This window comes from Paracoccus aminovorans (genome assembly GCF_001546115.1).
Lineage (GTDB): Bacteria > Pseudomonadota > Alphaproteobacteria > Rhodobacterales > Rhodobacteraceae > Paracoccus > Paracoccus aminovorans_B.
Genome location: NZ_KQ955208.1, coordinates 2,268,496 through 2,321,451 on the forward strand (window position 1 = coordinate 2,268,496; position 52,956 = coordinate 2,321,451).

A 52,956-nucleotide genomic window follows, 5' to 3' on the forward strand; every position below is an offset into this window, starting at 1 on the left:
CGGCCAACCGACTATCAAATCGGACGCCGAACGCAGCTGAGATAGCGGCTAGCGCAGATATACTTGTGAGTTTGAGAGCCCTCTTTGCCCAGGACTGTCAGCTTGTTGCTGTGGGGAATATTGCTAGAGATCACCTGCAAGAGCTGGGTGTGCAGGCTACCGTCCTGCGTCACCCAGCCAACGGTGGCGCAGCAGATTTCAGAGCCCAGTTCCGCCAGTTGGTGGGATTTGCTGATCAGCCAAACTAGCGGCCCAAAGCGGTCATTGATGAACAAGTTCAGCTCTGCGGTGCAGCTTCCTGATATGATCCGTGGGTCACAGCCATCACGATCTCGTCCTCGGCTACCCATTTTTTGGAGATCAGGAACCTGCGGATCGCGTCGGGGGCCTCGGAATAAAGCACGAGTGCGAGGCTCTCTTCGGCCCGTGTGCAGGTGACGTACAGCAAACGGCGGGTGCGCTCGATCGTAGTTTCTTCGCCCTTGTCCGCCTTTTTCTGCGCGTCTGGACCAAGGGGCTTCACGCCAAACAGCGTCTCGTACGAGGCAAGGCCTTTGAAGCGTGTATGGACGTCGTCGGCGATTACCATGACCCGGGGAAATTCGAGACCCTTGACCCCTTGGTGGGTGCCATAGGGGCTGCGGTCTTCGACATAGGCGAGGTAGCGCGCCACCTGGGAAAACGGGGCCTCAAGCGCCTGTGTCCAGGCCTCGGTGATGGTGGTTTCGGTGGGTGGTGTGGCCTCGAGCGTGGTCAGGTCCAGCTCGTCAAAGAGGGGACCAAGCTCGGCAAGGATGTCGACCATGTTCTGGGACACGGGACTGTCGTCAGGCAAACAGGGCCGAAGTTGGTCGGGGATCGGGAACAGCCGGTGCTCGGCCACGACCGCTAACACTTCGGCACAACTCGGATCCCGTTCGTCCTTAAATAGCGTCATCAGCGCTGCGACGCCCGCCCGCGCCGCGTCGAGGCCAGTGGCCTGGCCCCCGCGCCCCGCCCGGATACCTCTCTTATCGACCAGCAGTGAGCCGTCGCGCAGCACCGCCATTGCGGCAAAGGCATCCCCATTCCTTTGTGCCGTCACCAAAGGCAAGACCCGGTGGGTGAAAAGCCGCATCGCGGGCAAGGTGCCATCGCGAAACCCGTCCTTGAGCTTGTCGGGTTTGCTCAGGGGCTCAAACAGCTCACTAAAACTAAGACGCGCGGCAGCCATGTGACGCTCGATTGTGAGGGTCTTGATCGCCTCCGCGTTCTGCCACGCGGGGTCTCCGGTGATGCGGGCCATCTCCGCCCGGGTGGAGGCTTCAAAGGCTGCGCGATCCGTGCCCTCGCTTGGCGCAAGAAAGACGCGCACGGTGCCACCCGGTTTGTCTTCGCGCGCCTGCTGCTGACGGCCATCATCGTCGCGCCGGATCGCATTCGCCAGGTCCACGATCCGCGCGCGGCTGCGGTGGTTCATCTGTTTGGCCGGTTGTTCGAAATCCCCCACCCGTTGGGCGAGATCACGCAAGCCATCTGTGTAAATGCGCTGCATCGTATCCCCGAGCAACCCTAGGGCGATGCGGCCGCGATGGCGCGCTTCGAAGGTTAGAAACGCCTCCATCAATGTTTTCATCGTGTCCTGGCTCTCATCGATCAGGATGAACGGGTAGCGCGCCAGAACGATGTTTTGGAACGTCTCGCTTTCAGTCAGGAAATTCGCGGCAAGCTCAATGACCTCGGTATGTTGCAATGCATCGCGGCCAAAATTGTCCCCCACGGGCGCGTAGGTGAAGGCGCGAATCTCGGCCAGGCGCTCCAGCCGCTTTGCCTTTGAGGCCATCTTCTTGACGCGTTCGTCATGGGCTTTGCCCGCCCGGCCCTTCGCATGGGCTGCCTGGATCTCGGCAATCTCTGTCTGCAAGCGGCTCTCCAGCCAGCCTCTAATATCAGCCGTGCGCCCCTCGATGAGCGACCAAGCGAAGCTGTGGATGGTCTGCACCTGAAACACCGGATCAGCCTTGACACGGCGCGTGATCTCATCTGCGGCAACGTTGGTATAGGTGATCACGGCGATCTTGCGGCTGTGTTTGCGCAAGGTGGTCAAGATCTCTGTGTCCAACCCCTCCAGTGCGTCCTTGAGAGAGCGCGTCTTGCCCGATCCCGCCCCGGCAAAGAGAAAGAAGCTGCGCGGCTGATCGAGGGACAGGCACGCGCGGATCGTCGCGTCAGCGCCAGCGTCGCGGGTGGCGTCGGTCACGTCTGTCACGCCGCGCCCTCCCCGCCCGTCAGTGCGCCCGAAAGCCAGATCAAGCCCTTCTCGATATAGGGAGGCGCGCGCAACACCTTGATGTCTTCGATGTACAGAAGATCCAAGGCAAAGGCGGCCTTATCCGGGTATTTTGCCAACCGATCAAAGAGCGCAGTGGCGAGGTCCTCGGGCGTGGGCTCGTCGGAGATGAATTTCTCAAAAGCACGGGTCATGCCGCAAGCGAACTCCGCCTTTGCGGCGTCCCTCACGGCCTCCGGGTTGGCCAGAGCAAGAGCATCCTCGAACGTGCTGGGCGTGATGGCCTGGGTCTGCGCACCCTGCGTCACCTCTTGCGCGGTCTGATAGGCGACGGCGATGGGGCGGGCCGCATCGGTATGACAGAGTGTATTTGGCGGCGCGGCCATCAGCTTGTCGACCTCCACCATCCCGGGGAGCCAGGTTTTCAGAACCTGGTTCGCGGTGGTCTGAGCGGCCCCCGAGCGCGGCCGGGCCGATTGCGTGACAGTCTTTCCGTCTTTGTCGACCTTCGCCACGGCATCGAGATCGGTGATGATCAGCGTCGGCACTTCCAGCGCCTCGAGCAAGGGACGCATGCGGTGCGCGTGGCTGCCCCCCAGCTCTAGGAAGGATAGATAGGCCACAGCAAGGTCAGGGTAATGATGCTGGATCAGATGCGGCAGCAGGATCCGCTCTGCGGCACCCTCGATCACGATGATGGCGTCGGCGAAGAACAGATCAAAATGTGTGCTCAGCAGATAGCGCGTCACGAAGCGACGAGTTTGTGTGTCCGCGCCAAAGAGCCCCGTCATATTCGCCACAGTGGCCGTGGGCACAACTCCGTGACCTGGCAGATCGCGCTTGAAATAACGCAGCTCCTCAAACGCGGCGGCGTGCGCGATATGGCCCGAATGGGTACTCACGACCAGCTGCGTGGTAAAAGCCGAGTCCTCCTTCTTCAGATCTTTATGGTTGCGCAACACCTTGTGGGCCCTTGCCATGAAGACCTGCTGCACCTGAACATGCAGATGCGCCTCCGGCTCCTCGATCAGCACCAGTTGCAGGGGTTCGATGCCCCTGTCGTCCGGGGTCACCACCTGTGATTTGAACTTGCCCACCTGCATCCAGTCATCCCGGAAGCGCATAAGTTGAAACACCATTGAGATCAGGTTTTGGAAGCCAAGGCCGTTGTAGCTTTCTGGCATCCTCACCCCGGATGCGTCGCCCGAGATATCGTATTGCACAGCTGCTGGGTGATCGAGCCCATCAACGGGTTTGATCTGCGTCGCAATGGAAAGTTTCGGATTGTTGAGCCCGCCGGGGTAGCCAAGTTCTTCCAGTTCCGTGAGGGCATTGGCGAAGCCATTCTTGAGACGGGCATTAAAGGTGGTCTCGGCATCATGAATCGCCATGAGCGCTTTGACGTCGTCGGGCGTAGGGTCCGTTTCGGGGTCAATATGTTTGTGGAAATAGGTCTGTATCTGGCTTGCAATTTTTCGGCTTGCGGCATGAGCGGTATCGCCATCATCGCCTTTCCCGTCACCGGCATCCGAGAACCCACGCTGTGCGTTTATCTCACAAATATGCAGGAGACCGCCAAATGGGTTGGGGCCGATCCCCTCTGATAGTGGTGGCAAGGGCGGCGGCGCAACTGGTCCAGACGCTGTATAGCCTTCAGGGTCCAAAAGATGGGCGTTCAGCTCGAGCAGGTCCTTCATGCGTTTGTCCAGAAACTCCCGAAAATTGCGCGGCCAAAGCGCAAAACCGTTGGCCGTTGTGCCATCTGGATGTAGCACATCGGCGGCTTGGCGCGCGGCAAGGTAGCCTGCCTTGATGTCGACCCCTTTCTTGGGTTCAAGGCGCAGGCGTACGCCGAGCAGGCCGCCAGTCCAGGTAAGTGTGGGGATCAGATGCGCGACATGGTGGAGCTCTGACGTGTCCGCATAGAGCCAGACGTCGAGGAACGGAAGCTGGGCTAAGAGCGGGTTGAGATCCGCCTCGGCCTCCTGTGTCCAGGCGCCCGCGATCTGTTCGATCGCGGCCCAGTTTGAGGCTGTCACATCACGCGTGTCGATACCGCCGCGATCCTTGAGGAATTTGCGCAGCGCCTTCATGGCCGATGTCTTGCCGCTGTTGTTGGCCCCGACGAGCAGAGTCTGCTTATCCGACATGTCCAGACGGGCGCACCGCAGTTTGCGAAAATTGAAGACTTCAATGCGTGTAAGTTTCATAATATCGGTGTCCCCCTCGCAGGAATTGCTGCGCTGGTGTCTGTATATATACTTGTCCTGCGGTTTTGTAGCCGTGCTCAACCGCCAGGGGGCCCTGCCAGTCTTCACATGTCAGGCTATTCGCTTTGCGGTCTCACAGGGGGGGGGGCGGTGGAAATCGCATAGTGGGTGGTGGGCCTCTCACCGGCCTTGAAGTGCAACGCCGGAGGCCTTGGTGCCTAGTTTTTGGTCGCAGCCTGTCTTCCAGAGTGCCGCGCCCTTGGATGCCCGAGTGCTCTCATGCTTTTGCAACGAATTCGGCATCCCGCCCTGCGGGTCTGCCCTGTGGCGGCGGTGCGCATCGTCGCGCGGCACCTACAAACGGCAGCTCCGTCACGGGGCACTACCATCGTGGCCCGGTGCATGCTGCATTGGGAGACGAGCGGCTGCTCTGGAGAATGCCGCAAAGCAGCATACTGTCCGAGCGACCGGCAGCTTTGGGCCGACCATGTTGCTGTCAGCGATGCGCCAGATAGTCCGCTGAAACGTAACCCGAGATACCAGGCCTGTCGGCGAGTGAGACCCTGCACCAGACCTTGCCGTTATTCGTGACGCAGTTCTGGCGGGTGAGGCGCGTTCCGTCAGGCAGGCCGATGATAATGTTGTGGTCAAGGCCAGGGCCTTTGCGCAGCTTCAGCAGATCGCCTGGCCCGACGCCCTTGACCACTGCACCATAACCGACCGCGCATCCGGTGGCGATCATGAGAGCGAGAAGAGCAGCAAAATGAGTTCGCATTGCCTGACCTGAATCGTTTTGCCATCACTACGACACCATCACGCGAAATGACAGCAGGCAGGGCCGGACGCGGACAAGGGGTTGCACAAGACCAGCCATCGAAGGCCCGTTCCGCCCTATAAAGCGGAAATTCTGGTCAGGATTTCGCCGCAGCGCCAGTTGAGCGGCAGCATTCGGAGAATGCGGCCACGCAGCATGGGGTGCGTCCGACGAGCGGTTCTGGGCCGCGCTTTGCCGCCTGCCCCTCTCATGGCAGCACTTGCGCCGGATACAGGGCCTGCAGGATCACCAGCGCTTGCGGCCTGGATCGGCCTGCGCCGGGGCGACATGATCGTCGCCGTCAACCGGACGCCGGTTTCCTCGGTCGCGGATTTGCGTGGCATGCTTGCCGGCCACCGAGCCGTCGCGGCGCTGGAACTGATCCGCGACGGCAGCCGTCTTTTCATCGTCGCAAGGTGAACGACGGCCGTGGCATGGAGAGGACCGGGAAGACGCAGGGTGTCGTCACCGATGCCTGGGCGTCGCTCATCTGACGGAGCCCCGGACCTTGCCGGCTTCAGAACGCCAGCCCGCAAGCCCTGCGGATGGCGATCTGGACGGGCGAGGGCGGCAAGGCCGGGTCGAACTCACCCTTGGGCAGCAAGGGCGGCTGGGCCATGAAGCGGGGTCTTGTCCCCCGGTGCGGTTGCGCCGCATGGACCAGGAACGGATGGCACAGATAGACCGTGCCCGCCGCGCCCGCCGCCAGTGCCTCGGGGCAGGTCTCGGTCGAGGCATAGCCGTTCGCCGACAATTGCCGCAGTGTCGCGCCTGCCGCCCCATGGGGCAGCAACTCGCGGGCAATGGTGGCGTGCGAGCCCTGCCTGATCCGGGTCGGTGCGTCGCCGAGCCCGACATCCGAGAACAGGAACAGCATCAGCAACGCGCGGCCACTGCTTTTGACATTGACCCGCCACTCCATGAAGTCGGGGCTGTCGCCGTAGCTCATGTCCACATGCCAGCCATCGTCGCGGGGGGCGATGGGCGAGGGGAAGCGGATCGGGAAGCTGCCGAGGCCCTGCGGCGCAAGCCAGCGCCCCGGCCCGGCAAGCTGGTCATAGGCCCGGTGCAGCAGCGGGGTGTTGGCGGCCTGGACGAAGGCGGGCGTGGACATCGCTGCGATCCGGATGACGGGTCGCGTCCAGTCCTCGGGCCGGTCAGGCGAGAGGCCCGCAGCTGCCCACAACTCGTCCCGGCATTGCCGGGCGAGGTCGGTGGGGAAGGCGCCGTCGATCCTGACGAAGCCGTCCTCGATGAAGCTCTGGACCTGACGCTCGGTCAGGCCGGTGGGTTCGGGATTGGTCATCACGCATTCTCCGCTTGGCGCCCCAATCGCGGGCGCCGTGTCGATCTGATGGCGCGAATGCGCCGGCGGCAGGGCCGGTCAGATCAGCGGGAAGAATGTGGACATGAACATCATGGTCGCAATTTAGGGCGGGCAGCCGGGGGCTGCAAGCCGTGTCCCCTGATCGCTTGCGACCTGTTTTCCCTGCTCGCGGTTATCGAGGGGCATTCATTGCCCGGCCAGCAGGTACCGCACCCATCGTCAGGACAGATGCCCTGATATCGTCCAGAGCGCCGGATGCTCAGCGCCCGCCCTGATCCTCTGCGCCCTTCAATATTCGTCATGCAGCCTGAGCCAGCTCATGGCGCCGTTTTCATTGCGGCCCTTGGGGGTGAGGTCCAGCCAGTTGAACGCGCCCATCAGCAGTTCCACGCCGCGGTGATAGGTGGAATAGCTGTGGAAGAGGACGCCGTCCTGCCGCACGAAGATGCTGACCCCGAACATGTCCGGGCTGTTCTTGATCACCGTGCCGTAGTTGTAGATCGCCCGGCCGGCGGCGCGGTCCTCCTCGGTGAACGACACGCCGAAATCGTAGTTGAAATCGCCGTCTCCCGACGACAGCCAGGGAAAGCGCCAGCCCATCCGCCGCCGGACCGCCTCGATCTGCGGGACCGGCGCGCGCGAGACGGCGGCGAAGGCCAGGTCGGCCTGCTCGAAATGCTGCCGGGCGGCATCGACATGATCGGCGACGAAGGAACAGCCCGAGCAGAGATGATCGGATCCCGGCGTCAGCATGAAGTGATAGACGGCAAGCTGGCCGCGGCTCCCGAACAGCTCGCCCAGCGTCACCTCGCCGTCGGGACCGTCGAAGCGATAGGGCTTGTCGATGCGGACCCAGGGCATCCGCCGCCGCTCGGCGCGCAGGGCGTCGAGCTGGTGGGTCATGTCGCGTTCGCGGGCCAGCAGCGCCTTGCGGGCCTCCAGCCATGCCTCGCGGGAAACGATGGCTTGGGTCATGGTCAGTCTCCTTTCCGGGTTGGGTCTTGGCCTGCCATCAGCCGCAACCAGGGCGGCAGGTGGAACAGGCTCATCAGCAGATACATCATGGTCATGCCGTACAGCGGCAGCGGACCGGGCCCGGACAGGCAGAGCGCGGGCGAGGCCGCCGTGATCCAGGCCATGACGGCGAAGCAGGGCGCTGCCGCAAGGGCCAGCCAGCCTGCCGGGTCGGGTTTTCCCGTGAGCGTTGTCATTCCGGGCCTCCCGTCCGATGCTTTGCGGGACATGAAGCAGTCTAGGACGGGGCGGCATCCGGGCGTGAGTAACAAGCATGACGGGATTGCGGCGGCGGCGCAGGCGCTGGCGGCGGGGGATGCGCTTTCGGCGCTGAAGCGGGTCGCCCTGCAAGACGACCCGCCGGCGCTGGCGCTGCGCGGCATCGCCATGGCGCAGCTGGGCGATCTTGGCCGGGCGCGGGACCTGCTGCGCCGCGCCGCGCGGGGGTTCGGCGGCGATCCCGTGGCCCGCGCCCGCTGCCGGCTGGCCGCGGCGGAAATCGCGCTGGTGACGCGCGACCTGGGCGGCCTGGAGCAGGCGCTTGGCACGGTGCGATCGGCGCTTGCGGCGCAGGACGACCGAGCGAACGCCGCCCATGCCGCTTGCCTGCAGGCCCGGCTGTTGCTGCTGACCGGGCGTCTCGATCAGGCCGAGGCGGTGCTTGAGGGGCTGGATGCCGCCGCGCTGCCCCCGGCGTCGCGTCCCGGCTGCTGGCTGGTCGCCGCCGGCATCGCCATGCGGCGTATCCGGGCCGGGGATGCGGCGCTGGCGCTGGACCGCGCCGCCCGGGCCGCGCATGAGACGGGCATCGCCGCGCTGGCCACCGAGGTCGCCCAGGCACGCGCGGCCTTCGAGGCCCCGGCCGCGCGGCTGATCGAAAGCGGGTGCGAGGCGCTGCTGGACCTGGCCGGGGTCGAGGCGTTGCTCGGCACGGACATGCTGCTGGTCGATGCCTGCCGCAATTTTCTGCGGTGTGGTGCGACGGTTGTGCCGCTGACCGGGCGGCCGGTGCTGATGGCGCTGCTGCGCGCCCTGGCCGAGGCCTGGCCCGGCGACGTGCCGCGCGAAACCCTGCTTGCGCGTGCCTTTCGCGCCCGCCAGGCCGACGAGTCGCATCGCGCCAGGCTGCGGGTCGAGATCGGGCGGCTGCGCGGGCAGCTCGCCCCGCTGGCCGGGATCAGGGCGACCGGCCGGGGCTTCGTGCTGGAGCCTTGCGGGGGCAGGATCGCCGTGCTGACCCCGCCGGTCGAGGACGATCACGCGGGCCTGCTGGCCCTGCTGGCCGATGGCGAGGCCTGGTCGAGTTCGGCGCTGGCGCTGGCGCTGGATGTCAGCCCGCGCAGCGTGCAGCGTGCGCTGGCGGAACTGCGGCGGGCCGGCAGGGTGGAGTGGTTCGGCCATGGCCGCGCCCGGCGCTGGATCGCGCGGAGCGTGCCGGGTTTCCCGACAAGCTTGTTACTCCCGGCGCCCGTGCCGATGGGCTAGGGTGGAGCCATGAAACGCATGGCTGAAATCATCCGCGAATATGGCCCCTTTCCGGGAATCGAGGAAGTGCATGGCGTCAGTTTCGACGGCCGCCGGGTCTGGTTCGCCAGCGGCGAGCGGCTGAACGCGCTGGACCCCGACAGCGGCGAGCTGCTGGGCGCGCTGGAGATCCCCGCCGATGCCGGCACGGCCTTCGACGGCCGGCATCTGTTCCAGATCGCCGGGCCGGTCATCCGCAAGATCGACCCCGAGAGCGGCGCGGTTCTGGCGACCATTCCCGCGCCCGAGGGCGGCAATTCCGGGCTGGCCTGGGCCGAGGGCTCGCTCTGGGTCGGCCAGCATCGCGGGCGCCGCATCCACCAGGTCGATCCCGAGACCGGCAAGGTGCTGCGCAGCATCGTCTCCGACCGCTTCGTCACCGGCGTCACCTGGGCCGACGGCGCGCTCTGGCACGGCACCTGGCAGGATGAGGAAAGCGACATCCGCCGCATCGACCCCGCCACCGGCGCTGTGCTGGAACGGCTGGAGATGCCGCCGGGCACCGGCGTCTCGGGGCTGGAATCCGATGGCGGCGCGCGGTTCTTCTGCGGCGGTGGCAGCAGCGGCACGCTGAGGGTGGTTCTGCGCAAGGCGGATCAGGAGGCGACTTAGGGCCTGCGGGCGTTGCTGTGCAAACCGGCCCTCGCTCGGAACCTGACAGCGGGGCCTCGGCAGGCTATGCTGTCGGGGGTCCATCAGCCATCGGGAGGCAGCGATGAGCGACGATCACACCGGCAAGGGCGTCCTGCATCTTCCGCCGGGCGAGGGACGGCGCTACGCCCTCGGCCGGATGACGGCGCTGTTCAAGGCCGACGAGGACGAGACGGCTGCACGCTACAGCGTCTCGGAATGGTGGCTGGAGCCCGGCGCCGACGGTCCCGGCGCGCATGCGCATGAAGGCAATGACGAGATCTTCTACGTCATCGCCAGCACGGTCAGCTTCCTTGCCGGGGAGGACTGGCTGGACGCGCCGCAAGGGACCTTCCTGCGCATCCCGGCCGGGGTGACCCATGACTTCAGGAACCGCACCGCCGAGCGCGTCGGTCTGCTGAACGTCTTCATCCCCGGTGGCTTCGAGCGCGACATGCCCGCCATCGTGGATTGGTTCAGGGACAATCCCTAGGGTCATGCACGGCAAGGCCACGATCACGGCGGACCTTCGGCGGCTTGGCCTGCAGCCGGGCGACCTGGTGATGGTCCACGCCTCGCTGAAGGCGCTTGGCCCGGTCGAGGGAGGTGCGGCCGGGGTCGCCCAGGCGCTCATGGATGCGGTGGGGCCGGGCGGCACGGTGATGGGATATGCGTCCTGGGACCGCTCGCCCTATGAGGAGACGCTGAACGGCGCCCGGATGGACGAGGATCTGCGCCGCGACTGGCCCGCCTTCGATCCCCGGACCGCCGGGATCTATCGCGGCTTCGGCCTGCTGAACCAGTTCCTGGCAGAACTGCCCGGTGCCCGGCGCAGCGCCCACCCGGATGCCTCGATGGTCGCGGTCGGCCCGCTGGCCGGCATCCTGGTCGAACCGCACCGGCTGGGCCAGGCCCTGGGCGAGGGCTCGCCGCTGGAACGCTTCGTGCGCCTTGGCGGCAAGATCCTGCTGCTGGGGGCGCCGCTCGATGCGGTGACCGTGCTGCATTACGCCGAGGCCATCGCCGACATCCCCGGCAAGCGCCGCGTCAGCTATGAGATGCCGATGCTGGGCCCGGATGGCCGGACGATCTGGGAAGCGGCCACGGATTTCGACTCGAACGGCATCCTCGATTGCTTCGCGGTCGAGGGCCGGCCGGATGCGGTCGAAACCATCGCCCGCGCCTATGTCGCGACCGGCCGGCACCGCGAGGGCGTGGTCGGCGCCGCGCACTGCCATCTGTTCGACGCGCAGGATATCGTCGCCTTCGGGGTTGAGTGGCTTGAGCGGCAGTTCGGATCGGCGCTGCATCCGCGGTCACGCCGAGACGGCCGAGACATTTGACCGGGCATGGCCCCAATCTGACAGGAGGAACGCATGATGGAAGCTCCGCGCATCTATCCGACCTTCCGCTTCCGCGACGCGGCGGCGATGATCGAATGGCTGGAAAAGGCCTTCGGCTTCACCACCCACGCGAAATACATGGATGGCGACAAGGTCGCCCATGCCGAACTGGCCTTCGGCTCGTCGATGATCATGTGCGGCGACGACAGGGAGGATGCCTATGGCGAGATGGTGGGCCAGCCGTCGGGGCAGGGCGGCAAGTCGCTCTATATCACCGTGGATGACGCTGACGCGATGTTCGCCCGTGCCAAGGCCGCCGGCGCAGCGATCGAGGAAGGGCTGACCGACCGCGACTATGGCAGCCGCGAATTCATCTGCCGCGATCCCGAGGGCAATCTGTGGTGCTTCGGCACCTGGTGGCCGAAGGTGACCGACAAGGGCTGAGCATCATGGTCCAGCGGATTTCGAACCGGATCGCATCCTTCATCGACGCCTTGCCGCTGGCACCGGGCCAGAGGGTGCTGGAGATCGGCTGCGGTCCTGGCGTGGCGGCCCGCGCGGTTTCCCGCCGCGTCGGGAGCGGCTTCGTCCTGGCCATCGACCGCTCGGCCAAGGCGATCGAAAGCGCGGTGGCCGGATCGAAGGCCGAAATCGCCACCGGCCGGCTGCGGTTCCTGCGAGTGGCAATCGAGGATTTCGCATTGCCGCCGGGTGAAGAGCCTTTCGACATCGCCTTTGCGATGCGTGTCGGGGCGCTGGACGGTCGTCACCCGGATATCGAGCAACGCGCCCTTGAACGCTTGCGGGCAGCCCTGAAACCGTCGGGGCGTCTGTTCATCGATACGAGGCATCCGCTCAGGGAGATCTGGCTGCGAGGACGGTGAGCCGCGAACTGCACGCTCCCGAAATGGGGATGAGATTTGCCGTTTGGCACATTGGATTAAACCGGCGTCATAACAACGGGGGACGCCTATGACCGATATCGACCTGAATGCCTTGTCGCTGGCCGAATTGAAGCAGCTGGAAAAGAGCGTGGCCAAGGCCATCGCCTCTTTCGAGGATCGCCGCAAGGCCGAGGCTCGCGCTGCGGCGGAAGCGGTGGCAAAGCAGCACGGTTTCTCGCTGGGTGAACTGGCGGAAATGACCCCGGCGCAAAAGCGCGCCACCGTGGCGCCGAAATACCGCCATCCGGAAAACCCCGAGATCACCTGGAGCGGTCGCGGCCGCAAGCCCGCCTGGATCGCCGGGGCTCTGGAGGCCGGCAAATCCTTCGAAGACTTCGCCATCTGACCGGGGAGGGCAGGGGTGTTCCAGCCTCCGAATGCGGTGCGGCTGCATGTCACCCTGGCCGAGATCGAGCCGGAGATCTGGCGGCGGCTGGTGGTTCCCTGCGACTGGACGCTGGACCGGCTGCATCCGGTCCTGCAGGCGGCCTTCGGCTGGACCGAAAGCCATCTGCACGAGTTCCGCATCGGCGGGTTGCGCTATGGCGATCCGGCTCTGCTGGACGATGGCTTCGGCGGTCCCCGCGTTTTCGACTCTACCGAGGTGCGGCTGCAGGATTTCGTCGGGCATGACGGCAGTTTCACCTATGCCTATGACTTTGGGGACGGTTGGGAGCACCTGATCCGGGTCGAGGAGTGGCTGGCGCTCGATCCGGCGCCGCGCCACGCGCTCTGTCTGGAAGGCGCACGGGCGAGGCCGCCCGAGGATGTCGGCGGGCCGTGGGGCTATGAGGATTTCCTCGGGATCATCCGCGACCCGAAGCACGAAGAGCACCGCTCCACGCTGCGATGGGCGGGCGGGCATTTCGACCCAGAATGGTTCGATCTGGACCTGACCAACAAGGATCTGCGCAATGCCTTTCGCGCGAACGCGCGGCGCCGGCTACATCAGCCGAAGCCGAAGGCGCCGAAGGGTTAGCTGCAGCAGTCCGAGCGCCTCGACGATGACGAAGGCTGGCCGGTTCTGGCGGCGGCTGGGATAGCGGAAGAAACAGCCGTCGCACATCGGCCACCCGTCGTGGAGCACCTGCACCAGAGTGCCACGCGCGGCAAGGCAGCCCGAGTCAGGCTTTTTGTGCCGCGACCAGCATCATCATCGGCCGTTCCAGTTCCTCGGCCAGCGCGGGCATCTCGGCGATCTGCGCGGCTGTCGGTACGAATTCCTCGATGCGCCGCAGCGCAAAGCCTGCGCCGATCAGCGTGTTGAGCGTGGTGGCCAGCGTCCTGTGATGCTTCAGCACGCCCTTGGCGAACCAGTCGGTACGACGCTCGCCTTCTATGGAATAGCCATTGACCGGCCAGGTCTTGCGACCGTCCTCGTCCAAGGTCCAATGCGGATGCGCCGCCGCCATGAAGATCGGATGCTCGATGGTGAAGACCAGATCCCCGCCCGGCACCAGCGCCCTGTGGATCATGCGGATCAGCCTGTCGAAATCCCCGACATAGTGAAAGGCCAGCGCGCTGTAGACCAGATCGAACGCCGCTTCGGGCAGGTCCAGCACCTCCAGATCTGCGATGCGGTAGTCGATGGCCGGATCGGAGGTGTCCGCCCGCGCCCGCTCGATCATGTTGTGCGACAGGTCATATCCCGCGACCGAAGCCGCGCCCTGCTCGCGAAACCAGCGCGAGGCCCAGCCGAAACCGCAGCCCAGATCGGCCACGCGGCGACCGCTCACATCCGGCAGCATGGCGCGGATGGCGGGCCATTCGGGCGCGCCGTCCAGTCCATGCACCTGCCGGGGCAGCTGGCTGTAGCCCGCGAAGAAATCGGGATTGTCGTAGATGTTCTGTGCCATCCTCAGCGAAATACCGGAGCGCGAAGGCAGCGTCGATGTCGTCTGTCCTCCTCCATTTCCCGGCTTCACCGATCCTGCCGCTTATAGTATAGTCCCCCATACCATGTGGAGCCGAGGATCGCCGCCGCCATGTCCCACACCATCCGCGACAAGCAGAAGCTGATCGCCCGGGTCCGCCGCCTCAGAGGCCAGATCGAGGGGATCGAACGCGCGCTGGAAGCCGAAAAGCCCTGCGGCGAGATCCTGCGCCAGTTGGCCTCGGCCCGCGGCGCAATGAGCGGCCTGACCGCCGAGGTGATGGAGGATCACCTGCGCGAGCATGTGCTGCAGGCCGAGACCGCCGCCGACCGCCGGCAGGGCGGTGAGGAACTGATCGGCGTCATCCGCACCTACCTGAAATAGCCGCGCGGCGGCGGGAGCAATGGCCATGTCCGCAATCGACATCTCCGCCCATACCCACGGGCACGACTTCCTCGGGCGGCACCACCGGCGCAACGAACGGCGCGTCTGGCTGGTCATCGCCCTGACGGCCGCGATGATGGTGGCGGAGATCGCCGCCGGCACGCTCTACGGCTCGATGGCGCTGGTGGCCGATGGCTGGCACATGTCCACCCATGCCGGGGCGATGCTGATCACCGCGCTGGCCTATCTCTATGCCCGCCGCCATGTCGGCGATGCCCGCTTCAGCTTCGGCACCGGCAAGCTGGGCGATCTGGGCGGCTTCGCCAGCGCCGTCGTGCTGGCCCTGATCGCGCTGCTGATCGGCTGGGAGAGCCTGATGCGGCTGGCGAATCCGGTCGAGATCCGCTTCGGCCAGGCCATCGCGGTCGCGGTGGTCGGGCTGGTGGTCAACCTCGCCTGCGCCTGGCTGCTCCGGGACGACCATTCCCATCACCACGGGCATGGGCATCATCACCACGATCATGACCACCATGGCCATGCGCGGGACAACAATCTCCGCGCCGCCTACCTGCATGTCTTGGCGGATGCGCTGACCTCGATCCTGGCCATCGTGGCGCTGCTGGCCGGGCGCAGCTATGGCTGGACCTGGGCCGATCCGATCATGGGCGTCGTCGGCGCGCTGGTGATTGCGCGCTGGTCCTGGGGGCTGATCCGCGATTCCGCTGCCGTGCTGCTGGACCGGGTGCCGGAAGACGAGGACCTGCCGGGAGAGATCCGCACGGCGATCGAGTCCGAGACCGACCGGATCGCCGATCTGCATGTCTGGCAGGTCGGGCCGGGCCATCACGCTGCCATCGTCTCGCTGGTGTCGAGCGACCCGCAGGCGCCCTCGCATTACAAATCGCGCCTGGCGCGGATCCATGCGCTTTCCCATGTCACCGTCGAGGTCGAGCGGGTGAGTGCCGCTTCCTGAAAGGAGGCCATGGCGGGTTGGCTAGGCCGCAACCCGTTGCGGCCATTCGCCGGCCTGTGCCGAGCTGGCCCATGCTCCAACCCTTGCCCCGGCTGACCCATGACCGAGATCGCACCGCACCCCCGGATCAAACTGTCGAAGCTGCGCGATATCGGCTGGTCGCTCTGGGATCCCATCGGATTGCTGGACCCGGAAAGCCGGCCGGGCAGGTGGGACGACGAGGCCAACCTGTCCTTCGCGGACGAATATGACAGCTATCTGATCTCGGCGGCCTCGCAGCTGCGCGGGGGAACACCCCGCGACGAGGTCGTCGGGTTTCTGGTCGAGATCCGGCATATGGCGATGGGCGACAACCCGAGTGCCAGGACGAGGGCGGAAGCGGTCGTGGATGCGATCCTCGCCGACGAGACCATCTGGATATGGCCCGATGCGCAGGGGCGGTTTGGTCAGGAGGCGAGATGACCGGGCACAGGATCTTCACGACGAGCTTCGCCAGCGTTTATCCGCATTATGTGGCCAAGGCGGAGAAGAAGGGCCGGACCAGGGCCGAGGTCGATGAGATCATCCTGTGGCTGACCGGTTACAGTCCGGAGGACCTGGCGGCTCGGCTGGAAGACCGGACGGATTTCGAGACCTTCTTTACTGAGGCCCCGCGCGTGAACCCGGCGCGTTCCCTGATCAAGGGCACGGTCTGCGGTGTCCGAGTGGAGGAGGTCGAGGATCCGCTCATGCGGGAGATCCGCTATCTGGACAAGCTGATCGACGAACTGGCCAAAGGCAAGCCGATGGAGAAGATCCTGCGGAGGGGGTGAGGAGTCCGAGCCTCCGCGACAAGCACGCGAGCTGGCGGCTTGTCGCTGATCGGTGACCGTCTTGGGCGCCTATCCGCATCATCTCCTTAGCCTTCCGCCTGTCCGCTTGACCCGACGCCGGGTGTTGGGAATGCTGTCTTTCGCAGCAACGGCGTAGTGAACCCTGGTCGCAGGCTGAGCGCATTATCTTCTGGCAGCCTGTCGTGCACGATTCCCGATCCCCTCGGTCCGGAGGCTTCCATGACCCTGATCCTGCTTGCCGTCATGCTCAGCGCTCTCACCTGCGTCATCGCCTGGTATCTGGCCATCTATGCACTGCCGGTGATGGTCGCGGTCGAGACATTCCGTCTCATTCATGCGACGGAGGCCGGGTTCCTGCTCTCCGCCTTCGCTGCGGCGACCGCTGCGCTGCTCTCGGTGGGGCTGGTGCTCATGGTGCTGTTCAAGGCCGAGAACCCGATCCTCTGCCTGACGGCGCGGGCGATTTTCGTGATCCCGGCGATCATCGCCGGCTATGCCATCGTCCATGGCGTCACCCATGACGCCATCGAGTCAGCCGTCGCCCTGAAGCTGCTTTGCGGCACCGCCGGCCTGATCACCGGCATCGCCGCGCTGATGAACCTGAACGGTTTCGGGGAACTGGCGCCGCAAGCCTGATCCGAGGCTGTTTGGTCGTTGTTGGCGATATTGATCCGCCACGTCCTGCAAGGCAGGGATCACCGGATCGGCGTCGAAGGTCAGCGTGTCCTCGCAACTGCGTTCAGCCACTCCCGCCTGCCGCACCCTGTTCTGTCGCATTGATCCGATGTGATCCGCGCGCCGGGCGCGGATCGCGTTTGCGCGGAAGCCGTGCCGGGGCCTCGACCGGGCCTTGCCCGGCTCACCCCCGACCCGAAGGCTTTCCTGTCTCAAAAGGTTTGTCCGCCACGCATCCGCCTGTCTGGCCGTCAAAGGGCAGGCGCCGCCCGGGGGCGTCGTCGGGGCGCAGGGCCGTGTCCTCGCCTGCGGCTGCGGGCCGCTCCACCCCTGCGCCCCGACCCATGACCGCCAGCCATGCGGCCGCGGGTCGGGCTGCGCCCTCTCCGCTCTGCCTCCGGGGAAACATGCGTTTCCCGAAGTCAGACCGGCGAGGCGCTGCCCATCGGCGGATCAGGGCCAAGGCCATCCGCCCCAAACCCGAAAGGACAGAGACATGACCGCACATGCAAACACCCCTCGCAACCTTGTCATCAATGCCGATTGCATCGAGGCGATGCAGGCTTTCGGCACCGGCTCGGTGGACTTCATCCTGACCGATCCGCCCTATGTGACCCGCTTCCGCGACCGGCAGGGCCGTACCGTTGCCAATGACGACAACGCCCGCTGGCTGCGTCCGGCCTTCGCCCAGATGCACCGGGTTTTGAAGCAGGGCGGTTTCTGCGTCAGCTTCTACGGCTGGAACAAGGTGGATCTGTTCGTCGAGGCCTGGAAGGCGGCGGGTTTCCGCATCGTCGGGCATCTGGTGTTCCGCAAGCGTTATGCTTCATCCGCCCGCTTCCTGCGCTATGAGCACGAGCAGGCTTATCTGCTGGCAAAGGGCGATCCGGTGCTTCCCGCCCGCCCGGTGCCTGACGTGCTGGACTTCCCCTATACCGGCAACAAGCTGCACCCGACGCAGAAGCCGGTTGCCGCGTTGCGCAAGCTGATCGGCGCCTTCACGAAACCGGGCGATCTGGTGCTGGACCCGTTCAGCGGCAGCGGTTCCACGCTGGCGGCGGCGCATCTGCTGGGCCGCGACTGGCTCGGGGTGGAAATGGACGTGGACCATTACCGCACCGCCAGCCGGCGGATGGCGGCCTTGCAGGAGCGCGACCAGAAGGCGGCGGCATAGGCCCCATCCCCTGCGGCCCAAGGGCGTCCGTCCCCGAGGCGGGCGCCACCCCCCACAGATTCACGGAAAGGATTTCGACATGCGCTGGATCGTCACGAAAGACCATCACGGCGGTTGCATCGGACTCGGCGAGGACGCCGACGGAGTTCCCGCGCGAGGCAAGCCCGAAGACGGCGACGCCCTGCCGGTGGAGTTCCGGCTTTACACCGCGCGCGGCAGGCTGCTGTTCGAGGGCCGTTGCGGCGACATCGCGGCCGACTGGTGGCACGGCATGGAGCCGCTGCTTTACGCCTGGGCCACCTTCCGCTGCCGCCGGTTGACCTGGCGCCCAGCCGGGACGGATGAATCTTGGCGCCCGCTGCGCCCGTAGGCTAGACGCCGGCCCAAAGCATCACGGCCGCCGATCCGATGGACCGGCGGCCGTTGCGCGTTTGCGGCGCAGGGCGCGGCTGAAAAAATCGCGCTCGCCGGGCATGGCCCGGCTCGCAAGACAAGGCGAAGACATCGGCAGATGCGCCTATGGCTGACGCGACAGGCGCGAACGGCGCGGCATGATCCGGAGGGGCGGAGACCACCCTATCGGAGCCGGGCCGGATCATGCCGGAGGCGGGGAAGGGGGATGCCGCGAGGAATCCAGAGCGGCCACTGGTCCCAATCAGGGCCAGTGGCTCCCGGGGGGATGCTCAATCGCCCGTCGGAAGCAGGTCCGGATTCCAGACGATTTCCCACAGATGCCCGTCAGGGTCGCGGAAATAGCCGGCATAGCCGCCGTAGAACGTGTCCTGCGCGGGTTTGACGATTTCTGCGCCTGCCCGTTCCGCGGCGTCCATGATTTGATCGACCTCTTCCCGCCGCATGACATTGTGGCCGATGGTGAAGGCGGTCGGACTGACCGGCCGCATCGGCAATCCGGTATCGTGGGCGATGTCGGCCTGCGCCCAGAGCGCGAGTTTCAGACCGCCGGAAAGATCGAAGAACGCCACCGCGCCATGCTCGAATTCCTGGCCGACGATGCCTTTCGTGGGCAGCCCAAGCCCGTCGCGGTAGAAGGAAAGCGATCGTTCGAGATCGGCGACGCCTAGCGTCAAAACGGAAATCCTGGGTTTCATGTCATGCCCTTTCTATCGGCGCCTGCACCGCGCAGGGCCTTGATAGTCTTGGGCCGTTGCCAGCAACGGAAGGACCCGCAGGGCGCGGGGGCCGGGCCAACCTTCCCGAGCCTAACCTGTTTCAGACCGGCAGATGATACGCCGGGTGCTTTGGGCGGTCAACGGCGCCAATGCCCCGCCTTGCGTCCGCGATCCGCCGCGCTCGTGGGAAAACCCGGCGGCTGCAACCGCCGGGCCTTCGGGCCTCCCGCTCGGGCAGGAATCCGTCATCCCGCCAAACCGACCCTCGCCCCCATCGTTCTCGGCCAGACGCTCCCAGCTGCGGAAATCCCACATCGCCGCCAACCCCACCGCCATCCGACGCCCGCCTTCCGCATCCTGCCCTTTCGTGCCGTGGATGCCCGCCGCGATGCGACCCGCTCCCTGCCGGCTCCGCAATACTGCCGGACGATCCAACCCAGCGCCGATGAGTTGGCTGCCATGCCATTCCGCGCCGCCGTCCCGACAGCCTGATCCTTCCCGCCCCGAACGACCCGGATTTCCGACGGCAGCCGCGAGGTTGACCAGCAAGGGGAAGCGAAGCGGCTCCGCCGCGGGTGGTGCCGGTTCCGGGGACTTTCTCTGCCAGGACGGTACCGGCGAGAACGCCGCCGTTCTGCAATATGTCCCCGTCATGCCCCCCGGACGCACCAATCCCTCCGCCTGTCCGATCCCCTAACTCCGTGCGGTTTTCACCGGCAACCCCCCAGGCTCCGGACCGTGTTGCCGCGCCGGGCGCGGCTGCCCGCCCCACTCCGAAGCCTTGCGGGCAAGCTGCCGCCAAGGGGCGTCAGTTGCAGGTGCCTCCCGACGGACTTTCCCGGGTCTCGTCGGAGGGAATGGTCCCTCCGGTGAAGCAACGGAGACAGACAATGCAGAACATCGTCATCCTCGCCGGTACCATCCGTCAGGCCCCCGAAACCCGCACCACCCGCACCGGCACCGATGTCACCCGCTTCAAGTTGGTCACCTCGCGCCCGCGCTATTCGGAAGGCCGGATCGTCCGCGACGAGAAGGGCTATCGGGTCGAGGACGCGGAATGGCACCGCGTCGTCGCCTTCAACGGCCTGGGCCGGACCATCCAGCACTATTGCGAATCCGGCATGAAGGTTCTGGTGCGCGGCCGCATCCACTACACGAAATGGCAGGATGCGGAAGGCCAGGACCGCTACGGCTGCGAGATCGTCGCCGAGACGGTGGATTTCCTCAGCCGGGCGCAGCAGACCGAGACCGACGACGAAGACGAGGGCCGGTTCATCGACGAGGACGACATTCCCTCCTGAGCGGGAGGCCAGAGGCCCGGCGGCACCAGCCGCCGGGTTTTCCCATGTCCGCAGCGGACCGCCCCGAGGCCGCGCCGGCAAGAGAAGGCTTCCCGGCCGGATCGACCGGCCGGGAAGCCTCCGGCGCGGGCCTGCTGCTTTCCCCCGACCTCGTTCTTCTCCCGCGAGGAAGAAACTGGGGCTTGGGACAAGGGGCTGGGGAGCGAGGCAACAGGAGGGCGACATCCGACGTGAGCACCAATCCCGGCCCAGAAGCATGGGTTGAGGCAGGGACGGCGGGCGAAAGGGAGGCTGGAGGCGCGCCTAAGTATCTGAAAATAACGAATAGAAACGCACAATCGGCTTGCGATAGAATATTGTTTTTGCTAGATTATTCGTAAGGCGCGCAGGTGGTCGACACCGGCCGGCGCCATGCTCCCCGCAACGCGGGGTCGGGGTGGTGGAAGGGGTCTGATGGATCGACCCCGGAACGGAAGCCGGAGAGACGTCGATGCATACCGCGACATTCGAGATCAACATTCCCAGCAACCCGCTGGCCAGCCGCATCAACCTCGAGGACATCGAGATGGGCATGGACGCCGATATCGGGGTCAAGGCCCGCGCCAGCCGCCACAGCATGACCCTGACGGTTAGGGTTGCTGCAAGCGATGCCGCCGACGCCGCGAAGTGGCTTCAGAAGATGGGCCTGATCTGACCTCACTGGCGGAAGCGCACAGCCCTTCAGGCGGAAACGCCTGAGGGGTCCGGTCAGCAGAAGCGCCCGGATCGGACCGGGGCGCAGACTGGAGACCAACCATGAACCACCACCCAAGTACCGTGACCGAACTGATGGCCGAAGCCGCCAACGCCCTGATCCGCCGCGACTCGCACCGGCTCGAGGAACTGGAGCGGATCGCCAGAGGATGGATGCAGACCCAAGACGAGGAACTGGCCCAGATCATCCTTCTGCAGGCGATGACCGAAGCCGCCGACCTCCTCCTCGACACCCCGAGCGAGATCGAGAGCGCCTGACCCCACCGGTGCTGACAGCCCGGCCCCGCCATCACGGGGCTTGCGGCAGCAGGAAACCACCCTACCGGGAGAAACTGACATGACCGCAGCCGAACGCACTGCCCGCCGCCTCGCCAATGCCGCGACCCTCGCCACCGCCTTTGCCGAGGGTCGATTCCGCAAGGTGACGGTGAGGGAAGCATGGGGCCTCGGATGGGACGCCGAGGCCGATGAGCCGGAGGTTTTCGCCGAAGGCGGGTTGCACGCGATCCTGAACGCCGATCGTACCGAGATCCAGATGATGGCCGACGACGACGGCGAATGCTGGACCATACAGATCGCGAGCGGAGAGTTTTGCCCCGCCTGACCCTCCACCGGGACCAGAGATCCCGCCGAGACAAATGGACCTGCGAGCTCATGCATCCGGCTTGTGCGGCAGGCAAGTGCCCGCTGGAAACGCAGCGGCGGCGCTCCGGGCTACTTGTCAGGCTTTGGCGGCTCCGCAGATGGCAGCCGGTTGTCTTCCGTAGGCCGCTTAAGCAGGTCGGACGCTTCCATTTCCAGGACCGAGGCCAGACGATTCACGACATCGATGCTGGCGCCGTAAACGCGGCGCTCCAGTGAGCTGATATAGGTTCGATCGATATCCGCACGATGCGCGAGCTCTTCCTGCGACAAGCCCTTGGCTTGCCGCGCGGCCCGCAGATTGTGCGCGAATATCTCCCGAATCTCCATCACCGACAGATCGGTGACTTGATGAGCATTCCACCACGGAGTATTCTCTACAAATGGGATGCCGAGGTTTTTGCCTCCGATGTGCGGGCATTCGGAGTTGTACCAAGTTACTGTGTCTGGTTAACGATGCGGAGCAGGATCCGTCTCGTGGAACACGGCTCGTTGTGGAACGCGGCCCGGCATGGAATAGTGCTGCTGCGGGAAAACATCGCGATCACCGCCCGGACGGGAGAGGGGATGTGACGGAAAAAGACTATCTGGAGGATGTGCCGACCGGCCCGGAACTGACCGATTACGACCGCCGGCACCAGAAGCTCTACATGCGGCTGCACGATTCCGCTGACGACGGAGCCGACTGGCGCGAAGCCGTCCAGATCCTCTTCGGTCTCGATCCCGAGCTTGAGCCGGAACGGGCGCGCAGGATCTACGACAGCCATCTTGCCCGCGCGCGCTGGATGAAAAAAGACGGCTACAAGCTGCTGTTGCGCGACGGCCGCTGATCGCAAGTAGAAATCCGCCGATTTGCCTCTGCCGCACCCTACCTTGCCCGGAAAGGGGTTTTGGCGCAGACAAATGCGCCCGACCCTTGGTTGAACGCGCGAGAAATGGCTTCAACCTTGGGGTATGGACATGAAACCCGACCTGTCGAAGTGGCGATCCTCGCCGAGCTACGATTTCGTTGACGAAGTTGCAGCGCCCGATCTCGCCTGGGAATGGCTGCGGCGCAACGAGGACTATCAGCAGGACTATCGTGCCGTCGCGCGGCAAGAGGCAATGGATGCGCCGGGCATCCTTTGGTTCCGGAATCGCTGGGGGCTTACGTTTCCCGGTCCGGCCGGGGCTTTCCTGCGTGGATACGCCGGTCTACTGGCTGCCGTCCCGCGAGACCAGCAGCCTCGTGCTGGATTCGCTACCCTCCGTTCTGCCTGCTGAGGGCAACCTGGTCGACCTTTTGAGAGCGGCTGATACCCGGGTGAATGCCGACGGAACCTGGTTCCGCTGCGACATCGGTGATGGCCGAAGCCTGCACCTGCTGCGGCTGGCGGGTGTCGAGGAACACGGGCCGCTGGCAATCGTCATCCCGCTCGATGCCGATGGGCTCGACCGGATCGAGGCCGCCACGCGCCTCCTCTGCTTTCTCATGCGGCGGAGCGTGCCGCCGGACCGGCGCTTGACCGAACGCCAGCGCCAACGGGCACGTCAAATGCTGCAGGCCATCGACGGGCGCATGAGCGGGGCGAGCTATCGCGACATCGCCCGCGCGATCTACGGCGCCGACCGGGTCCGCGACGAGCCGTGGAAGACGTCAGCCCTGCGCGATGCCGTCATGGGCTTCGTCAGGGACGCCCGCGCGATGATCGGCGGCGGCTATCGCCGCTTGCTGCGGCGGCGCCGGCGGAAGTAGCTGTCGGGGCTGTCGGGGCTGTCGGGGCTGTCGGGGCTGTCGGGGCTGTCGGGATGGTGGCCTTCCAATCCTTCGCGCAACGTCGCAAGGTCTGCCCCGGGCCATATGCCCGCCTCAATTCCGCTTCCTGAGAACGATCATGACCAATACGCCGGATTTGCTACGACTGATCGCGATGGTCTTCATCGCGGTGACCTGCGTGGTCATCGGCGATACGGCGGGCAAGCTGCTGACCGGCGGCGGCGTGGATCCCTTCATCGTGGCATGGTCGCGGTTCTTCCTGGCCGCGCTGATGCTGCTTCCCTTCAGCGGCTTGACCCGGCGGGAACTGCCGGCATTGCTCGACTGGCGCGTCCTGCTGAGGGCCGGGCTTATCGCCAGCGGCATATGCTGCATCCTGACCGCCCTGAAGACGGAACCGATCGCCAATGTCTTCGGAGCCTTCTTCGTCGGCCCGGTCGTGTCCTATGTCCTGGCGATCCTGTTCCTGGGCGAGCGGCCATCGGCGCCAAGAAGCCTCTTGCTGGGGCTCGGCTTCGCGGGCGTGATGCTGGTGGTCAAGCCCGGTTTCGGCAGTTCCGCCGGCATGGGTTTCGCCCTGGCGGCGGGGACGTTCTACGGCGCCTATCTGGTCATGACCCGCACCCTGGCGGGAAGATTCCGGCCGCGATTCCTGCTGATCTCGCAATTGCTAATCGGGGCCATCGTCCTGACGCCCTTCGGGTTGCAAGCCGATTTTCCCGTGCCGGACGTGCCCTTGCTGGTGCTGCTTCTGATCAGCGCCGTCGGTTCGGCCGTGGGTAACTTCCTGCTGGTCATGGCCAGCAGGAAGGCCGAGGCCAGCCTGATCGCGCCCCTGGTCTACAGCCAGTTGATTTCGGCCACGGCGCTGGGGATCGTCGTCTTCGGCGAATGGCCCGATCTCGTATCACTGGCGGGGCTGGTGTTGATCGCGATCTCGGGGCTGGGCTCGCTGCTGGTTCACCAGCGTGCGGGGAGGGGGCGCCTATCGACCCCGCCTTGCCCGCGCACGCCGTGATGTCGCTGGACGTCTGGAACCGCCCGCATGGAACCTCGGTAATCCTGCGTCGTCGGAAGGACGCGCGGTCCCGACGTCTACCGCGGGCGCCTTCGCGCGATCAATCCGAAACAGTTCGGGCTTGAATGAACCCGCTGGCGGCACTGCCCTGCTCGTTGGGGCGGCTGGGCTTGCCGCTGCCTGTCAGGATCCGAGCAGCCGCATGCCGGCATGGCTCGCGGCGCCGCGGTCGAAGGTCACGGTCTCGCTGCAGCCCTCGAGCCGCCCGCCATGCGCGATCAGCGCATCGGCGAAATCCGCCTTGGTGGCGCGATAGGTGGCCAGCGCCAGATAACCGGCCTCGCTGTGCTCGACGATCAACTCGCGCGACCGCAACAGCACCTCCACGGCATCGGCGATGGCCTCGCGCGTCATCCGATAGGCACGCGTCAGCACCCAGACGGTTTCCACCAGCACCACCTGCGAGACGAAGCCGGGCTCTTCCGGCGTAAAGCCTTCGACGATCTCCGTGGCGATGGCCGCCTGCGCGGCGTCGTCCTGCGCCAGATAGCGCACCAGCACATTGGTATCGATGCCGATCATGCGCTGGTCGCTGCGCCCAGGATCGCCGCCTGCATGTCCTCGAGGCTCACCGGCTTGTCGGGCCGCGGCACGATGCCCTTCAGCGCGCGGATCGAATGCGAGGCCGGCACGACGGCGTAATGGCCGTCGTCCATGCGCACGAAATCCACCCGGTCGCCGGGCGTCAGGCCCATGTCGAGGCGGACCTTCTGCGGGATGGTGATCTGGCCCTTCGAGGTGATGGTTGCCGTCGGCATCGGAGGGGTCCTTTCTGTCGGTAAGGATAAAAGTAAGGGGCGTGCGAGCGTGCGTCAAGTTTCCGGGTCGGATCGCGTCCTGGATCGGCCGGTTCCGATGCTCCGACGCAGGGCAGGGGGTGAGAATTAGGCCCCCTCAACTTCGCACTCCCTGCGGCCGTTTCTTCTCCGTCAACCTGTCCTCCATACGCCGCTGTCCGCCAGCGGCATCGCGAACCGCACGGAGGCCCGACGATGAAGCCCGATCTTACCGACCTGCCGCCGCGCTTCCTGCGCACACCTGAAGCCGCGTATTTCCTCGGCCTCTCCGGCCGGACGTTGGAAAAGCACCGCAGCTTCGGCACCGGTCCGGTGTTCCACAAGCTCGGCGGTCGCGTCGTCTATGCCGTCGACGACCTGCAGGCCTGGGCCGAGCGCGGGGCGGTCACCTCGACTTCCGATCCGCGTGGCACTGTGCTGCCCGCCAAGCGCCATGCCGTCACGCCGCCGGCCCATGCCGGCCGCTACCGGCGCTGAGGGGGCAGGGATGAGAACGCCACGCCGCCCCCGTCTTTCCGGCGAACGCCGCCGCCTCAGCCCCTTCGTGGTGACGGGGGTGGGCGGCGAGGTGCGCCCGCGCGATCAGCGCGACCTGATGGAACGGCCCTTCTTCTCGCTGGCCAAGACCCGGCGGGTGATCCCGATCCTCTACGAGGCGGGGGATGTCCGGGTCGAGGTCTACGGCTTTCCCGAGCACGGTATGGCGACGATCTGGGATGCCGACGTGCTGATCTGGGCGGCGAGCCAGATCGTCAATGCCGAGAACCACGGGCTGCAAACCTCGCGCTTCCTGCGCTTTACACCCTACCAGCTTCTGACCGCCATTGGCCGCCAGACCGGTGCGCGCGACTATCGGCTGCTCAAAGGCGCGCTGGCGCGGCTGCAATCGACGGTGATCCGAACCACGATCCGTCATGGCGAACACTGGCGGCGGCATCAGTTCTCCTGGATCGGCGAATGGGAGGAGATGACTACGGCCGGCGGCCGGGTCGAGGGCATGGAATTCGTTCTGCCCGAATGGTTCTATCGCGGCGTCCTCGACCGCTCGCTGGTCCTGACCATCGATCCGGCCTATTTCCGGCTCAAGGGCGGCATCGAGCGCTGGCTCTACCGCGTCGCCCGGAAACATGCCGGCCGTCAGCCGCAGGGCTGGTGCTTCGATATCCCGCATCTGCATGCGAAGTCGGGCAGCCTCGTGCGCCTGTCGGATTTCGCGCTCCAGATCAGACGGCTTGCCCAACGGCAGTCGCTGCCGGGATACCGCATGCGGATCGAACGCGAAGGCCATGTCGAGATGCTGCGGATCCTGCCCGAAAGTTATCCACATTTTCCTGTGGATAACTCGGTGAACGGTATCGGGACTTCGGACGCACGAAATGTGGACGGTATCGGGACATCACACGCAGGACTATCGGGACTTCGCACGCATGGATCGCAGTTAACCCTTTGGCCTGACGAACGGAATCCGTCCCGTAACTTATCTAACATTAAGGACTCTAACATAGAAGGGGCGCGCCTTGCGGTGGATAACCACCACCCGGACGCCGATCCGGTCCCTCATCCGCGATATCGGCGCGGATCGGAAGGGGACGGCGAATGACCCCGCACGCGCTTCCCCCGTCGCAGCCAGGAGCATACATCCGCTTTTCCCGACGGTATCACGAACCGCTGCGAGCACCTACGATATCCTTCGCTCCGATGCGCTTGTCCGCCGATCGCATGATGCGGTGGCCGTCATGACCGACAGGATCGTCTCATTCGGCGGAAAAGGCGAAGAGCCTGACGAGAAACCGGCCCTCACCGAGGTAGACCTGATCTGGCAAGAGAAGCGGGTCGAGCACTGGCTGCGCTTCGGACGACCCAGCTCCGAACACCGGATCGACAGCCAGCGCCGGACCCTCGGCTTCGCGCCCGGTAGCATCTTCGCGCTGGTGCGCTGGGCGGGCAACGATTACGGCACCGTGGTCTCGCGCCTCGACATCCTGCGCGCCGTTGGGCGCGGAGAGCCGTTCCAGACGCTGCCCTTCATCCGCCCCGGCGCCGAGATCCTGCTGCGGATCAGCGGTTGGCCCAAGGTCGAGCGGGTGCTTCAGGCGGTGGATGCCGTCGAGGCGCTGGGCATCGATTCCTGCGAGATCTCGCCCGAGCACTGGCGGCATGTCCACAACCGGATGACCGCGGGCGAGCCGTTCCGGACCTACACCAGGGCCCAGCACGCCGCCTGGCTGAAGCGCCGGAGGGTGGGGGCATGATGCGCGTGCTCGATCTCTTCAGCGGTGCCGCGGGCGGCTGGTCGCTCGGCCTGCACCGGGCAGGCTTCACCACCATCGCCGCCTGCGAGATCGTCGAGTGGCGGCGCATCCTCTATTCGGAGAATTTCCCCCATGTCAGGCTCTACGCGGATATCCGCGGCCTCACGGCAGCTCGACTTGTTTCCGACCTCGGATGCCTGCCCGACATCGTCGTCGGCTCGCCGCCCTGCCAGGACATCTCGAGCGCCAACACGAAGGGCAAGGGGATCGAGGGCGAACGCTCGGGCCTCTATCTCGAGGCCGTCCGCCTGGTCGGAGACTGCCGGCCTCGCTGGTTCGCTTTTGAGAACAGCAATAATCTCCGAACTCGCGGCGCGGACCGGCTGCTCGACGAGTTGGAAGCGCTCGGCTACGCCTGCTGGCCATGTGTGGTGGGTGCTGCGGATATCGGCGCCAACCATGTCCGCAAGCGGTCCTGGCTCATCGGCTGCGATCCCGAACAGCTTGCCCACGCCCGTGTCGCAATCCCGGCAGGGTGGCCTGCGGTTGGAGGGCGGATCGGGCGCGCGGAAGGCGATGAAGGAGTCGGGACTTTCCGATCCGTTCCGCAATCGTCCCTTGCCGACACCGATGGTCTCGGACGGGATGAGGGATGGCGCCGGCGGCGGTGCGGGCTCGACATATCCGCTGCGCATGATCCTGGCGACGCCGCGCAAGACGGATGCGGATCGCGGCGGCCGGGGCGATCTGCTGAGCCAGTTGCAGGGCCACAACAGCCGCCATGCGGGTATGACCACGAGCAATCCGAAAGCACCGGAAACCCTGCCGACGCCGACCAAGCGCGACAGCCGCATGGACGGCTGGAGCCCGGCCTACGACCGGCGGAAATCCCCGACGATGGATGCGGTAATGGACGGGGCGATGACGGATCGGGCGCCGGACAAATGGGCCGGGGCACGGGCGCTGGCGGCGCTCTTGCGGAGCCATGGCCTGACTGGAACGGCGGCATTGCCCATCACCTACGCATGGATGATGGGATTTCCGCCTGGCTGGCTCGCACGCGCATTGCGCTCGGCAGTCGCAAAGGGACGTCTGCGGCCAGCCTGATCGTCGAGGCCTTCGGCGATGCGGTGGTGCCGCAGGTCCCCGAAGCCATCGGCCGCGCCATCCTGCGCAGCGAAGCCGCGCTGAACGCGGTCCTCGGCGGCGCAGCACCGACAGATGAAACGACAAGCGATGATGCATCCGCAGGCCCCGGTGCAGGTGATGCCGCTGCCGGCGGGGATGCTGCCGACCAGGCGAACGACGGTGCCGACGGCAATGCACCCACCGACGATCCTGCGGACCACGGGGGCGCATCATGACCAGTTGGAAACGCGCCGCCTATCTCGCCGCAACCGGCCTCGGCGTACTGGTCATCGTCGGCGTTTCCGTCGCCGACATCGCGCCGCGGCTGATCTGGAATGCTTCCGCCAGCGTGCCGGTCGGCCTCTATCGCCTTGAGCCGCCGACCCACCTCGCCCTCGGCGATCTGGTGGCGGTCGCACCACCTGAACCGCTGGCGCAGTTCGTCACCACGCGCGGCTATGTCGGCCCCGGCGTGCCGCTGCTGAAGCGCGTCGCCGCCCTTCCCGGCACGCGGGTCTGCCGCACGGGCACCACGATCGCCGTCCAAGGCCAGGCCATCGGCACGGCGCGTGAGCGCGACCGCCGCGGTCGGCCGTTGCCGGTCTGGCAGGGGTGTCGGCTGCTCGCCGAGGGCGAGGTATTCCTCATGAACCGGGAGGTCGGGGACAGTCTCGACGGCCGCTATTTCGGCCCGCTCCCGGTCAGCAGCGTTACCGCCCGCATCGTCCCGCTCTGGACAGAAGCGGAGAACGACGGCCGCTTTCGCCGGCCCGCAACTGGGGCGGAAAGCGGCCTCTGATCCCACCACCAACCATCAAGCGAAGGATATACACGATGCCACAGATCGGAGAATTCACCCGCACGCAAGCTGGCTACGAGGGCCGCATCCGCACCGTCACGCTCGACCTCAACCTGGTCTTCGTGCCGACCCACAATGCCGATGTCGAGAACGCCCCGGATTATCGGGTTCATCTCGACGGCGAGGACGGACCGGAGATCGGCGCCGGCTGGACCCATAGCGGCGAAAAGGCCGGAACCTATATCTCGGTCGCCCTCGACGATCCGGTATTCGTGCAGCCGGTCCGCGCCCGGCTGTTCCAATCCGACGAACAAGGCCGAAGCTGGGGCCTGCACTGGTCGCGCCCGAGAAAGCGCGAAGGCGGGGACTGAGTCATGCCGTTCACCGCACCACACCATGCCGACGGGCAGGCTTGCGCCGCCCGCGGCTTTGCCTTTCTTCTTCTTTCCGGACTGAGCTTCGCCGCCCTCCCGGCTGCCGGCCTGCTGGCGCAGACCGTGCCGCCGGTCGTGCAACAGACCCACGACCCATTCGCGGCCCATGTCGTGGAAGCCTCGCTGCGCTTCGGCATCCCGCCCGACTGGATCCGCGCCGTGCACCATGTCGAGAGCCGGGGCAATCCGCAGGCCGTTTCGCCCAAGGGCGCGATGGGCCTGATGCAGATCATGCCGGAGACATGGGCGGCGCTGCGCGCCCGCCATGCTCTCGGCGACGATCCGTTCGATCCCCGCGACAACATTTTTGCGGGCGCCGCCTATCTGCGCGAGATGCACGACCGCTACGGCACAATCGCCGGCATGCTGGCCGCCTACAATGCCGGACCGGGGCGCTACGACGAGCACCTGGCCTCGGGCCGGACCCTGCCGGCCGAGACGCGTGCCTATGTCGCAACATTGGCGCCGCTGCTCGGCAGCGACCCGCTTCCCGGCGCCGGTTTCGCTGTCGCACCACCACCCGACTGGCGCGAGGCACCGCTCTTTGCGGGCAGCGGGATCACCGCTACGGGCGCAGACCGATAGCGCGCTGGTCACCCCAGCACTGCAGGCAGGCGAACCATTCGATGGCGCTTCTGCCGCGCTCGCGCCGCAATCCGACAGCCTGTTCGTCCACCGAACCCACGCAGGATCAATGCAATGAAAAAACATTCCAAACATTGCGCCACCTGCACAGGCAGGAGCCAGCAGCTATGAGGATCGCCTATGCGGACCCTCCCTATATCGGCTGCGCGCATCTCTACCGCGGCCGCCCCGATTACGCCGGCGAGGTCGATCACGCGGCGCTGATCGAGCGGCTGGAACGCGATTACGACGGCTGGATTCTGCACGCCGCTGCGACACCGTATTCGTTCGCCGTTCTCGCCCCGCTGGTCGAGCCGACCGGCGCAAGATGGATGGCCTGGGTGAAAGGCTTCGCCGCCTTCAAACGCAACGTGCCGGTCGCCTATGCCTGGGAGCCGGTGATCGTGAAGTCCGCCCGCAAGCCCGTGGTCAGCAAGCGCCTGGTGCTGCGCGACTGGGTGCAGGAAAGCATCGCTCTGCGCAGGGGATTGACCGGCGCCAAGCCGGAAGCCGTCTGTCATTGGGCCTTCGAGATGGTCGCCGCGCGGCCCGAGGATACGCTCGACGATCTCTTCCCCGGCACCGGCGCTGTCACCGCGGCGTGGCATTCCTGGCAGCGGAAGTTCACCCTGCCGGAGGATCCGCTGCCGACCCCGCCGCCATCGGACAGCGCCCGCCGGGGGCGATCCCGCCCGGGAGGCGCCCCATGAGCCCCAATCGCAGAAATCGCACTGCAGCGTACAACAGCGAAGGAACGGGCGGCGCGGCCTTTTGGGCCACGCCGCCCTTGGGGCTATGGCAAGGTAAAAGCCCCGGCCCGCCAAAGACCTACACCATTGACATGGCGGGTCTTTTCCGGGGCCGGGCGGTCGGCGGCGGTGCCGCATTTTTGGGGTTTTGCCGCGATTTCAATGCCGATTTCGGCACTGTTGCGCGGATCACGGGGCAGGGAGGTCCGTCATGACCCGCGACGACCGCGAGTTCCGCATCCGTCCGGGCAGGCCGCGCTCGACCCCGGCGCCCCGCAGCGGTAGCTTCGTCAATCAGGTGTTGCGCGCGGCACGGAAGGCGGGGCCGGTCCGAAAGTCGGGACCGGCCGGGGGCTCGTCGTCCTCGGGGCGACCCGTCCGCACCGGTCACTCCACCTTCGGGCGCGGGCTTGCCTGCTTTGGCCGCTCGCGGCTGTTCTCGCCGCAACGCCGGGTGGTGGGGAAGGCGCGGGTGGTCCGGCACAAGGGCCGGTCCTTCCGTTCGGCGCCGATGACGGCGCATCTCGCCTATCTCAAGCGCGAGGGGGTCCGCCGCGACGACAGCGACGGGCTGATGTTCGACGCCCGCACCGACGATGCCGACGATCCCGCCTTCGCGGAACGCTGCCGGGAGGACCGGCACCATTTCCGCTTCATCGTCTCGCCCGAGGATGCCCGCGACATGACCGACCTGCGCGCCTTCACCCGCGATCTGGTGAAGCAGATGGAGGCCGATCTCGACACGAAACTGGACTGGATCGCCGCCGATCACTGGAACACCGACAATCCCCATGTGCATCTGCTGGTCCGCGGCGTGGATGACAGCGGCAAGGATCTGGTCATCTCGCGCGATTACATCGGCTACGGCCTGCGCTCGCGCGCCGAGGATCTGGTCGCCCTCGAACTCGGCCCCAGGCAGGAGCACGAGATCCGCTCCGCCCTGGAACGCGAGGTGACGGCGGAGCGCTGGACCCGGCTCGATGCCGGGATCCGGCGCCAGGCCGACGAGATGGGATTCATCGACCTGCGCCCAGACGCACCGATCCCGGGCGAGCCGACGGGCCGCAATCCGGAATCGCGGCGGTTGATGATCGGGCGGCTGCAGCATCTGGAGAAAATGGGTCTCGCCACCTCGGCCGGTCCCGGCGAATGGATGCTGGGGCTGGAGGCGGAGCGAACCCTGCGCGACCTGGGCAGGCAGGACGACATCGTCAGCCGGATGCACCGCGCCTTCGCCGGGCGCGGCGAGGAACGGGGTGTCCTCGACTTTGTCACCGACAGCGGCCGGGACGGTGCGCCCGTCATCGGCCGGCTGGTCGATAACGGGTTGCATGACGAGTTGACCGGCGAAGCCTATGCGGTGATCGACGGCATCGACGGCCGCGCCCATCATATCCGCCTGCGCGGGATCGAGGCCTTCGACCAGGCTCCGCCGCTCGGCGGCATCGTCGAGTTGCGGCGCTTCGGCGGGCCGGAGGATCCGAACCCGACGCTGCGGCTCGCCAACCGCTCCGATCTCGATCTGCAAGCCCAGATCACGGCGCCGGGCGCCACCTGGCTCGATCACCGGCTGGTCGAGCGCCGGCCGATGCCGCTGGCCATGGGCGGCTTCGGCAGGGAGGTGCACAAGGCGATGGATGCCCGTGCCGAGCATCTGGTCGGGGAAGGCCTGGCCCGGCGCGAAGGGCAACGCATCCTGCTGCGGCGCAATCTGCTCGCCACCCTGCGCCGGCGCGAACTCGATGCCGTCGGCGCCGATCTCGCCCGGAAAACCGGGCTGCGGCATGTGCATACCCGGCCAGGCGATCATGTCGCTGGTATCTGCGGTCGGCAGATGTCCCTCTCTTCCGGCCGCTTCGCCGTCATTGACGACGGCTTGAGCTTTCAGCTGGTGCCCTGGTCGCGGGACCTCGAAGGCCAGCCCGGCCGGCATGTCTCCGGCGTGGCGAAACCGGGTGGCGGCATCGACTGGTCGCTGGGGCGCAGGCGCGACCTCGGGCTGTAACGCAAGAACCCGTGACGAAAGGAGGTATTTCCATGACCGGCACGAAGATCCTCTGGGGCCAGATCACCGTGGTCTTCCTGATCGTGCTCACCTTCATCTGGGCGGCAACGCAATGGACGGCCTGGCGGCTCGGCTTCCAGCCGCAGCTCGGCCCGGCCTGGTTCGAGATCCGGGGCGTTCCGGTCTATTATCCGCCGGCGCTGTTCTGGTGGTGGTACTTTTATGACGCCTATGCCCCGCGTGTCTTCATGGAAGGCGGCATCATCGCCGCCTCGGGCGGGTTTCTCGCCATCGGCATCGCCATCCTGATGTCGGTCTGGCGCGCCCGCGAGGCCGAGGACGTCGAGACCTATGGCTCCGCAAGATGGGCGGGGCGGGCCGAGATCGAGCGGGCCGGGCTGCTCGGCCCCGACGGGGTGATGCTGGGCAAGATCGGCCAGGACTATCTGCGCCACGATGGCCCGGAACATGTGCTCTGCTTCGCGCCGACCCGATCCGGCAAGGGCGTCGGGCTGGTGGTGCCGACGCTGCTGACCTGGCCCGGTTCGGCCATCGTCCACGACATCAAGGGCGAGAACTGGCAGCTGACCGCCGGGTTCAGGGCGAAGCATGGCCGGGTGCTGTTGTTCGATCCGACCAATGCGGCCTCCGCCGCCTACAACCCGCTGCTGGAGGTGCGGCGCGGCGAATGGGAGGTCCGCGACGTCCAGAACATCGCCGACATCCTGGTCGATCCCGAGGGCTCGCTGGAAAAGCGCAACCATTGGGAAAAGACCAGCCATGCCTTGCTGGTCGGGGTCATCCTGCATGTGCTCTATGCCGAGGAGGACAAGACCCTGGCACGCGTCGCCGCCTTCCTCTCCGATCCGCGCCGCTCGATCGAGGCGACGCTGGCCGCGATGATGAAGACCCCGCATCTCGGCGAGGCCGGCCCGCACCCGGTGATCGCCAGCGCCGCGCGGGAACTGCTGAACAAATCCGAGAACGAGCGCTCCGGCGTGCTGTCCACTGCGATGTCCTTCCTCGGTCTCTATCGCGACCCGGTCGTCGCCCAGGTCACCAGCCGCTGCGACTGGCGCATCGCCGACATGGTCACCGGATCCACACCGACCACCCTCTACCTTGTCGTGCCGCCCTCGGACATCTCGCGCACCAAGCCGCTGATCCGGCTGGTGCTGAACCAGATCGGCCGCAGGCTGACCGAGGATCTGCATGCCAAGGACCGCGGGCACCGCGTGCTGATGCTGCTCGACGAGTTCCCGGCATTGGGACGACTGGATTTCTTCGAATCCGCCCTGGCCTTCATGGCCGGCTACGGCATCAAGTCCTTCCTGATCGCCCAGTCGCTCAACCAGATCGAGAAGGCCTATGGTCCGAACAATTCGATCCTCGACAACTGCCATGTCCGGGTCAGCTTCGCCACCAACGACGAGAGGACCGCGAAGCGGGTCTCGGACGCGCTCGGCACCGCCACCGAGATGAAGGCGATGAAGAACTATGCCGGGCACCGCCTCGCGCCCTGGCTCGGCCATATCATGGTCTCGCGCTCCGAGACCGCCCGGCCGCTGCTCACGCCCGGCGAGGTGATGCAGCTGCCGCCCGAGGACGAGATCGTCATGGTGGCGGGCACCCCGCCGATCCGGGCCAGGAAGGCGCGCTACTATGCCGATCCGCGTTTCAGGGAGCGGGTGCTGGCCTCGCCCGATCCGCGTGAGGTGGTGCCGTCGGAGCGGCCGGACGACTGGTCGGCGTTGAGGCCACCGAAGCCGGATGCGGAACAGGCTGCGGCCAGCGAAAAGGCCGAGGCGAAGCGCGGGGACAAGGCCAATTCCGGCCTGCGCCGCGAGCCGGAACTGCCCGGGCATGTCGAGATCGTCCATGAACGAAAGGAACCGTCGCCCGAGGACGAGTTCAGAAACCTGCTCGGCGACGATCAGGAGGATGCGGCGCGCCAGCGGCAGGCGCTGCGCCGCAAGATGGGCGGCATCGCCCGCCAAGCCTCGATGGATCCTGGCGACGACATCCCGATGTGACGACATGCAACCACAAGAAAGGAGTCCGGCCATGCGCCAGCGTCTGAACGTCTATTTCCCGCCCGCCCTGTTGCGGCAGATCTCCGATCTCGCGGACAGCAGGAAGGTCTCGCGCTCGGCCATCGTCGAGGCCGCCGTCGCTTCGTTCCTCTCGCCCGACGATGCCGACCGGCGCGAGGCGGCCTTCGCACGCCGGCTCGACCGCATGTCGCGCCAGATCATGCGGCTCGAACGCGATGTCGGCCTCTGCGCCGAAACCTTGGCGCTCTTCGTCCGCTTCTGGCTGACCGTCACGCCGCCGATCCCGACCGAAGGTTATGCCGCCGCCCAGGCCAAGGGCCGCGAGCGCTTCGAAGGCTTCGTCGAAACCCTCGGCCGCAGGCTGCAATCCGGCGAGAGCTTCCTCAGGGAGATCCCGGAGGATGTGGCCGGGACAGGGGATGAGCCGGCCAGGCCCGACCCTGCTGCCGATGGCGAGGACACCGATTAATGAATAATGGCAGTCCGCCCTGTACGCATATTGTGTATTGCCGTTTGGCATATGAAAACTATATTGATGCCAAACGCAGGAGGCGCAGATGCAGCTTCATCCCATTGCCGCAACCCCGGCCCGTGTCGGCAGCCCGGTCATCACCGACGAGGAGGCCGGCGCGCTGGCGCGCACCACCGTCAATCTGTTCCGCGCCTGGGGCGTGAGCGATGCCGAGGCGAGGACCCTTCTGGGCGGCATGGCGGCCCGGACCTGGGCGCGCTGGAAGGATGGCGAGATCGGCCGGATCGACCGGGACCTGAAGATGCGCATGGCCCATCTCATGGGGATCCATAAGGGGCTGCGCTATCTCTTCAAGGATCCCGCCCGGGGGTATGCGTGGGTGCGCAAACCCAATGCGGCTTTCGGTGGCAGTTCCGCCCTCGACATCATGCTGCGGGGCGAATTGTCCGATCTGGCGCTGATGCGGGAATGGCTCGACGCCGAGCGCGGCGCATGGTGAGCGGCCTTGCCGTGAAGCGGCGGGTGACGTGGGACAGGACCTGGCGCATCATCCGCTCGATCTGGCCGCCGATCGACCTGTTCGAGGACATCGCCGATCCGCGCGACTGGGAGGCGCTGGTCTCGGTCGAGGCCAAGACCAATCACCGCATTCGCAACGAGGTCGGCGATCTGGGCAAGGTGCCTGCCGCGCGCCGGGTCGGAGGGCCGGGCGCCAGCCTGGTCATGGCGCCCTTCGTCCACTGCTCGATCGCGCGACCGGGTCGTTTCACCGATGGCAGCTACGGCATCTACTATGCCGGAGACCGGGAAGAGGTCGCGCTGGCCGAGACCATCCACCACCATGCGAAGTTCATGGCGGCGACCGAAGAGGCACCCGGCTGGACCTCGGATTTCCGCGCCTTGGTCGGTTCGATCGACCGGGAACTGCACGACGTGAACGCCGTGCCGGATGTCCTGCATCCGACGGATTATGCGCCATCGCAGGCGGAAGGGGCGGGGCTTCGCGCGGCCGGCAGCGACGGTCTGCTCTGGAACAGCATCCGCATGCCGGGCGGGCAATGCATGGGCGCCTTCTGGCCCGACGTGGTGAGCATCCCGGTGCAGGGCTCGCATTTCTGCTATCACTGGAACGGTAAGCGGGTGGATTTCGTGAAGCGCCACGATACCGGAGAGATCCTGGAAGTCAGCTGAACACCCACGCGATTCGCCCGGTCTGAACTCGCGGCGTCCGGTTTTCGGAAAAGGCGAAACCGCCGTTTCCCTGTCTTTCTACGCCAGACTACGATGGCAGGTGAATAGCTGTTGCGCGGCTGCGTTTTGACGCTCTTTTAGTCGACCCCATCCGGGGCCTTCCTCTCGCCGCCCCGGAGGAACGGGGGACGGGATGGCAGGTTCGGACCACATCGAGGCAAGGGTGGAGCGCGGCGCCCGCATGCTCCGCACCGCGCTCGGGCCTGCCATCTCCGCCCTCTTGCGGGATCCCGACATCGTCGAGGTGATGCTGAACCCGGACGGCCGGATCTGGGTGGATCGGCTGCGCGACGGGTTGGCGCAGACAGGGCAGACGCTCTCTCCCGCTGACGGCGAGCGCATCGTCCGGCTGGTCGCGCATCACGTCGGTGCCGAAGTCCATGCCCGGTCCCCGCGCGTCTCCGCCGAACTGCCCGAGACGGGCGAGCGCTTCGAGGGGCTGCTTCCGCCGGTGGTCGCGGCGCCCGCCTTCGCCATCCGCAAGCCCGCCGTCGCGGTCTTCACCTTGGATGACTACGTCGGTGCCGGGATCATGAGCCGGATGCAGGCCGAGGCGCTGCGGCTCGGGGTGGCCACGCGCGCCAATATCCTCGTCGCCGGCGGCACCTCGACCGGCAAGACCACGCTGACCAATGCGCTGCTGGCCGAGGTGGCGAAGACGCAGGACCGCGTGGTCATCATTGAGGATACCCGCGAGCTGCAATGCACCGCGCCGAACCTGGTGGCCATGCGCACCAAGGATGGCGTCACCAGCCTGTCCGACCTGGTGCGCTCGTCGCTGCGGCTGCGGCCCGACCGCATCCCGATCGGCGAGGTGCGCGGCGCCGAGGCGCTGGATCTCTTGAAGGCCTGGGGCACCGGCCATCCCGGCGGCATCGGCACCATCCATGCCGGATCGGGCATCGGCGCCCTGCGGCGGCTCGAACAGCTGATCCAGGAAGCCGTGATCACCGTGCCGCGGGCGCTGATCGCCGAGACCGTCGACCTGATTGCCGTTCTGGCCGGACGCGGCAACAATCGCCGCCTCACCGAACTCGTCCGAGTCGACGGGCTCGGTCCGGACGGCAACTACCGCATCGCCCCGGTCATTCCCGACACCGACACCTCAGAAAATACTGGAGAACCAGAATGATCCGTCATGCCCTGCGCATCCGCCATCACGTCGCGATGACCGCGACCTTGGTCCTGAGCAACCTCGTCCTTGCGCCCGCCGCCCATGCCGCCGGTTCGTCGATGCCCTGGGAGGCGCCGCTGCAGTCGATCCTCGATTCCGTCGAGGGGCCGGTGGCCAAGATCGTCGCGGTGATCATCATCATCGTCACCGGACTGACCCTGGCCTTCGGCGATACCGGCGGCGGTTTCCGGCGGCTGATCCAGATCGTCTTCGGCATCTCCATCGCCTTCGCGGCCAGTTCCTTCTTCCTCAGCTTCTTCAGCTTCGGCGGCGGGGCGTTGGTGTAATGTCCGCGGGTTTCGAGCAGCTTGCCGAGGTGCCCGGCTTCTCGGTGCCGGTGCATCGCGCCCTGACCGAGCCGATCCTGCTCGGCGGCGCACCGAGGAGCATCGCCATCCTGAACGGCACGCTGGCCGGGGCGGTCGGTCTCGGGCTGCAGCTCTGGCTCGCCGGCATTTTGATCTGGGCGATCGGCCATCTCGCCGCGGTCTGGGCGGCGAAGCGCGATCCGCTCTTCGTCGAGGTCGGGCGGCGGCATCTGCGCATCCCCGGCTATCTCGCCGTCTGACGGAGCCCTGCCATGATGAACCTCGCCGAATACCGCCGTCATGCTTCCCGTCTCGCCGATTACCTGCCCTGGGCGGCGCTGGTCGCACCGGGCGTGGTGCTGAACAAGGACGGCTCCTTCCAGCGTACGGCGCGGTTTCGCGGTCCCGATCTGGATTCCGCCGTCGCGGCCGAACTGGTCGCGGTGGCCGGCCGGCTCAACAACGCCTTTCGCCGCCTCGGCTCCGGCTGGGCCATCTTCGTCGAGGCGCAGCGTTTGGAGGCTGCGACCTATCCCGACAGCACCTTTCCCGATCCGGCCTCGGCGCTGGTCGATGCCGAGCGGAAAGCCGATTTCGAGCAGGAAGGCAACCATTTCGTCTCGAACTATTTTCTCACCCTGCTCTGGCTACCGCCGGCCGAGGAGGCGGCGCGGGCGGAAAGCTGGCTCTACGAGGGCCGCGAGACATCCAGGGTGAATCCCTGGGAGCAGCTGCGCGGCTTCATCGACCGCAGCGACCGGGTTCTAGCGCTGCTCGACGGCTTCATGCCGGAATGCCGCTGGCTCGACGATCCTGGGACGCTGACCTATCTGCATTCCACCATCTCCACCAACCGGCAGCGCGTGCGCCTGCCCGAGGTGCCGATGCATCTCGATGCGCTGCTGGCCGACCAGCCGCTGACCGGCGGGCTGGAGCCGTGCCTGGGCGAGGCGCATCTGCGGGTGCTGACCATCACCGGCTTTCCCACCGCCACCACGCCCGGGATCCTCGACGATCTGAACCGCATCGCCTTTCCCTATCGTTGGTCTACCCGCGCCATCCTGATCGACAAGGTGGACGCGACACGGCTGCTCACGAAGATCCGCCGCCAGTGGTTCGCCAAGCGCAAGAGCATCGCCGCGATCCTGAAGGAGGTGATGACCAGCGAGCCCTCAGCGCTGGTCGATACCGATGCCGCCAACAAGGCGGCCGACGCCGACCTGGCCCTGCAGGAACTCGGTGCCGATGTCGCCGGCATGGCCTATGTCACGGCGACGATCACGGTCTGGGACCAGAACGCCCGCGTCGCCGACGAGAAGCTGCGACTGGTCGAGAAGATCGTGCAGGGCCGAGACTTCACCGCGATGATCGAGACGGTCAATGCCGTCGACGCCTGGCTGGGCAGCTTGCCCGGCCACGCCTATGCCAATGTCCGCCAGCCGCCGATCAGCACGCTGAATCTCGCCCATATGATCCCGCTTTCGGCACTCTGGGCCGGCGACGAACGGGACGCGCATTTCGACGCGCCGCCGCTCTTCTATGGCAAGACCGAGGGCGCGACGCCGTTCCGCTTCTCGCTGCATGTCGGCGATGTCGGCCATACCCTTGTCGTCGGCCCGACCGGCGCGGGCAAATCCGTGCTGCTGGCGCTGATGGCCTTGCAGTTCCGCCGCTATCCGCGCGCGCAGGTCTTCGCCTTCGATTTCGGCGGCAGCATCCGCGCCGCGGCGCTGGCCATGGGTGGCGACTGGCACGATCTCGGCGGCGGGCTGAGCGAGGGAGAGGAGGCCTTGGTCTCGCTGCAGCCGCTGGCCCGCATCCATGAGACGGCCGAGCGCGCCTGGGCTGCCGACTGGATCTCCGCCATCCTGAGGCGCGAAGGTATCGGCGTCACCCCGGAGGTGAAGGAGCATCTCTGGACGGCACTGACCTCGCTGGCCTCCGCCCCGGTCGGAGAGCGGACCATCACCGGCCTCGCGGTGCTGTTGCAATCCAATGAGCTGAAGCAGGCGTTGCGGCCCTATTGCCTCGGCGGCCCCTATGGACGCCTGCTCGACGCCGAGAGCGAGCATCTCGGCTCGGCTTCGGTGCAGGCCTTCGAGATCGAGGGGCTGGTCGGCACCGGCGCCGCGCCCGCGGTGCTGTCCTACCTGTTCCACCGCATCGGCGACCGGCTGGACGGCCGCCCGACGCTGCTGATCGTCGACGAGGGCTGGCTGGCGCTCGACGACGAGGGGTTTTCCGGCCAGCTGCGCGAATGGCTGAAGACGCTCAGGAAGAAGAACGCCTCCGTCGTCTTCGCCACGCAAAGCCTGTCCGACATCGACAACTCCGCCATCGCGCCGGCGATCATCGAGTCCTGCCCGACCCGGCTTCTGCTGCCGAACGAGCGCGTCATCGAGCCGCAGATCACCGCGATCTATCGCCGCTTCGGCCTCAACGACCGCCAGATCGAGATCCTGGCGCGAGCAACGCCCAAGCGCGACTATTACTGCCAGTCCCGCCGCGGCAACCGCCTGTTCGAGCTGGGCCTGTCGGAAATTGGCCTCGCGCTCTGCGCCGCATCGGCCAAGTCCGATCAGGCCCTGATCGCCAAAACCCTCACAGAACATGGCCGCGATGGCTTCCTCGCCGCTTGGCTCAGGGCGCTCGGCGTCGACTGGGCCGCCGAGCTGATCCCGGATCTCGGCAATCTTGCGCCGGAGAACACCGACATGCCCGCATCTGAACCGACCAGTTCAGAAACGGCGCGTGCTGATCACGAGGCGGGACCGGACGATGCCAGGTTCATCGACGCGGAGACCGGGCCTGCCGGTGACGCGGTCGCGCCCGGCGATGCCGAGGCAGGACCCATCCCCGCAGAGGCAGGACCAGAAACAAGCACAGAAAAAGAGATCGCGCCATGACGCGCAGCACGACCGCTACCTCGCACGCCATCCGCCGCATCGTCAGCACCACCGCATTGGCCGTGGCGCTGGCAACACCGCTGGCACTGGCCCCGGTGCTCACCGTACCGGCCCATGCCTTCTTCGGCGGCTTCGGGCGCATCGTCTACGATCCGACCAACCATGCCGAGAACCTGCTCACCGCAGCCCGGTCGCTGGAGCAGATCAACAACCAGATCGCCTCGCTGCAGAACGAGGCGCAGATGCTGATCAACCAGGCCCGCAATCTCGCCAGCCTCCCGCACAGCTCGCTGCAGCAGCTGCAGCGGAACGTGACCCGCACCCAGCAGTTGCTCGACGAGGCCCAGAACATCGCCTTCGAGGTGCAGGAGGTCGATCAGGCGTTCGAGCGGGAATACGCCGCGCCCGACCTGTCGATGTCCGAGCAGCAACTGCTGGACGATGCCCGCACCCGCTGGAGCAACACCATGGGCGGGTTGCAGGACGCCATGCGCGTCCAGGCCGGCGTCACCAGCAATATCGAGGCGCAGCGGACCGAGATGGCGACGCTGGTCGAACAGAGCCAGGGCGCGACAGGTGCGCTTCAGGCCAGCCAGGCCGGCAACCAGCTGCTGGCCCTGCAATCGCAGCAGCTCTCCGACCTGACCGCGCTCCTTGCCGCCACCGGCCGGGCCGAAGCGCTGGCCGAGGCCGAGCGCGCCGCCGCCGCCGAGCAGGGCCGCATCCAGCGCGAACGCTTCCTGGCGCCCGGCACCGGCTACCAGCCCGGCAATGCCCGGATGTTCAACGATTGACGGCCGAAGGAGGCACAACCATGGAGGGCAAGGCGATGGCCCGGCTCATTGCCATCCTGTTCCTGGCGATCGTCATGACCGTGACCCTGATCCGGATGGAGCGGACCGGCGACCTGCCGCCCCTGCCCGGTCGACCGGGCCAGTCGCAACCGGAGGATCCTCTGCGCACCGATCAGCGCCGCTGCCAGCGCATGGGCGAGGCCGCGGCGGAAGATGCCGAGTGCCTCGCGATCTGGGCCGAGACCCGCGACCGCTTTCTCGGTCGGACGCCGGCGCCGGCTGCACCAGCCGCAACCACCGAAGGAGAATAGGCTGTGGGCGGGTCCGGCGTCATCGACAATTTTTTGGCGGTCTTCACCAGCTATATCGACAGCGGGTTCGGTCTTCTGGGCGGCGAGGTCGCCTTCATCGCTACCACCCTGATCGTCATCGACGTGACCCTGGCCGCCCTGTTCTGGGCCTGGGGCGCCGAGGACGACATCCTCGCCCGGCTGGTCAAAAAAACCATCTTCGTCGGCGTCTTCGCTTACCTGATCACCAACTGGAATACTTTGGCGAGGATCGTCTTCGACAGCTTCGCCGGCCTCGGGCTCATGGCCTCCGGCACCGGCTTCACCGCCGCCGATCTCATGCGGCCGGGCCGCGTCGCCCAGACCGGGCTGGATGCCGGACGGCCGCTGCTGGACTCGATCTCCGACCTGATGGGCTGGGTGGCGGTGTTCGAGAACCTGATCCAGATCCTCTGTCTGTTCTTCGCCTGGGCGCTGGTCATCCTCGCCTTCTTCATCCTCGCCGTGCAGCTCTTCGTCACCCTGATCGAGTTCAAGCTGACCACGCTGGCCGGTTTCGTGCTGATCCCCTTCGGCCTCTTCGGCAAGACCGCCTTCATGGCCGAGCGCGTGCTGGGGAATGTCGTCTCGTCGGGGATCAAGGTGCTCGTGTTGGCCGTCATCATCGGAATCGGCTCGACGCTGTTTGGTGAGTTCACCACCGGCTTCGGTGGCGTCGCCCCCACCGTCGACGACGCCATGGCCATCGTGCTGGCGGCGCTCTCTCTTCTCGGCCTCGGTATCTTCGGGCCCGGCATCGCCACCGGCCTCGTTTCCGGAGGTCCACAGCTTGGTGCGGGTGCGGTGGCCGGCACAGGACTGGCCGTGGGCGGGGCCGCGCTCGCCGCCGGCGGCGCCACGGTGCTGGGCGCGAAGGGCGGCGCGATGGCCGTGCGCGGTGGCGCCGCGACGGCGGGTGCCGCCTCTGCCGCCTATACCCTGAACTCGGCCGGACAATCCGGGCTCGGCGGCGCCCTCTCCGGGGGCGCTGGTGTCGGCAAGGGCGCGGGCATGGCCGCCCTGTCGCCGCTGCGCAAGGCGGCGGCCAGCATCTCCAGGAGCCATGCCGCCGGGGTGAAGACCGCCTTCACCGGCACCGGGGGCAGCACCACGCAGGGCACGCTCGGTGGCCCCGCCGCTGGTGCGGGTGGCGCAAACGCCAGTGCCGGCGGCAATGCCCCCGCCTGGGCGCAGCGCCTGCGCGGGCAGTCCCTTGGCCGGGGCGCGACCGTCGCCGCCCATGCCGTGCGCTCCGGCGACAGCCATGGTCCCGGCGCCTCCGTCTCCCTTTCCGAAAGCGACACGCCATGAATCTGTTCAGACGCCCCGCGACCCATTACGGCAAGACGCCCGAACCCGAGACGCCCTATCAGAGGGCGGCACAGGTCTGGGACGAGCGCATCGGTGCGGCCCGGGTGCAGGCCAAAAACTGGCGCCTCATGGCCTTCGCCTGCCTGTTGCTGGCCGGCGGCTTTGCTGCGGCCCTGGTCTGGCAATCGGCGCGAGGGACCGTCGTCCCTTGGGTGGTGCAGGTCGACGATCTCGGCCAAGCCCAGCCCGTCGCACCAGCCGCCGCCGACTATCGACCCACCGACCCGCAGATCGCCTGGCATCTCGGCCGGTTCATCGAGCAGGTCCGGTCGATTCCGGCCGATCCGGTGATCCTGCGCCAGAACTGGCTCAGGGCCTATGACTGGACCACCGATCGCGGCGCCGCGGCGCTGAACGACCATGCCCGCGGCAGCGATCCCTTCTCGAGGCTGGGCGAGCGGCAGGTCTCGGTCGAGGTTTCTTCCGTCATCCGCGCCTCGCCGGATTCGTTCCGGGTCGCCTGGACGGAAAAGCGCTACGAGAACGGCCAGCTGTCATCCACCGAGCGCTGGACCGCGATCCTGACCGTGGTGATCCAGACACCGCGCAGTGCCGAGGGCCTGCGTGCCAACCCCCTCGGAATCTACGTCAATGCGATCTCATGGTCGCAGGAGATGAGCCAATGATCCTTGTTCTCACCGAAAGAATGGTCAGCACCTCGGCGCGGCGTTTGTCCGGTCCGCTGCTGGCTGCCGTCTTGCTGTCGGCCACCGCACTGGCGGGCTGCGCCACCAGCAAAGCCCCGCAGTTCAGCTATGACGACAACGTGCCGCCGCTGCCGTCGCCGCCAGCGGCTGTTGCAGAACCAGTTCCGAAACCGCTGCATGTGCCGCCGGACTGGACCCCGGCAAAGGGCGGCAATGCGGCGGAGAGTCCGGAAAGCCGGGTGACGAACGCCAATCTCGCCGCCCGGGTCGAACCGCGCCGCGAGGGCTACTACAATGCGATCCAAGTCTATCCATGGTCGGAAGGCGCGCTCTATCAGGTCTATGCCGCGCCGGGACAGATCACCGATATCGCGCTGGAGCCGGGCGAACAGCTGACCGGCACCGGTCCCATCGCCGCCGGCGACACCGCCCGCTGGATCATCGGCGATACCGAAAGCGGTAGTGGCGCCTCCCGCCGCGTGCATGTGCTGGTCAAGCCGACTCGGCCCGCCATCTCCACCAACCTGGTCATCGCCACCGACCGGCGCCGCTACATGCTGGAACTGCGCGCCGGCGAGGAGACCTGGATGCCGGCGGTGTCATGGCACTATCCGGAAAGCGCATCGTCTTCGGCACGCCGTCGGGCGGTTCCTGCGGCTCTGGCGATTCCGGCCAAGACCGCGCGCAACCATCGCTACGGGTTGCAGATCGAGGGTGCGAGCCCGCCCTGGCGGCCGGTCTCGGTCTTCGACGACGGCCGCCGGGTCCATGTGGTCTTCCCGCCTGGCATCGCCCAGGGCGAGATGCCGCCACTCTTCGTCATCGGCCCGGAGGGCGAACCGGAGATCGTCAACAGCCGCGTCCACGGCAACGTCATGATCGTCGACCGGCTCTTCGGTGTCGCGGAACTGCGCCTCGGGTTCGGCAAGCGCCAGCAGGTGGTGCGGATCCATCGCCTGCAGCCGGTGCAGCACGCTGTTGCCACGGCTGCTGCACGCGGCAATGCGGGGTCCGGCAGGGATCGTGCTCATGACCGATAAGGAAAGCACTGCTGCGCAGATGCGCCTGCGCGCCGAGCCGCCCCGCGTGACCCGGCTGTCGCGCAAGGTGCTGGCGGGCATGGCCGCCATCGCCGCGCTCGGCATCGGCGCGGCGCTGATCTTTGCCCTGCAGGGCAAGGACATGATGGAACGAAGCGGCGAGGAGCTGTTCTCCACCGAAAACCGCGCCACAGCCGATGGGCTGGCGGAACTGCCGCGCGACTATACCGGCCCCGCTCTCGGCCCGGCGCTGCCCGGCGATCTCGGCAGGCCGATCCTCGAGGCGCGCAATCGCGGCGAGCCAATACCGGCGCCTGCTACGCCCGCCGTCATCGCACCCGCCATGGACGCGGCGGAGCAGCAGCGGCTGGCGGAGGAAGAGGCGGCGCGGCTCAGCGGCGTGTTCTTTCAGGGCGGGCCACGGCCGGCGGGCGGGTTGGGTGGTGGCGCAAGGAGCGCCGACCAGGCTTCCGGCGCTCTCGGCACCATGGGTCAGTCGGGGGACACAGGTGCCCAGGATCGGCACGCGACGTTCCTGGGCGGCGGCGCCGACCGTATCACGGTGGCCCCAGATCGCGTGGAAGCGCCGGCCTCGCCTTACATCCTGCAGGCCGGCTCGGTGATCCCGGCGGCGCTGGTCACCGGCATCCGCTCCGACCTGCCCGGCCAGATCATCGCCCAGGTCACGCAGCCGGTCTACGACAGCCCGACCGGCTCGATCCTGCTCATCCCGCAGGGCACCCGCATCATCGGCGAATACGATGCCAGCGTCACATTCGGCCAGCGCCGCGTGCTGCTGGTCTGGAACCGGCTGATCTTCCCCGATGGCCGCTCGCTGGTGCTGGAGCGCCTGCCGGGCGCCGATGCCGCCGGTTACGCCGGGCTCGAGGACGGCGTCGATTACCACTGGGGAGAGCTGATGAAGGCCGCCGGGCTGTCGACGCTGCTGGCGGTCGGCACCGAACTCGCCGCCGGCGACGACGACCGGCTGATCCGCGCCATCCGCGACGGCGCCCAGGATGCCGTCGACCAGGCCGGCCAGCAGATCGTCCAGCGCCAGCTGCAGATCGCGCCCACGCTGACCGTCCGGCCGGGATTCCCGGTCAGGATTCTCGTGGGGCGGGATTTGATATTCGAGAATGCCGGAGGATGACACCATGACCAAGCTGAAGCTGGGGCCGATCGCCGACGATACGCCGGTGAAGATGGCCGTCGAATTGCCCGCCGGCCTGCACAGGGATCTGGTACTTTATGGCGAACTGCTCGGCCGCAGTGGTGGGCAGGGGCCGATCGCGCCGCAGAAGCTTGTCGTGCCGATGCTGGAGCGGTTCCTCGCCTCGGATCGCGGGTTTGCGAAGGTGCGGAGAAGCGTCGGTGCCGGGCGTCGACTTGGCGACTGATTCATTTTGCCTTGCTGTCTCGCGCCGACAGGATCCGCGCCAGGCTGAGTAACCGGCGCAGGGCCGGATTGTCGTTGCGCGGCGACCAGACCGCGCAGAAGGGCAGGGGCTCCGTCGCGAGCGGGCGAAAGCTCACGCCGGGGAAAGTCGCGCCGGTGGTCGCCTCGCTGGTCAGAGTCAACCCTTTGCCCAGGGCGACGAGCTGCATCAACGTGTCGCGGGACACCGGGCAGCGTTCGACACTGGGATGATGGCCGAGTTCCGACAGATGCCGGACCAGATAATCGTGGATTTCCGGACCCGGACCGGCTTCGCTGACGACGAAATGCCGGTCGCGCAACTCGGACCAGGCGATTCGCTTCCGCACCGTCAGATCGTCTTCCTTCGGAAGCGCCACGAAAACCCGCTCCTGCCAGAACACCTCCACATCGCATTCCGCGGCATCCGGCGTGCCCGTCAGGAAAGCCACATCCATTCGGTGCTGGCGGATCGCGGCGATGTGATTGGCTGGACAGCCTTCGACAATCACGCTGCGCACACCGGGATGATCGTCATTGTATCGGCGTAATAGCTCGGCGAGAAACCCTGAGGCCAGAGAGGCGAAGATCCCGATCCGCAACACGCCGTGTTCGACCCGGCCGGCGGCACCGACATCCTTGATGGCCAGGTCGAGTTCATCAAGCGCACGCCGGGCGTGCTTCAGGAAACGCCTGCCCGCATCGGTGAGCGTCACGCCGCGTTTGTGGCGGATGAACAGCGCGGCGCCGGTCTCGTCCTCCAGATCGCGGATACGCCGGCTGATCGCGGATTCCCGAACGCCCAGTTCTCCCGCTGCAGCGCTGAAGCTGCCGTGCTCCACCGCTGCGACGACATAGCGGAGGTGGCGAAGTTCTATGATTGTTTGGCGGGATCGCGGTTCCATACACCGGTCTCCTTTTCCGAGGAAATGACCCTCGTGATCTCTAAACCGACAGGCACATGTATTTGATCTCGAGGTAATCCTCGATGCCGTAATGGCTGCCCTCGCGGCCGAGGCCGGATTGCTTGACGCCGCCGAAGGGCGCCACCTCGGTCGAGATCAGGCCGGTGTTCACGCCCACCATGCCGACCTCCAGCGCCTCGGCCACGCGCCAGACGCGGGACAGGTCGCGGGCGTAGAAATAGCCCGCCAGCCCGAATTCGCTGGCATTGGCCAGGGCCACCGCCTCGGCCTCGGTCTCGAAGCGCCAGACCGGGGCGACGGGGCCGAAGGTTTCCTCACGCGCGATCTTCATCGAGGGCGTCATGCCGGACAGCACGGTCGGCTGGAAGAAGCTGCCGCCAAGCGCATGGCGCCCGCCGCCGGTGGCGATGGTCGCGCCGTGGGCGCGGGCGTCGGCGATGTGATCCTCGACCTTGGCCAGGGCCGCGTCGTTGATGAGCGGGCCGATCGCGACACCGTCGGCCTGGCCGTCGCCGACCGCCAGCGCCGCGACGCGGGCCGCGAGCTTCTCGATAAAGGCGTCATGCACACCCGCCTGCGCATAGATGCGGTTGGCGCAGACGCAGGTCTGTCCGGCATTGCGGAACTTGGCGGCCATGGCGCCCTCGACCGCAGCGTCCAGGTCGGCGTCGTCGAAGACGATGAACGGCGCGTTGCCGCCCAGTTCCAGCGACAGCTTCTTGATTGTGTCCGCCCCCTGCCGCATCAGGATCTTGCCGACGCGGGTCGAGCCGGTGAAAGTGATCTTCGCGACCTTGGGATTGGCGCAAAGCTCGGCCCCCATGCCGGCGGCATCGAGGCCGGGCACGATGTTCAGCACCCCCGCCGGAATGCCGGCACGCTCGGCCAGCACGCCCAGCGCCAGGGCCGAAAGCGGCGTGAACTCCGAGGGCCGGGCGACCATGGTGCAGCCCGCCGCCAGGGCCGGGGCGATCTTGCGCGCCAGCATGGCGTTCGGGAAGTTCCAGGGCGTGATGGCGCCGACGACGCCCACCGGCTGCTTCAGCACAATCAGGCGCTTGTCGGGCATGTGGCCGGGAATGGTGTCGCCATAGACGCGCTTGGCCTCTTCGGCGAACCATTCGACATAGGACGCGCCATAGGCGATCTCGCCCCGCGCCTCGGCCAGCGGCTTGCCCATCTCGGCGGTCAGGATGCGGGCCAGGTCCTCCTGGTTGGCCAGGATCAGGTCGTGCCAGCGGCGCAGGATGGCGGCGCGGTCCTTGCCGGTGCGCGCGGCCCAGGGCTTTTGCGCGGCATGGGCGGCGTCGATGGCGGCGCGGATCTCGGTAATGCCCAGATCGGCCACCTGTGCCAGTTCCCCGCCGGTGGCTGGGTTCGTCACGCTGAAAACCCGGCGGCCCGGCACATATGAGCCGTCGATGAGGGCACTGGCGGTCAGGAGAGAGGGATCGTTCAGGTCAAGCATCGCGGTTTCCGCTGCGGGCCGGCGCGCGTCACAATCCGGCGGGTTGGAAGGAATTCTGATCTCGGGCGTCATTCTTTGGTGAAGGCATGGGCATCCTGCGGCTGCCAGCGCACATGAAGCCGGTCCCCACGCGAGACGCTGCCCATCATCGGATGGCCGAAGTTCAGCCGGATATAGAGCGGATCGCCCCAGCCGGTGCGGGCGGTGACAGCGCTATTGTTGCCCAGGAAAGTCACGTCCTCAATGGTGACGGGCAGCGATGCGCCCTGCGGGCCGGCCGCGTCCGAGAGGTCGATCCGTTCCGGGCGAAGCATCAGTTCGGCTTTGCCGCCCCGCGCGCCAACGCCATGCATCGGCACATCGGTCAGCACCGTACCATCCGCGTAACGCAGCGTGGCCCGGCCGTTCTTCACCTCGGCCAGTTCCCCGGTCAGGAAGGCGCTGTCGCCGATGAAATCTGCCACGAAATGCGTGGCGGGACTGGCATAGAGCTCGGGTCCGGTGCCGACCTGCTCGATCCTGCCGCGGTTGAAGACGGCGATGCGGTCGGACAGGCGCAGCGCCTCTTCCTGGTCGTGGGTGACATAAAGGATGGTCACGCCGGTTTGCTGGTGGATGCGGCGGATCTCATACTGGATTTCTTCGCGCAGCTTCTTGTCCAGCGCGGACAGGGGCTCGTCCATCAACAGGACCGGCGGATCGTAGACTAGGGCACGGGCCAGGGCGACACGCTGTTGCTGGCCGCCGGACATGTTGGCGGGCATCCGGTCCTCGAACCCGTCCAGGCGCACCAGCGACAGGGCGCGTTTCACCTTTGTGGCGATCTCGGCTTGCGACGCGCGGCGAACGCGCAGGGGAAAGGCCACGTTCTCGCCCACCGAAAGATGCGGGAACAGCGTGTAGCGCTGGAACACCATGCCGATGTTGCGCTTGTGGGACGGCGTTTGCAGGATGGACTTGCCGCGCAGCCTGATGTCACCAGCCGTCGGATCCTGGAAACCGGCCAGGATGTAGAGCGTCGTCGACTTGCCCGAGCCCGAGGGGCCGAGGAAGGTCATGAACTCGCCTTCGCCGATTTCCAGCTCGACATGGTCGGTGGCAACGACGTCTCCGAAGGTCTTGCGAATTCCGTTGATGTGCAGATAGGGGCTGGTCATCGGGATTTGCCTTTGCGGATCAGGGCGGCCGCGATCATCAGGACCACGGTCAGCAGGACGAGAAGGGTCGAGGCGGCGGCGATCACCGGGGTCAGGTCCTGGCGCAACGTGGTCCAGACCTTGACCGGCAGGGTCTGCAGCGTGGGCGAGGCCATGAAGATTGCCAGCACCACCTCGTCCCAGGAGATCAGGAACGAGAAGATGGCGGCCGAGAACAACCCGTGGCTGATCGCGGGCAGGGTGACGCGGAAGCGCGCCTCCCACGGGCTGGCGCCGCAGAGGATCGCCGCATCCTCGATCGAAGGGTCGAAGGTTTCCAGCGCGCCCGAGATGGTGATGATCGCGAAGGGCAGGGCGACGATCAGATGCGCGATGACAAAGCCCACCAGCGTGCCGTTCAGACCCAGCCGCAGGAAGGCGGCGTAAAGCGCGACGGCGATGATGACCACCGGCAGGACCATCGGGGTCAGGAAGAATCCGCGCAGCACCGCGCGCCCACGGAACCGGCCACGCACCAGCGCCAGCGAGGCCAGCAGACCGATGGCGACGGAGAGCACCATGACGATGGCGGCGATCTTGGCCGAGGTGAAGGCGGCCTGCAGCCAGCGTGGATCGGCGAAGAGCTCGCCATACCATTTCAGTGTCCATCCCGGTGGCGGAAAGATCAGCCAGCGCGAATTGCCGAAGGACAGCGCGACGATGAACAGGATCGGCAACAGCAGGAACAGCGCCATCAGCGCGCAGATGCCCGACAGGATCCAGCGCCAGGCACCCAGCTTGTCGAAATTCATCAGCATCAGCGGGCCCTTCCTTCGAACAGGCGCAGTTGCAAGGCGTAAAGCGCCAGGGTGACGACCAGCAGGATGAAGGCGGCGGCGCCACCCATGCCCCAGTTCAGCAGGCTCTGCACCTGCTGCACGATCAGTTCGGCCACCATCATGTTGGCGGTCCCGCCCAAGAGCGAGGGGGTGACGAAATAGCCCAGCGACATGACGAAGACCATCAGCGCTCCCGAGGCGATGCCGGGCGTGGCCAAGGGCAGCAGCACCCGGCGCAACGCCTGCCCCTTGGTCGCGCCGCAAAGCGCGGCAGCCTGCAGGATCGCGGGGTCGATCTTTTTGATCACGCCGTAAAGCGGCAGGATCATGAAGGGCAGCATGATATAGACCATGCCGATGGTGACGCCGACCAGGTTGTTGGTCAGTTGCACCGGCTGGTCGATGATGCCGGTGGCCATCAGTATCCGATTCACCAGCCCGGTCTGTTGCAGCAGCACCATCCAGGCATAGGTCCGCGCCAGCAGGTTGGTCCACATCGACAGCAGGATGATGGCAAAGACCACGGCCGCGACGCGGGACGGCATGATCGCCAGTGCCCAGGCCACCGGAAAGGCAATGAGCGCGGTGATCAGGGTGACAAGGCCCGAAACCAGGAAGGTGTTGAAGAATATCCTCAGATAGGTGGCCGAGCCGAGCAGCGTTTCATAGTTCTGCAAGCCCGCCACCGGTTCGGTGACCGAGCGGCTGAGCAACCCGGCCACCGGGATCACGAAGAACGCCAGAAGCAGCAGCAGGGCGGGCATGGCCATGCCAAGACCCGATCCTCGCCGGGCGGGTGTCAGGAAGGACAGCATCGGTCACCTCAGCAGAAAGAGACGGGATGGCGCAGCCCGCGAAAGCGGACTGCGGCGAAGCAGTGGATCACTCGGCCTGCCAGGCATACCAGCGGTTGCCGATCTCATCGCGATGCTCGGCCCAATAGGCCATGTCGGCGTTGATCTGGTTGGCGGTCTGCGCGTCGGGCAGGGTGGCGCGCAGATCGGCCTCCATCAGCGAGGGCGAGTCGAGGTTGATCGGGGCATAGCCGGTCTTGGTCGCGAAATCCGCCTGTGCCTTGGCGCTGGTCGCCTCGGCGATGAAGGCCATGGCGGCCTCCTTGTTCCTGGCGCCCTTGGGCACGACCAGGGCGTCGGCGGCGGTGATGTTGTCCTGCCAGCTGATGCCGACCGGCATCCCGTCCGCTTGCAGCGCGGCAAGGCGGCCGTTCCAGAACAGGCCGATCGGCGCTTCGCCCGAGGCCAGCAACTGCTGGCTTTGCGCGCCGCCTTCCCACCAGATGATGCTGGACTTGATCGTGTCCAACTTCTTGAAGGCGCGATCTAGGTCGAGCGGATACAACTGGTTGGCCGGCACGCCGTCGGCCAGCA

At 66.6% G+C, this 52,956-nt stretch carries 67 protein-coding genes (1 of these 67 only partly in view); 49 read left to right on the forward strand and 18 right to left on the reverse strand.

What is annotated here, in order from left to right; translation table 11 throughout:
- Positions 1-14: 14 nt before the first annotated feature.
- The 4 genes from ASV56_RS11560 to ASV56_RS22740 all read right to left on the reverse strand — a co-directional run bounded on the left by ASV56_RS11560 (position 15) and on the right by ASV56_RS22740 (position 5,254).
- A complete protein-coding gene (locus tag ASV56_RS11560) occupies positions 15-275 on the reverse strand; it encodes a hypothetical protein (RefSeq protein ID WP_062562091.1) in 261 nt (86 codons plus the stop codon).
- 2 nt (positions 276-277) lie between these two features.
- Positions 278-2,248: a UvrD-helicase domain-containing protein gene (locus ASV56_RS11565; RefSeq protein ID WP_062562092.1), complete on the reverse strand. Its 1,971-nt coding sequence runs from the start codon at positions 2,246-2,248 to the stop codon at positions 278-280.
- Complete coding sequence (locus tag ASV56_RS11570) at positions 2,245-4,479, reverse strand: AAA family ATPase (RefSeq protein ID WP_062562093.1); 2,235 nt, start codon at positions 4,477-4,479, stop codon at positions 2,245-2,247. The genes ASV56_RS11565 and ASV56_RS11570 overlap by 4 nt, the downstream gene beginning before the upstream one ends.
- A 496-nt stretch (positions 4,480-4,975) precedes the next feature.
- Entirely contained in the window at positions 4,976-5,254 is a 279-nt protein-coding gene (locus ASV56_RS22740) for an SH3 domain-containing protein (RefSeq protein WP_082724792.1), read from the reverse strand.
- A gap of 249 nt (positions 5,255-5,503) precedes the next feature.
- Between ASV56_RS22740 and ASV56_RS24800 the strand changes: the two genes are divergently transcribed.
- Positions 5,504-5,713, forward strand: a complete 210-nt coding sequence (locus ASV56_RS24800; protein WP_301336094.1) for a PDZ domain-containing protein — start codon at positions 5,504-5,506, stop codon at positions 5,711-5,713.
- 97 nt (positions 5,714-5,810) lie between these two features.
- Here the strand turns inward: ASV56_RS24800 and ASV56_RS11575 are convergent, their stop codons facing one another.
- The 3 genes from ASV56_RS11575 to ASV56_RS11585 all read right to left on the reverse strand — a co-directional run bounded on the left by ASV56_RS11575 (position 5,811) and on the right by ASV56_RS11585 (position 7,831).
- Positions 5,811-6,599 (reverse strand): phytanoyl-CoA dioxygenase family protein, encoded by a 789-nt coding sequence (locus ASV56_RS11575; RefSeq protein ID WP_062562094.1) that lies wholly within the window; start codon positions 6,597-6,599, stop codon positions 5,811-5,813.
- Between the two features lie 309 nt (positions 6,600-6,908).
- On the reverse strand, positions 6,909-7,595 hold the full coding sequence (locus tag ASV56_RS11580; RefSeq protein ID WP_062562095.1) for a DUF899 domain-containing protein: 687 nt from the start codon (positions 7,593-7,595) through the stop codon (positions 6,909-6,911).
- 2 nt (positions 7,596-7,597) lie between these two features.
- Positions 7,598-7,831: a hypothetical protein gene (locus ASV56_RS11585; protein ID WP_062562096.1), complete on the reverse strand. Its 234-nt coding sequence runs from the start codon at positions 7,829-7,831 to the stop codon at positions 7,598-7,600.
- 64 nt (positions 7,832-7,895) lie between these two features.
- On the opposite strand from ASV56_RS11585, the gene ASV56_RS11590 reads away from it, so the two are divergent.
- The 8 genes from ASV56_RS11590 to ASV56_RS11625 all read left to right on the forward strand — a co-directional run bounded on the left by ASV56_RS11590 (position 7,896) and on the right by ASV56_RS11625 (position 13,054).
- Entirely contained in the window at positions 7,896-9,119 is a 1,224-nt protein-coding gene (locus ASV56_RS11590; RefSeq protein WP_253879962.1) for a helix-turn-helix domain-containing protein, read from the forward strand.
- A gap of 9 nt (positions 9,120-9,128) precedes the next feature.
- Positions 9,129-9,770, forward strand: coding sequence for a Vgb family protein (locus ASV56_RS11595; RefSeq protein WP_062562098.1), 642 nt, complete (start codon positions 9,129-9,131; stop codon positions 9,768-9,770).
- Between the two features lie 103 nt (positions 9,771-9,873).
- Entirely contained in the window at positions 9,874-10,281 is a 408-nt protein-coding gene (locus ASV56_RS11600; protein WP_062562099.1) for a cupin domain-containing protein, read from the forward strand.
- Positions 10,282-10,285: 4 nt separating this feature from the next.
- Positions 10,286-11,131, forward strand: a complete 846-nt coding sequence (gene aac(3) / locus ASV56_RS11605) for an aminoglycoside 3-N-acetyltransferase (RefSeq protein WP_062562100.1) — start codon at positions 10,286-10,288, stop codon at positions 11,129-11,131.
- 33 nt (positions 11,132-11,164) lie between these two features.
- Positions 11,165-11,575 (forward strand): VOC family protein, encoded by a 411-nt coding sequence (locus ASV56_RS11610; protein ID WP_062562101.1) that lies wholly within the window; start codon positions 11,165-11,167, stop codon positions 11,573-11,575.
- 5 nt (positions 11,576-11,580) lie between these two features.
- Complete coding sequence (locus ASV56_RS11615; RefSeq protein ID WP_062562102.1) at positions 11,581-12,015, forward strand: class I SAM-dependent methyltransferase; 435 nt, start codon at positions 11,581-11,583, stop codon at positions 12,013-12,015.
- 88 nt (positions 12,016-12,103) lie between these two features.
- The gene (locus ASV56_RS11620; protein ID WP_062562103.1) at positions 12,104-12,421 is read left to right on the forward strand and encodes an H-NS histone family protein; all 318 of its coding nucleotides are present in this window, start codon (positions 12,104-12,106) and stop codon (positions 12,419-12,421) included.
- A 15-nt stretch (positions 12,422-12,436) separates the two neighbouring features.
- Positions 12,437-13,054, forward strand: coding sequence for a plasmid pRiA4b ORF-3 family protein (locus ASV56_RS11625; RefSeq protein ID WP_062562104.1), 618 nt, complete (start codon positions 12,437-12,439; stop codon positions 13,052-13,054).
- A 145-nt stretch (positions 13,055-13,199) separates the two neighbouring features.
- Here ASV56_RS11625 and ASV56_RS11630 read toward each other — a convergent pair whose 3' ends face one another.
- Positions 13,200-13,931, reverse strand: a complete 732-nt coding sequence (locus tag ASV56_RS11630; protein ID WP_062562105.1) for a class I SAM-dependent methyltransferase — start codon at positions 13,929-13,931, stop codon at positions 13,200-13,202.
- 129 nt (positions 13,932-14,060) lie between these two features.
- Here ASV56_RS11630 and ASV56_RS11635 point away from each other — a divergent pair, with 129 nt between their 5' ends.
- The 7 genes from ASV56_RS11635 to ASV56_RS11665 all read left to right on the forward strand — a co-directional run bounded on the left by ASV56_RS11635 (position 14,061) and on the right by ASV56_RS11665 (position 18,358).
- On the forward strand, positions 14,061-14,333 hold the full coding sequence (locus ASV56_RS11635) for a metal/formaldehyde-sensitive transcriptional repressor (RefSeq protein WP_062562106.1): 273 nt from the start codon (positions 14,061-14,063) through the stop codon (positions 14,331-14,333).
- Between the two features lie 25 nt (positions 14,334-14,358).
- Entirely contained in the window at positions 14,359-15,306 is a 948-nt protein-coding gene (gene dmeF, locus ASV56_RS11640; protein WP_156429128.1) for a CDF family Co(II)/Ni(II) efflux transporter DmeF, read from the forward strand.
- Positions 15,307-15,405: 99 nt separating this feature from the next.
- Positions 15,406-15,768 carry a hypothetical protein gene (locus ASV56_RS11645; protein ID WP_062562108.1) on the forward strand — a complete coding sequence of 121 codons (363 nt, stop codon included), beginning with the start codon at positions 15,406-15,408 and terminating at the stop codon, positions 15,766-15,768.
- A complete protein-coding gene (locus ASV56_RS11650) occupies positions 15,765-16,118 on the forward strand; it encodes a DUF2200 domain-containing protein (RefSeq protein ID WP_062562109.1) in 354 nt (117 codons plus the stop codon). Before ASV56_RS11645 ends, ASV56_RS11650 begins: the two co-directional genes overlap by 4 nt.
- 240 nt (positions 16,119-16,358) lie before the next feature.
- On the forward strand, positions 16,359-16,775 hold the full coding sequence (locus ASV56_RS11655; RefSeq protein WP_062562110.1) for a hypothetical protein: 417 nt from the start codon (positions 16,359-16,361) through the stop codon (positions 16,773-16,775).
- 535 nt (positions 16,776-17,310) lie between these two features.
- Positions 17,311-17,988, forward strand: coding sequence for a DNA methyltransferase (locus tag ASV56_RS11660; RefSeq protein ID WP_062562111.1), 678 nt, complete (start codon positions 17,311-17,313; stop codon positions 17,986-17,988).
- A gap of 79 nt (positions 17,989-18,067) precedes the next feature.
- Positions 18,068-18,358, forward strand: a complete 291-nt coding sequence (locus ASV56_RS11665; RefSeq protein WP_017998430.1) for a hypothetical protein — start codon at positions 18,068-18,070, stop codon at positions 18,356-18,358.
- A 313-nt stretch (positions 18,359-18,671) separates the two neighbouring features.
- On the opposite strand, the gene ASV56_RS11670 is transcribed toward ASV56_RS11665, so the two are convergent.
- On the reverse strand, positions 18,672-19,097 hold the full coding sequence (locus ASV56_RS11670; protein WP_062562112.1) for a VOC family protein: 426 nt from the start codon (positions 19,095-19,097) through the stop codon (positions 18,672-18,674).
- Positions 19,098-20,008: 911 nt separating this feature from the next.
- Between ASV56_RS11670 and ASV56_RS11675 the strand changes: the two genes are divergently transcribed.
- From ASV56_RS11675 to ASV56_RS11690, 4 genes are all read left to right on the forward strand, one after another.
- Positions 20,009-20,419: a single-stranded DNA-binding protein gene (locus ASV56_RS11675; protein WP_062562113.1), complete on the forward strand. Its 411-nt coding sequence runs from the start codon at positions 20,009-20,011 to the stop codon at positions 20,417-20,419.
- 490 nt (positions 20,420-20,909) lie between these two features.
- A complete protein-coding gene (locus ASV56_RS11680) occupies positions 20,910-21,113 on the forward strand; it encodes a hypothetical protein (RefSeq protein WP_062562114.1) in 204 nt (67 codons plus the stop codon).
- Between the two features lie 101 nt (positions 21,114-21,214).
- A complete protein-coding gene (locus tag ASV56_RS11685) occupies positions 21,215-21,430 on the forward strand; it encodes a hypothetical protein (RefSeq protein ID WP_011749436.1) in 216 nt (71 codons plus the stop codon).
- Between the two features lie 79 nt (positions 21,431-21,509).
- Positions 21,510-21,776 (forward strand): hypothetical protein, encoded by a 267-nt coding sequence (locus ASV56_RS11690; protein WP_062562115.1) that lies wholly within the window; start codon positions 21,510-21,512, stop codon positions 21,774-21,776.
- Between the two features lie 110 nt (positions 21,777-21,886).
- Here the strand turns inward: ASV56_RS11690 and ASV56_RS11695 are convergent, their stop codons facing one another.
- On the reverse strand, positions 21,887-22,144 hold the full coding sequence (locus ASV56_RS11695) for a helix-turn-helix domain-containing protein (protein ID WP_062562116.1): 258 nt from the start codon (positions 22,142-22,144) through the stop codon (positions 21,887-21,889).
- A 239-nt stretch (positions 22,145-22,383) separates the two neighbouring features.
- On the opposite strand from ASV56_RS11695, the gene ASV56_RS11700 reads away from it, so the two are divergent.
- The 4 genes from ASV56_RS11700 to ASV56_RS11710 all read left to right on the forward strand — a co-directional run bounded on the left by ASV56_RS11700 (position 22,384) and on the right by ASV56_RS11710 (position 24,588).
- On the forward strand, positions 22,384-22,644 hold the full coding sequence (locus ASV56_RS11700; RefSeq protein WP_062562117.1) for a hypothetical protein: 261 nt from the start codon (positions 22,384-22,386) through the stop codon (positions 22,642-22,644).
- A gap of 130 nt (positions 22,645-22,774) precedes the next feature.
- Entirely contained in the window at positions 22,775-23,077 is a 303-nt protein-coding gene (locus tag ASV56_RS24435; protein ID WP_253879964.1) for a transcriptional regulator domain-containing protein, read from the forward strand.
- Positions 23,043-23,549: a DUF2285 domain-containing protein gene (locus tag ASV56_RS11705; RefSeq protein ID WP_253879997.1), complete on the forward strand. Its 507-nt coding sequence runs from the start codon at positions 23,043-23,045 to the stop codon at positions 23,547-23,549. The genes ASV56_RS24435 and ASV56_RS11705 overlap by 35 nt, the downstream gene beginning before the upstream one ends.
- Positions 23,550-23,688: 139 nt before the next feature.
- Positions 23,689-24,588, forward strand: a complete 900-nt coding sequence (locus tag ASV56_RS11710; protein WP_062562118.1) for a DMT family transporter — start codon at positions 23,689-23,691, stop codon at positions 24,586-24,588.
- A 183-nt stretch (positions 24,589-24,771) separates the two neighbouring features.
- On the opposite strand, the gene ASV56_RS11715 is transcribed toward ASV56_RS11710, so the two are convergent.
- Together ASV56_RS11715 and ASV56_RS11720 are read right to left on the reverse strand one after the other, a co-directional pair.
- Positions 24,772-25,170: a PIN domain-containing protein gene (locus ASV56_RS11715; RefSeq protein WP_062562119.1), complete on the reverse strand. Its 399-nt coding sequence runs from the start codon at positions 25,168-25,170 to the stop codon at positions 24,772-24,774.
- Positions 25,167-25,406, reverse strand: coding sequence for an AbrB/MazE/SpoVT family DNA-binding domain-containing protein (locus ASV56_RS11720; RefSeq protein WP_062562120.1), 240 nt, complete (start codon positions 25,404-25,406; stop codon positions 25,167-25,169). The genes ASV56_RS11715 and ASV56_RS11720 overlap by 4 nt, the downstream gene beginning before the upstream one ends.
- Positions 25,407-25,640: 234 nt before the next feature.
- Between ASV56_RS11720 and ASV56_RS11725 the strand changes: the two genes are divergently transcribed.
- The 25 genes from ASV56_RS11725 (at position 25,641) to ASV56_RS11840 (ending at position 47,182) form a co-directional block, all read left to right on the forward strand.
- Positions 25,641-25,922 carry a helix-turn-helix transcriptional regulator gene (locus ASV56_RS11725; RefSeq protein WP_036756017.1) on the forward strand — a complete coding sequence of 94 codons (282 nt, stop codon included), beginning with the start codon at positions 25,641-25,643 and terminating at the stop codon, positions 25,920-25,922.
- Positions 25,923-25,932: 10 nt separating this feature from the next.
- On the forward strand, positions 25,933-27,045 hold the full coding sequence (locus ASV56_RS11730; protein ID WP_062562121.1) for a replication initiator protein A: 1,113 nt from the start codon (positions 25,933-25,935) through the stop codon (positions 27,043-27,045).
- Positions 27,046-27,181: 136 nt separating this feature from the next.
- The gene (locus ASV56_RS11735) at positions 27,182-27,697 is read left to right on the forward strand and encodes a DUF2840 domain-containing protein (RefSeq protein WP_062562122.1); all 516 of its coding nucleotides are present in this window, start codon (positions 27,182-27,184) and stop codon (positions 27,695-27,697) included.
- Entirely contained in the window at positions 27,694-29,061 is a 1,368-nt protein-coding gene (locus ASV56_RS11740) for a DNA cytosine methyltransferase (RefSeq protein WP_062562123.1), read from the forward strand. Before ASV56_RS11735 ends, ASV56_RS11740 begins: the two co-directional genes overlap by 4 nt.
- Positions 29,058-29,624 (forward strand): S26 family signal peptidase, encoded by a 567-nt coding sequence (locus ASV56_RS11745; RefSeq protein WP_062562124.1) that lies wholly within the window; start codon positions 29,058-29,060, stop codon positions 29,622-29,624. The genes ASV56_RS11740 and ASV56_RS11745 overlap by 4 nt, the downstream gene beginning before the upstream one ends.
- Positions 29,625-29,659: 35 nt before the next feature.
- On the forward strand, positions 29,660-29,995 hold the full coding sequence (locus tag ASV56_RS11750) for a DUF736 domain-containing protein (protein ID WP_062562125.1): 336 nt from the start codon (positions 29,660-29,662) through the stop codon (positions 29,993-29,995).
- A 3-nt stretch (positions 29,996-29,998) separates the two neighbouring features.
- Positions 29,999-30,643 carry a lytic transglycosylase domain-containing protein gene (locus tag ASV56_RS11755; protein WP_082724793.1) on the forward strand — a complete coding sequence of 215 codons (645 nt, stop codon included), beginning with the start codon at positions 29,999-30,001 and terminating at the stop codon, positions 30,641-30,643.
- A 167-nt stretch (positions 30,644-30,810) separates the two neighbouring features.
- Positions 30,811-31,392, forward strand: a complete 582-nt coding sequence (locus ASV56_RS11760; protein WP_062562126.1) for a hypothetical protein — start codon at positions 30,811-30,813, stop codon at positions 31,390-31,392.
- Positions 31,389-31,646: a hypothetical protein gene (locus tag ASV56_RS23560; protein WP_156429129.1), complete on the forward strand. Its 258-nt coding sequence runs from the start codon at positions 31,389-31,391 to the stop codon at positions 31,644-31,646. The genes ASV56_RS11760 and ASV56_RS23560 overlap by 4 nt, the downstream gene beginning before the upstream one ends.
- Positions 31,643-33,436, forward strand: coding sequence for a relaxase/mobilization nuclease domain-containing protein (locus tag ASV56_RS11765; protein ID WP_062562127.1), 1,794 nt, complete (start codon positions 31,643-31,645; stop codon positions 33,434-33,436). The genes ASV56_RS23560 and ASV56_RS11765 overlap by 4 nt, the downstream gene beginning before the upstream one ends.
- Positions 33,437-33,468: 32 nt before the next feature.
- Positions 33,469-35,469, forward strand: a complete 2,001-nt coding sequence (locus ASV56_RS11770) for a conjugal transfer protein TraG (RefSeq protein ID WP_062562128.1) — start codon at positions 33,469-33,471, stop codon at positions 35,467-35,469.
- Positions 35,470-35,500: 31 nt separating this feature from the next.
- On the forward strand, positions 35,501-35,959 hold the full coding sequence (locus ASV56_RS11775; RefSeq protein ID WP_062562129.1) for a ribbon-helix-helix domain-containing protein: 459 nt from the start codon (positions 35,501-35,503) through the stop codon (positions 35,957-35,959).
- An 88-nt stretch (positions 35,960-36,047) separates the two neighbouring features.
- On the forward strand, positions 36,048-36,461 hold the full coding sequence (locus ASV56_RS11780) for an MbcA/ParS/Xre antitoxin family protein (protein ID WP_062562130.1): 414 nt from the start codon (positions 36,048-36,050) through the stop codon (positions 36,459-36,461).
- Complete coding sequence (locus ASV56_RS11785; protein ID WP_253879966.1) at positions 36,431-37,153, forward strand: RES family NAD+ phosphorylase; 723 nt, start codon at positions 36,431-36,433, stop codon at positions 37,151-37,153. The genes ASV56_RS11780 and ASV56_RS11785 overlap by 31 nt, the downstream gene beginning before the upstream one ends.
- A 241-nt stretch (positions 37,154-37,394) precedes the next feature.
- Positions 37,395-38,345: a P-type conjugative transfer ATPase TrbB gene (gene trbB, locus ASV56_RS11790; RefSeq protein WP_437435918.1), complete on the forward strand. Its 951-nt coding sequence runs from the start codon at positions 37,395-37,397 to the stop codon at positions 38,343-38,345.
- On the forward strand, positions 38,342-38,674 hold the full coding sequence (locus ASV56_RS11795) for a TrbC/VirB2 family type IV secretion system protein (RefSeq protein ID WP_062562133.1): 333 nt from the start codon (positions 38,342-38,344) through the stop codon (positions 38,672-38,674). The genes trbB and ASV56_RS11795 overlap by 4 nt, the downstream gene beginning before the upstream one ends.
- A complete protein-coding gene (locus ASV56_RS11800) occupies positions 38,674-38,955 on the forward strand; it encodes a VirB3 family type IV secretion system protein (protein ID WP_062562134.1) in 282 nt (93 codons plus the stop codon). The genes ASV56_RS11795 and ASV56_RS11800 overlap by 1 nt, the downstream gene beginning before the upstream one ends.
- Positions 38,956-38,967: 12 nt before the next feature.
- A complete protein-coding gene (gene trbE, locus ASV56_RS11805; RefSeq protein WP_062562135.1) occupies positions 38,968-41,601 on the forward strand; it encodes a conjugal transfer protein TrbE in 2,634 nt (877 codons plus the stop codon).
- A complete protein-coding gene (trbJ, locus tag ASV56_RS11810) occupies positions 41,598-42,395 on the forward strand; it encodes a P-type conjugative transfer protein TrbJ (RefSeq protein WP_062562136.1) in 798 nt (265 codons plus the stop codon). The genes trbE and trbJ overlap by 4 nt, the downstream gene beginning before the upstream one ends.
- Before the next feature lie 20 nt (positions 42,396-42,415).
- The gene (gene trbK-alt / locus ASV56_RS11815; protein WP_062562137.1) at positions 42,416-42,706 is read left to right on the forward strand and encodes a putative entry exclusion protein TrbK-alt; all 291 of its coding nucleotides are present in this window, start codon (positions 42,416-42,418) and stop codon (positions 42,704-42,706) included.
- A gap of 3 nt (positions 42,707-42,709) precedes the next feature.
- Positions 42,710-44,035, forward strand: coding sequence for a P-type conjugative transfer protein TrbL (trbL, locus tag ASV56_RS11820; RefSeq protein ID WP_062562138.1), 1,326 nt, complete (start codon positions 42,710-42,712; stop codon positions 44,033-44,035).
- Positions 44,032-44,721: a conjugal transfer protein TrbF gene (gene trbF / locus ASV56_RS11825; RefSeq protein ID WP_062562139.1), complete on the forward strand. Its 690-nt coding sequence runs from the start codon at positions 44,032-44,034 to the stop codon at positions 44,719-44,721. Before trbL ends, trbF begins: the two co-directional genes overlap by 4 nt.
- Positions 44,718-45,782 carry a P-type conjugative transfer protein TrbG gene (gene trbG, locus ASV56_RS11830; protein ID WP_437435914.1) on the forward strand — a complete coding sequence of 355 codons (1,065 nt, stop codon included), beginning with the start codon at positions 44,718-44,720 and terminating at the stop codon, positions 45,780-45,782. Before trbF ends, trbG begins: the two co-directional genes overlap by 4 nt.
- A complete protein-coding gene (locus ASV56_RS11835; RefSeq protein ID WP_062562140.1) occupies positions 45,772-46,935 on the forward strand; it encodes a TraB/TrbI/VirB10 family type IV secretion system protein in 1,164 nt (387 codons plus the stop codon). Before trbG ends, ASV56_RS11835 begins: the two co-directional genes overlap by 11 nt.
- Before the next feature lie 4 nt (positions 46,936-46,939).
- Positions 46,940-47,182: a DUF2274 domain-containing protein gene (locus ASV56_RS11840; RefSeq protein WP_062562333.1), complete on the forward strand. Its 243-nt coding sequence runs from the start codon at positions 46,940-46,942 to the stop codon at positions 47,180-47,182.
- A gap of 1 nt (position 47,183) precedes the next feature.
- Here the strand turns inward: ASV56_RS11840 and ASV56_RS11845 are convergent, their stop codons facing one another.
- The 6 genes from ASV56_RS11845 to ASV56_RS11870 all read right to left on the reverse strand — a co-directional run.
- Entirely contained in the window at positions 47,184-48,104 is a 921-nt protein-coding gene (locus tag ASV56_RS11845; protein WP_062562141.1) for a LysR family transcriptional regulator, read from the reverse strand.
- Between the two features lie 40 nt (positions 48,105-48,144).
- A complete protein-coding gene (locus tag ASV56_RS11850) occupies positions 48,145-49,593 on the reverse strand; it encodes an NAD-dependent succinate-semialdehyde dehydrogenase (protein ID WP_062562142.1) in 1,449 nt (482 codons plus the stop codon).
- Positions 49,594-49,661: 68 nt separating this feature from the next.
- The gene (locus ASV56_RS11855) at positions 49,662-50,750 is read right to left on the reverse strand and encodes an ABC transporter ATP-binding protein (protein WP_062562143.1); all 1,089 of its coding nucleotides are present in this window, start codon (positions 50,748-50,750) and stop codon (positions 49,662-49,664) included.
- On the reverse strand, positions 50,747-51,547 hold the full coding sequence (locus tag ASV56_RS11860) for an ABC transporter permease (protein ID WP_062562144.1): 801 nt from the start codon (positions 51,545-51,547) through the stop codon (positions 50,747-50,749). The genes ASV56_RS11855 and ASV56_RS11860 overlap by 4 nt, the downstream gene beginning before the upstream one ends.
- Positions 51,547-52,338: an ABC transporter permease gene (locus tag ASV56_RS11865; RefSeq protein ID WP_216635383.1), complete on the reverse strand. Its 792-nt coding sequence runs from the start codon at positions 52,336-52,338 to the stop codon at positions 51,547-51,549. Before ASV56_RS11865 ends, ASV56_RS11860 begins: the two co-directional genes overlap by 1 nt.
- 112 nt (positions 52,339-52,450) lie before the next feature.
- Positions 52,451-52,956: the 3' portion of an ABC transporter substrate-binding protein gene (locus tag ASV56_RS11870; protein ID WP_062562146.1), read on the reverse strand. It continues 502 nt past the right edge of the window; only the last 506 of its 1,008 coding nucleotides appear in the window; the start codon falls outside the window, past its right edge; it ends in the stop codon at positions 52,451-52,453.

Coding starts and splice junctions, on each gene's coding strand:
- ASV56_RS11570 (WP_062562093.1), bottom strand. CDS start 4,479: ATGAAACTTACACGCATTGAAGTCTTCAATTTTCGCAAACTGCGGTGC.
- ASV56_RS22740 (WP_082724792.1), bottom strand. CDS start 5,254: ATGCGAACTCATTTTGCTGCTCTTCTCGCTCTCATGATCGCCACCGGA.
- ASV56_RS24800 (WP_301336094.1), top strand. CDS start 5,504: ATGGCAGCACTTGCGCCGGATACAGGGCCTGCAGGATCACCAGCGCTT.
- ASV56_RS11575 (WP_062562094.1), bottom strand. CDS start 6,599: ATGACCAATCCCGAACCCACCGGCCTGACCGAGCGTCAGGTCCAGAGC.
- ASV56_RS11580 (WP_062562095.1), bottom strand. CDS start 7,595: ATGACCCAAGCCATCGTTTCCCGCGAGGCATGGCTGGAGGCCCGCAAG.
- ASV56_RS11585 (WP_062562096.1), bottom strand. CDS start 7,831: ATGACAACGCTCACGGGAAAACCCGACCCGGCAGGCTGGCTGGCCCTT.
- ASV56_RS11595 (WP_062562098.1), top strand. CDS start 9,129: ATGAAACGCATGGCTGAAATCATCCGCGAATATGGCCCCTTTCCGGGA.
- ASV56_RS11600 (WP_062562099.1), top strand. CDS start 9,874: ATGAGCGACGATCACACCGGCAAGGGCGTCCTGCATCTTCCGCCGGGC.
- ASV56_RS11610 (WP_062562101.1), top strand. CDS start 11,165: ATGATGGAAGCTCCGCGCATCTATCCGACCTTCCGCTTCCGCGACGCG.
- ASV56_RS11615 (WP_062562102.1), top strand. CDS start 11,581: ATGGTCCAGCGGATTTCGAACCGGATCGCATCCTTCATCGACGCCTTG.
- ASV56_RS11620 (WP_062562103.1), top strand. CDS start 12,104: ATGACCGATATCGACCTGAATGCCTTGTCGCTGGCCGAATTGAAGCAG.
- ASV56_RS11630 (WP_062562105.1), bottom strand. CDS start 13,931: ATGGCACAGAACATCTACGACAATCCCGATTTCTTCGCGGGCTACAGC.
- ASV56_RS11635 (WP_062562106.1), top strand. CDS start 14,061: ATGTCCCACACCATCCGCGACAAGCAGAAGCTGATCGCCCGGGTCCGC.
- dmeF (WP_156429128.1), top strand. CDS start 14,359: ATGTCCGCAATCGACATCTCCGCCCATACCCACGGGCACGACTTCCTC.
- ASV56_RS11645 (WP_062562108.1), top strand. CDS start 15,406: ATGACCGAGATCGCACCGCACCCCCGGATCAAACTGTCGAAGCTGCGC.
- ASV56_RS11650 (WP_062562109.1), top strand. CDS start 15,765: ATGACCGGGCACAGGATCTTCACGACGAGCTTCGCCAGCGTTTATCCG.
- ASV56_RS11655 (WP_062562110.1), top strand. CDS start 16,359: ATGACCCTGATCCTGCTTGCCGTCATGCTCAGCGCTCTCACCTGCGTC.
- ASV56_RS11660 (WP_062562111.1), top strand. CDS start 17,311: ATGACCGCACATGCAAACACCCCTCGCAACCTTGTCATCAATGCCGAT.
- ASV56_RS11665 (WP_017998430.1), top strand. CDS start 18,068: ATGCGCTGGATCGTCACGAAAGACCATCACGGCGGTTGCATCGGACTC.
- ASV56_RS11670 (WP_062562112.1), bottom strand. CDS start 19,097: ATGAAACCCAGGATTTCCGTTTTGACGCTAGGCGTCGCCGATCTCGAA.
- ASV56_RS11675 (WP_062562113.1), top strand. CDS start 20,009: ATGCAGAACATCGTCATCCTCGCCGGTACCATCCGTCAGGCCCCCGAA.
- ASV56_RS11680 (WP_062562114.1), top strand. CDS start 20,910: ATGCATACCGCGACATTCGAGATCAACATTCCCAGCAACCCGCTGGCC.
- ASV56_RS11685 (WP_011749436.1), top strand. CDS start 21,215: ATGAACCACCACCCAAGTACCGTGACCGAACTGATGGCCGAAGCCGCC.
- ASV56_RS11690 (WP_062562115.1), top strand. CDS start 21,510: ATGACCGCAGCCGAACGCACTGCCCGCCGCCTCGCCAATGCCGCGACC.
- ASV56_RS11695 (WP_062562116.1), bottom strand. CDS start 22,144: ATGGAGATTCGGGAGATATTCGCGCACAATCTGCGGGCCGCGCGGCAA.
- ASV56_RS24435 (WP_253879964.1), top strand. CDS start 22,775: ATGAAACCCGACCTGTCGAAGTGGCGATCCTCGCCGAGCTACGATTTC.
- ASV56_RS11710 (WP_062562118.1), top strand. CDS start 23,689: ATGACCAATACGCCGGATTTGCTACGACTGATCGCGATGGTCTTCATC.
- ASV56_RS11715 (WP_062562119.1), bottom strand. CDS start 25,170: ATGATCGGCATCGATACCAATGTGCTGGTGCGCTATCTGGCGCAGGAC.
- ASV56_RS11720 (WP_062562120.1), bottom strand. CDS start 25,406: ATGCCGACGGCAACCATCACCTCGAAGGGCCAGATCACCATCCCGCAG.
- ASV56_RS11725 (WP_036756017.1), top strand. CDS start 25,641: ATGAAGCCCGATCTTACCGACCTGCCGCCGCGCTTCCTGCGCACACCT.
- ASV56_RS11730 (WP_062562121.1), top strand. CDS start 25,933: ATGAGAACGCCACGCCGCCCCCGTCTTTCCGGCGAACGCCGCCGCCTC.
- ASV56_RS11735 (WP_062562122.1), top strand. CDS start 27,182: ATGACCGACAGGATCGTCTCATTCGGCGGAAAAGGCGAAGAGCCTGAC.
- ASV56_RS11740 (WP_062562123.1), top strand. CDS start 27,694: ATGATGCGCGTGCTCGATCTCTTCAGCGGTGCCGCGGGCGGCTGGTCG.
- ASV56_RS11745 (WP_062562124.1), top strand. CDS start 29,058: ATGACCAGTTGGAAACGCGCCGCCTATCTCGCCGCAACCGGCCTCGGC.
- ASV56_RS11750 (WP_062562125.1), top strand. CDS start 29,660: ATGCCACAGATCGGAGAATTCACCCGCACGCAAGCTGGCTACGAGGGC.
- ASV56_RS11755 (WP_082724793.1), top strand. CDS start 29,999: ATGCCGTTCACCGCACCACACCATGCCGACGGGCAGGCTTGCGCCGCC.
- ASV56_RS11760 (WP_062562126.1), top strand. CDS start 30,811: ATGAGGATCGCCTATGCGGACCCTCCCTATATCGGCTGCGCGCATCTC.
- ASV56_RS23560 (WP_156429129.1), top strand. CDS start 31,389: ATGAGCCCCAATCGCAGAAATCGCACTGCAGCGTACAACAGCGAAGGA.
- ASV56_RS11765 (WP_062562127.1), top strand. CDS start 31,643: ATGACCCGCGACGACCGCGAGTTCCGCATCCGTCCGGGCAGGCCGCGC.
- ASV56_RS11770 (WP_062562128.1), top strand. CDS start 33,469: ATGACCGGCACGAAGATCCTCTGGGGCCAGATCACCGTGGTCTTCCTG.
- ASV56_RS11775 (WP_062562129.1), top strand. CDS start 35,501: ATGCGCCAGCGTCTGAACGTCTATTTCCCGCCCGCCCTGTTGCGGCAG.
- ASV56_RS11780 (WP_062562130.1), top strand. CDS start 36,048: ATGCAGCTTCATCCCATTGCCGCAACCCCGGCCCGTGTCGGCAGCCCG.
- ASV56_RS11785 (WP_253879966.1), top strand. CDS start 36,431: ATGGCTCGACGCCGAGCGCGGCGCATGGTGAGCGGCCTTGCCGTGAAG.
- trbB (WP_437435918.1), top strand. CDS start 37,395: ATGCTCCGCACCGCGCTCGGGCCTGCCATCTCCGCCCTCTTGCGGGAT.
- ASV56_RS11795 (WP_062562133.1), top strand. CDS start 38,342: ATGATCCGTCATGCCCTGCGCATCCGCCATCACGTCGCGATGACCGCG.
- ASV56_RS11800 (WP_062562134.1), top strand. CDS start 38,674: ATGTCCGCGGGTTTCGAGCAGCTTGCCGAGGTGCCCGGCTTCTCGGTG.
- trbE (WP_062562135.1), top strand. CDS start 38,968: ATGATGAACCTCGCCGAATACCGCCGTCATGCTTCCCGTCTCGCCGAT.
- trbJ (WP_062562136.1), top strand. CDS start 41,598: ATGACGCGCAGCACGACCGCTACCTCGCACGCCATCCGCCGCATCGTC.
- trbK-alt (WP_062562137.1), top strand. CDS start 42,416: ATGGAGGGCAAGGCGATGGCCCGGCTCATTGCCATCCTGTTCCTGGCG.
- trbF (WP_062562139.1), top strand. CDS start 44,032: ATGAATCTGTTCAGACGCCCCGCGACCCATTACGGCAAGACGCCCGAA.
- trbG (WP_437435914.1), top strand. CDS start 44,718: ATGATCCTTGTTCTCACCGAAAGAATGGTCAGCACCTCGGCGCGGCGT.
- ASV56_RS11835 (WP_062562140.1), top strand. CDS start 45,772: ATGACCGATAAGGAAAGCACTGCTGCGCAGATGCGCCTGCGCGCCGAG.
- ASV56_RS11840 (WP_062562333.1), top strand. CDS start 46,940: ATGACCAAGCTGAAGCTGGGGCCGATCGCCGACGATACGCCGGTGAAG.
- ASV56_RS11845 (WP_062562141.1), bottom strand. CDS start 48,104: ATGGAACCGCGATCCCGCCAAACAATCATAGAACTTCGCCACCTCCGC.
- ASV56_RS11850 (WP_062562142.1), bottom strand. CDS start 49,593: ATGCTTGACCTGAACGATCCCTCTCTCCTGACCGCCAGTGCCCTCATC.
- ASV56_RS11855 (WP_062562143.1), bottom strand. CDS start 50,750: ATGACCAGCCCCTATCTGCACATCAACGGAATTCGCAAGACCTTCGGA.
- ASV56_RS11860 (WP_062562144.1), bottom strand. CDS start 51,547: ATGCTGATGAATTTCGACAAGCTGGGTGCCTGGCGCTGGATCCTGTCG.
- ASV56_RS11865 (WP_216635383.1), bottom strand. CDS start 52,338: ATGGCCATGCCCGCCCTGCTGCTGCTTCTGGCGTTCTTCGTGATCCCG.